Source organism: Anaeromonas frigoriresistens (genome assembly GCF_016820655.1).
GTDB lineage: Bacteria > Bacillota > Clostridia > Tissierellales > SIT17 > Anaeromonas > Anaeromonas frigoriresistens.
The window spans coordinates 1-50,697 of record NZ_WSFT01000051.1 but is presented as its reverse complement, the minus strand read 5'-3'; the positions used below and the strand labels follow the sequence as shown (position 1 = coordinate 50,697).

59 protein-coding genes and 1 riboswitch are annotated in these 50,697 nt (G+C 27.8%); of the genes, 10 read left to right on the top strand and 49 right to left on the bottom strand.

The features are described from left to right. Window positions 1-222: 222 nt before the first annotated feature. Window positions 223-699 carry a peroxiredoxin gene (locus tag GOQ27_RS13870; protein WP_203367475.1) on the bottom strand — a complete coding sequence of 159 codons (477 nt, stop codon included), beginning with the start codon at window positions 697-699 and terminating at the stop codon, window positions 223-225. 159 nt (window positions 700-858) lie between these two features. On the opposite strand from GOQ27_RS13870, the gene GOQ27_RS13865 reads away from it, so the two are divergent. Next, window positions 859-1,050: an asparagine synthase gene (locus GOQ27_RS13865; RefSeq protein WP_203367474.1), complete on the top strand. Its 192-nt coding sequence runs from the start codon at window positions 859-861 to the stop codon at window positions 1,048-1,050. Between the two features lie 30 nt (window positions 1,051-1,080). Here the strand turns inward: GOQ27_RS13865 and GOQ27_RS13860 are convergent, their stop codons facing one another. The 21 genes from GOQ27_RS13860 to GOQ27_RS13760 form a co-directional block, all read right to left on the bottom strand. Beyond that, window positions 1,081-1,824, bottom strand: a complete 744-nt coding sequence (locus GOQ27_RS13860) for a peptidylprolyl isomerase (protein WP_203367473.1) — start codon at window positions 1,822-1,824, stop codon at window positions 1,081-1,083. A 68-nt stretch (window positions 1,825-1,892) separates the two neighbouring features. Further along, window positions 1,893-2,831 carry a DMT family transporter gene (locus tag GOQ27_RS13855; protein ID WP_203367472.1) on the bottom strand — a complete coding sequence of 313 codons (939 nt, stop codon included), beginning with the start codon at window positions 2,829-2,831 and terminating at the stop codon, window positions 1,893-1,895. 93 nt (window positions 2,832-2,924) lie between these two features. Next, window positions 2,925-3,110: a DUF378 domain-containing protein gene (locus GOQ27_RS13850; RefSeq protein ID WP_203367471.1), complete on the bottom strand. Its 186-nt coding sequence runs from the start codon at window positions 3,108-3,110 to the stop codon at window positions 2,925-2,927. 64 nt (window positions 3,111-3,174) lie between these two features. Beyond that, window positions 3,175-4,011, bottom strand: a complete 837-nt coding sequence (locus tag GOQ27_RS13845) for a Cof-type HAD-IIB family hydrolase (protein ID WP_203367470.1) — start codon at window positions 4,009-4,011, stop codon at window positions 3,175-3,177. A gap of 10 nt (window positions 4,012-4,021) precedes the next feature. Continuing rightward, window positions 4,022-4,591, bottom strand: coding sequence for a class I SAM-dependent methyltransferase (locus GOQ27_RS13840; protein ID WP_203367469.1), 570 nt, complete (start codon window positions 4,589-4,591; stop codon window positions 4,022-4,024). 48 nt (window positions 4,592-4,639) lie between these two features. Then, window positions 4,640-5,941 (bottom strand): M18 family aminopeptidase, encoded by a 1,302-nt coding sequence (locus tag GOQ27_RS13835; protein ID WP_203367468.1) that lies wholly within the window; start codon window positions 5,939-5,941, stop codon window positions 4,640-4,642. A gap of 17 nt (window positions 5,942-5,958) precedes the next feature. Next, window positions 5,959-6,327 (bottom strand): DUF1292 domain-containing protein, encoded by a 369-nt coding sequence (locus tag GOQ27_RS13830; RefSeq protein WP_252187856.1) that lies wholly within the window; start codon window positions 6,325-6,327, stop codon window positions 5,959-5,961. A gap of 175 nt (window positions 6,328-6,502) precedes the next feature. After that, window positions 6,503-7,960, bottom strand: a complete 1,458-nt coding sequence (locus tag GOQ27_RS13825) for an aminoacyl-histidine dipeptidase (protein WP_203367467.1) — start codon at window positions 7,958-7,960, stop codon at window positions 6,503-6,505. 89 nt (window positions 7,961-8,049) lie between these two features. After that, on the bottom strand, window positions 8,050-9,147 hold the full coding sequence (gene mnmA / locus GOQ27_RS13820) for a tRNA 2-thiouridine(34) synthase MnmA (RefSeq protein WP_203367466.1): 1,098 nt from the start codon (window positions 9,145-9,147) through the stop codon (window positions 8,050-8,052). 61 nt (window positions 9,148-9,208) lie between these two features. Further along, window positions 9,209-9,667: a hypothetical protein gene (locus GOQ27_RS13815; protein WP_203367465.1), complete on the bottom strand. Its 459-nt coding sequence runs from the start codon at window positions 9,665-9,667 to the stop codon at window positions 9,209-9,211. 138 nt (window positions 9,668-9,805) lie between these two features. After that, window positions 9,806-10,327, bottom strand: coding sequence for a 4Fe-4S binding protein (locus GOQ27_RS13810; protein ID WP_203367464.1), 522 nt, complete (start codon window positions 10,325-10,327; stop codon window positions 9,806-9,808). Window positions 10,328-10,464: 137 nt separating this feature from the next. Further along, a complete protein-coding gene (locus GOQ27_RS13805) occupies window positions 10,465-11,508 on the bottom strand; it encodes a PTS sugar transporter subunit IIC (RefSeq protein ID WP_203367463.1) in 1,044 nt (347 codons plus the stop codon). Window positions 11,509-11,583: 75 nt separating this feature from the next. Continuing rightward, window positions 11,584-11,675: riboswitch (glycine riboswitch) on the bottom strand. A 208-nt stretch (window positions 11,676-11,883) separates the two neighbouring features. Next, the gene (locus GOQ27_RS13800) at window positions 11,884-12,591 is read right to left on the bottom strand and encodes an N-acetylmuramoyl-L-alanine amidase family protein (protein ID WP_203367462.1); all 708 of its coding nucleotides are present in this window, start codon (window positions 12,589-12,591) and stop codon (window positions 11,884-11,886) included. Window positions 12,592-12,695: 104 nt separating this feature from the next. Then, entirely contained in the window at window positions 12,696-13,157 is a 462-nt protein-coding gene (locus GOQ27_RS13795; protein WP_203367461.1) for a QueT transporter family protein, read from the bottom strand. 452 nt (window positions 13,158-13,609) lie between these two features. Beyond that, window positions 13,610-14,386, bottom strand: coding sequence for a GTP-sensing pleiotropic transcriptional regulator CodY (gene codY / locus GOQ27_RS13790; RefSeq protein WP_203367460.1), 777 nt, complete (start codon window positions 14,384-14,386; stop codon window positions 13,610-13,612). Between the two features lie 304 nt (window positions 14,387-14,690). Beyond that, a complete protein-coding gene (locus GOQ27_RS13785; protein ID WP_203367459.1) occupies window positions 14,691-15,578 on the bottom strand; it encodes a toast rack family protein in 888 nt (295 codons plus the stop codon). Between the two features lie 15 nt (window positions 15,579-15,593). Then, window positions 15,594-16,541 carry a hypothetical protein gene (locus GOQ27_RS13780; protein ID WP_203367458.1) on the bottom strand — a complete coding sequence of 316 codons (948 nt, stop codon included), beginning with the start codon at window positions 16,539-16,541 and terminating at the stop codon, window positions 15,594-15,596. A 1-nt stretch (window position 16,542) separates the two neighbouring features. Continuing rightward, the gene (locus GOQ27_RS13775; protein ID WP_203367457.1) at window positions 16,543-17,097 is read right to left on the bottom strand and encodes an anti-sigma factor family protein; all 555 of its coding nucleotides are present in this window, start codon (window positions 17,095-17,097) and stop codon (window positions 16,543-16,545) included. Continuing rightward, window positions 17,070-17,648, bottom strand: coding sequence for an RNA polymerase sigma factor (locus GOQ27_RS13770; protein WP_203367456.1), 579 nt, complete (start codon window positions 17,646-17,648; stop codon window positions 17,070-17,072). Before GOQ27_RS13770 ends, GOQ27_RS13775 begins: the two co-directional genes overlap by 28 nt. A gap of 96 nt (window positions 17,649-17,744) precedes the next feature. Next, on the bottom strand, window positions 17,745-17,927 hold the full coding sequence (locus GOQ27_RS13765; protein WP_203367455.1) for a hypothetical protein: 183 nt from the start codon (window positions 17,925-17,927) through the stop codon (window positions 17,745-17,747). A 40-nt stretch (window positions 17,928-17,967) separates the two neighbouring features. Beyond that, a complete protein-coding gene (locus GOQ27_RS13760) occupies window positions 17,968-18,474 on the bottom strand; it encodes a D-glycero-alpha-D-manno-heptose-1,7-bisphosphate 7-phosphatase (RefSeq protein ID WP_203367454.1) in 507 nt (168 codons plus the stop codon). A gap of 409 nt (window positions 18,475-18,883) precedes the next feature. On the opposite strand from GOQ27_RS13760, the gene GOQ27_RS13755 reads away from it, so the two are divergent. Both GOQ27_RS13755 and GOQ27_RS13750 read left to right on the top strand, forming a co-directional pair. Further along, complete coding sequence (locus tag GOQ27_RS13755) at window positions 18,884-19,804, top strand: CAP domain-containing protein (protein ID WP_252187855.1); 921 nt, start codon at window positions 18,884-18,886, stop codon at window positions 19,802-19,804. A gap of 126 nt (window positions 19,805-19,930) precedes the next feature. Next, a complete protein-coding gene (locus GOQ27_RS13750; RefSeq protein ID WP_203367453.1) occupies window positions 19,931-21,475 on the top strand; it encodes a methyl-accepting chemotaxis protein in 1,545 nt (514 codons plus the stop codon). Between the two features lie 18 nt (window positions 21,476-21,493). On the opposite strand, the gene GOQ27_RS13745 is transcribed toward GOQ27_RS13750, so the two are convergent. Together GOQ27_RS13745 and rsgA are read right to left on the bottom strand one after the other, a co-directional pair. Next, window positions 21,494-22,669: a class I SAM-dependent methyltransferase gene (locus GOQ27_RS13745; protein WP_203367452.1), complete on the bottom strand. Its 1,176-nt coding sequence runs from the start codon at window positions 22,667-22,669 to the stop codon at window positions 21,494-21,496. Window positions 22,670-22,775: 106 nt separating this feature from the next. Beyond that, on the bottom strand, window positions 22,776-23,834 hold the full coding sequence (gene rsgA, locus GOQ27_RS13740; protein ID WP_203367451.1) for a ribosome small subunit-dependent GTPase A: 1,059 nt from the start codon (window positions 23,832-23,834) through the stop codon (window positions 22,776-22,778). A gap of 421 nt (window positions 23,835-24,255) precedes the next feature. On the opposite strand from rsgA, the gene GOQ27_RS13735 reads away from it, so the two are divergent. Next, window positions 24,256-24,465 (top strand): hypothetical protein, encoded by a 210-nt coding sequence (locus GOQ27_RS13735; RefSeq protein WP_203367450.1) that lies wholly within the window; start codon window positions 24,256-24,258, stop codon window positions 24,463-24,465. A gap of 480 nt (window positions 24,466-24,945) precedes the next feature. Here the strand turns inward: GOQ27_RS13735 and GOQ27_RS13730 are convergent, their stop codons facing one another. From GOQ27_RS13730 to GOQ27_RS13705, 6 genes are all read right to left on the bottom strand, one after another. Continuing rightward, complete coding sequence (locus tag GOQ27_RS13730) at window positions 24,946-26,172, bottom strand: NAD(P)/FAD-dependent oxidoreductase (RefSeq protein WP_203367449.1); 1,227 nt, start codon at window positions 26,170-26,172, stop codon at window positions 24,946-24,948. A gap of 110 nt (window positions 26,173-26,282) precedes the next feature. Beyond that, a complete protein-coding gene (locus GOQ27_RS13725; protein WP_203367448.1) occupies window positions 26,283-27,866 on the bottom strand; it encodes a DEAD/DEAH box helicase in 1,584 nt (527 codons plus the stop codon). 225 nt (window positions 27,867-28,091) lie between these two features. Beyond that, window positions 28,092-28,481 (bottom strand): DUF2721 domain-containing protein, encoded by a 390-nt coding sequence (locus GOQ27_RS13720; protein ID WP_252187854.1) that lies wholly within the window; start codon window positions 28,479-28,481, stop codon window positions 28,092-28,094. Window positions 28,482-28,605: 124 nt separating this feature from the next. Continuing rightward, on the bottom strand, window positions 28,606-30,357 hold the full coding sequence (locus GOQ27_RS13715; RefSeq protein WP_252187853.1) for a methyl-accepting chemotaxis protein: 1,752 nt from the start codon (window positions 30,355-30,357) through the stop codon (window positions 28,606-28,608). Between the two features lie 157 nt (window positions 30,358-30,514). After that, on the bottom strand, window positions 30,515-31,351 hold the full coding sequence (locus tag GOQ27_RS13710; RefSeq protein ID WP_203367446.1) for a CvfB family protein: 837 nt from the start codon (window positions 31,349-31,351) through the stop codon (window positions 30,515-30,517). Window positions 31,352-31,645: 294 nt separating this feature from the next. Next, the gene (locus tag GOQ27_RS13705) at window positions 31,646-31,810 is read right to left on the bottom strand and encodes a rubredoxin (RefSeq protein ID WP_203367445.1); all 165 of its coding nucleotides are present in this window, start codon (window positions 31,808-31,810) and stop codon (window positions 31,646-31,648) included. A 221-nt stretch (window positions 31,811-32,031) separates the two neighbouring features. Here GOQ27_RS13705 and GOQ27_RS13700 point away from each other — a divergent pair, with 221 nt between their 5' ends. Together GOQ27_RS13700 and GOQ27_RS13695 are read left to right on the top strand one after the other, a co-directional pair. Continuing rightward, the gene (locus GOQ27_RS13700) at window positions 32,032-32,280 is read left to right on the top strand and encodes a BCCT family transporter (RefSeq protein ID WP_203367444.1); all 249 of its coding nucleotides are present in this window, start codon (window positions 32,032-32,034) and stop codon (window positions 32,278-32,280) included. Window positions 32,281-32,380: 100 nt separating this feature from the next. After that, entirely contained in the window at window positions 32,381-33,121 is a 741-nt protein-coding gene (locus GOQ27_RS13695) for an MBL fold metallo-hydrolase (RefSeq protein WP_203367443.1), read from the top strand. Here the strand turns inward: GOQ27_RS13695 and GOQ27_RS13690 are convergent. Together GOQ27_RS13690 and GOQ27_RS13685 are read right to left on the bottom strand one after the other, a co-directional pair. Then, the gene (locus GOQ27_RS13690; RefSeq protein ID WP_203367442.1) at window positions 33,118-34,029 is read right to left on the bottom strand and encodes a mechanosensitive ion channel domain-containing protein; all 912 of its coding nucleotides are present in this window, start codon (window positions 34,027-34,029) and stop codon (window positions 33,118-33,120) included. The genes GOQ27_RS13695 and GOQ27_RS13690 overlap by 4 nt on opposite strands. Before the next feature lie 55 nt (window positions 34,030-34,084). Next, window positions 34,085-34,729, bottom strand: coding sequence for a TVP38/TMEM64 family protein (locus GOQ27_RS13685; RefSeq protein WP_203367441.1), 645 nt, complete (start codon window positions 34,727-34,729; stop codon window positions 34,085-34,087). Window positions 34,730-34,994: 265 nt separating this feature from the next. Here GOQ27_RS13685 and GOQ27_RS13680 point away from each other — a divergent pair, with 265 nt between their 5' ends. Together GOQ27_RS13680 and GOQ27_RS13675 are read left to right on the top strand one after the other, a co-directional pair. Next, the gene (locus tag GOQ27_RS13680; protein WP_203367478.1) at window positions 34,995-35,546 is read left to right on the top strand and encodes a DsbA family oxidoreductase; all 552 of its coding nucleotides are present in this window, start codon (window positions 34,995-34,997) and stop codon (window positions 35,544-35,546) included. Window positions 35,547-35,651: 105 nt separating this feature from the next. Then, the gene (locus tag GOQ27_RS13675; RefSeq protein ID WP_203367440.1) at window positions 35,652-36,770 is read left to right on the top strand and encodes a threonine synthase; all 1,119 of its coding nucleotides are present in this window, start codon (window positions 35,652-35,654) and stop codon (window positions 36,768-36,770) included. A gap of 43 nt (window positions 36,771-36,813) precedes the next feature. On the opposite strand, the gene GOQ27_RS13670 is transcribed toward GOQ27_RS13675, so the two are convergent. The 4 genes from GOQ27_RS13670 to GOQ27_RS13655 all read right to left on the bottom strand — a co-directional run bounded on the left by GOQ27_RS13670 (window position 36,814) and on the right by GOQ27_RS13655 (window position 40,351). Continuing rightward, a complete protein-coding gene (locus GOQ27_RS13670; RefSeq protein WP_203367439.1) occupies window positions 36,814-36,975 on the bottom strand; it encodes a hypothetical protein in 162 nt (53 codons plus the stop codon). Window positions 36,976-37,064: 89 nt separating this feature from the next. Continuing rightward, on the bottom strand, window positions 37,065-37,367 hold the full coding sequence (locus GOQ27_RS13665) for a hypothetical protein (RefSeq protein ID WP_203367438.1): 303 nt from the start codon (window positions 37,365-37,367) through the stop codon (window positions 37,065-37,067). A 21-nt stretch (window positions 37,368-37,388) separates the two neighbouring features. Further along, complete coding sequence (locus tag GOQ27_RS13660) at window positions 37,389-38,234, bottom strand: DegV family protein (protein ID WP_203367437.1); 846 nt, start codon at window positions 38,232-38,234, stop codon at window positions 37,389-37,391. Between the two features lie 338 nt (window positions 38,235-38,572). Beyond that, complete coding sequence (locus tag GOQ27_RS13655) at window positions 38,573-40,351, bottom strand: glycerophosphoryl diester phosphodiesterase membrane domain-containing protein (protein ID WP_252187852.1); 1,779 nt, start codon at window positions 40,349-40,351, stop codon at window positions 38,573-38,575. Window positions 40,352-40,504: 153 nt separating this feature from the next. Between GOQ27_RS13655 and GOQ27_RS13650 the strand changes: the two genes are divergently transcribed. Continuing rightward, a complete protein-coding gene (locus tag GOQ27_RS13650; protein ID WP_203367436.1) occupies window positions 40,505-41,182 on the top strand; it encodes a YczE/YyaS/YitT family protein in 678 nt (225 codons plus the stop codon). Window positions 41,183-41,190: 8 nt separating this feature from the next. Here the strand turns inward: GOQ27_RS13650 and GOQ27_RS13645 are convergent, their stop codons facing one another. From GOQ27_RS13645 to GOQ27_RS13605, 9 genes are all read right to left on the bottom strand, one after another. Next, window positions 41,191-41,679, bottom strand: a complete 489-nt coding sequence (locus GOQ27_RS13645; RefSeq protein ID WP_203367435.1) for a flavodoxin domain-containing protein — start codon at window positions 41,677-41,679, stop codon at window positions 41,191-41,193. 126 nt (window positions 41,680-41,805) lie between these two features. Beyond that, complete coding sequence (locus tag GOQ27_RS13640; RefSeq protein ID WP_203367434.1) at window positions 41,806-42,420, bottom strand: TetR/AcrR family transcriptional regulator; 615 nt, start codon at window positions 42,418-42,420, stop codon at window positions 41,806-41,808. A gap of 151 nt (window positions 42,421-42,571) precedes the next feature. Then, the gene (locus GOQ27_RS13635) at window positions 42,572-43,159 is read right to left on the bottom strand and encodes a hypothetical protein (RefSeq protein WP_203367433.1); all 588 of its coding nucleotides are present in this window, start codon (window positions 43,157-43,159) and stop codon (window positions 42,572-42,574) included. Window positions 43,160-43,570: 411 nt separating this feature from the next. Beyond that, window positions 43,571-43,780: a DUF1657 domain-containing protein gene (locus tag GOQ27_RS13630; protein ID WP_203367432.1), complete on the bottom strand. Its 210-nt coding sequence runs from the start codon at window positions 43,778-43,780 to the stop codon at window positions 43,571-43,573. Window positions 43,781-43,838: 58 nt separating this feature from the next. After that, complete coding sequence (locus GOQ27_RS13625; RefSeq protein ID WP_203367431.1) at window positions 43,839-44,531, bottom strand: DUF421 domain-containing protein; 693 nt, start codon at window positions 44,529-44,531, stop codon at window positions 43,839-43,841. 11 nt (window positions 44,532-44,542) lie between these two features. After that, entirely contained in the window at window positions 44,543-44,911 is a 369-nt protein-coding gene (locus GOQ27_RS13620) for an extracellular solute-binding protein (protein ID WP_203367430.1), read from the bottom strand. A 365-nt stretch (window positions 44,912-45,276) separates the two neighbouring features. Further along, window positions 45,277-45,552, bottom strand: a complete 276-nt coding sequence (locus GOQ27_RS13615) for a ferredoxin reductase domain-containing protein (protein ID WP_203367429.1) — start codon at window positions 45,550-45,552, stop codon at window positions 45,277-45,279. Further along, window positions 45,524-46,375, bottom strand: coding sequence for an SDR family oxidoreductase (locus tag GOQ27_RS13610; RefSeq protein WP_203367428.1), 852 nt, complete (start codon window positions 46,373-46,375; stop codon window positions 45,524-45,526). The genes GOQ27_RS13615 and GOQ27_RS13610 overlap by 29 nt, the downstream gene beginning before the upstream one ends. A 2-nt stretch (window positions 46,376-46,377) precedes the next feature. After that, window positions 46,378-46,794, bottom strand: coding sequence for a MarR family winged helix-turn-helix transcriptional regulator (locus GOQ27_RS13605; RefSeq protein WP_203367427.1), 417 nt, complete (start codon window positions 46,792-46,794; stop codon window positions 46,378-46,380). A 150-nt stretch (window positions 46,795-46,944) separates the two neighbouring features. Here GOQ27_RS13605 and GOQ27_RS13600 point away from each other — a divergent pair, with 150 nt between their 5' ends. Further along, window positions 46,945-47,091, top strand: coding sequence for a hypothetical protein (locus GOQ27_RS13600; RefSeq protein ID WP_203367426.1), 147 nt, complete (start codon window positions 46,945-46,947; stop codon window positions 47,089-47,091). Window positions 47,092-47,192: 101 nt separating this feature from the next. Here GOQ27_RS13600 and GOQ27_RS13595 read toward each other — a convergent pair whose 3' ends face one another. The 4 genes from GOQ27_RS13595 to GOQ27_RS13580 form a co-directional block, all read right to left on the bottom strand. Continuing rightward, entirely contained in the window at window positions 47,193-47,606 is a 414-nt protein-coding gene (locus GOQ27_RS13595; RefSeq protein ID WP_203367425.1) for an FMN-binding protein, read from the bottom strand. A gap of 251 nt (window positions 47,607-47,857) precedes the next feature. Beyond that, window positions 47,858-48,220 carry a VOC family protein gene (locus GOQ27_RS13590; protein ID WP_203367424.1) on the bottom strand — a complete coding sequence of 121 codons (363 nt, stop codon included), beginning with the start codon at window positions 48,218-48,220 and terminating at the stop codon, window positions 47,858-47,860. A 123-nt stretch (window positions 48,221-48,343) separates the two neighbouring features. After that, window positions 48,344-49,021: a metal-dependent hydrolase gene (locus GOQ27_RS13585; RefSeq protein ID WP_203367423.1), complete on the bottom strand. Its 678-nt coding sequence runs from the start codon at window positions 49,019-49,021 to the stop codon at window positions 48,344-48,346. Between the two features lie 154 nt (window positions 49,022-49,175). Further along, on the bottom strand, window positions 49,176-50,697 hold a 1,522-nt coding region (locus GOQ27_RS13580; RefSeq protein ID WP_484477132.1), incomplete at its 5' end, for a L,D-transpeptidase family protein.

The following is a 50,697-nucleotide window of genomic DNA, read 5'->3' as shown; positions in this document are numbered from 1 at the left end:
TATTGGATTGAGTAAACATAACCTCTTCCGTAACTTACATTGTTATTCATATCATCACCTATTCCTATTATATCATATGTTGCTAGTATATTCTACTATATAACTATTGTTTATATGAATTATTTTTTATCATATGTTATATCTATTAAAAAAATAAAAACCCTTCATAAAAGCATAAATTAAGGACAAAACCTTTTAAAAGGTTTTGTCCTTAATTTATATTTACATACTTTTAATATATTCTAGTACTTCTTCACCATGTCCTTTAGCTTTAACATTTCTAAATTCTTTAATTAAAACTCCTTCTTTATCAATAATAAATGTTGATCTTACTGTCCCTATAACTTCTTTTCCAAACATTTTTTTGGGCTTTAAAACATTGTATAATTTATGTATTTCTCTATTTGGATCACTCAACAATTCAAAAGGTAAGTTAAATTTTTCTTTAAATCTATTATGACTTTTAATGCTATCTTTACTTATTCCCAGTACTTCAAAATTATACTTAATTATTTCGTTATAATGATCTCTGAACTCAGAGGCTTCAGTTATTCAGCCAGGAGTGTTATCCTTTGGATAAAAAAATAATATAACATTTTTATCTTCTTTAAAATCTTCTAGTGAAGTTTTTTCACCATTAGTAGATTCTAGGCTAAAACTTAGAGCTTTTTCTCCTATAACAGGTTTTTTTTCTTCCATAAAATCACCTCATAATATTTATTATATCTATTGATATTACCCACAAATAATTCAATTAACCATTTCTTATATATTTGTATTATTCCTAATTTAACCTATTATTATTTAATAACTTATTGGTTAAAATACTAATATACTCTTTTAAAAGGAGGTAATTAAATGACTGTCAAAGAAGGAACTATTCCTACTGCATTGGGTGCTGTAGTTACTACAGCTGGTTTAATGTCTAAAAGAAGTACTAGAAAAAATTTAGCTTGGGGCATAGTGGGTTTTGGTCTAGCTCATATTGTTTTAGGTGGAATAGATTTAGTACAACATAGAAATGATGGAAGCATTATAGACAATGAATAAAAAATAAGTGAAATGGCTTAGCCATTTCACTTATTTTGTTTCTATATTATATTTTCCTTTTAATTCACTAGTCTTATTTAAATAAAGATCATTTTGCTTCATTCCTATTAATTGTTGCTTAATTTGATCTCTTACCTCATCTAAAACTAATTGTTTTTCATCTTTTTTATCTTCTAGTTTTATTATATGGTATCCAAATTGAGTTTTTACTGGATCACTAATTTCTCCAACATTCATATTGAATGCTGCTTCTTCAAACTCAGGAACCATTCTTCCTTTAGTGAAATACCCTAAGTCTCCACCCTTTTCTTTTGATGGACAGCTTGAATATTTTTTAGCAGCTTCTTCAAAACTAAGTCCTTCATTTAACTCTTTTTTGATTTCTTCTGCTTTTTCTTTATCATCAACAAGAATATGTTTAGCGCTAGCTTGCTCGCCTTCTTTAAACATTTCTTTATTATTATTATAGTATTCTGTAACTTCTTTCTCTGTTACATCTGCATCACTTAATAAAGCTCTCATAGCATATTGCTTTAAAAGACTTGCTTTTGCTCTTTCTAATTCAATTTTAAACTCAGCTTCTTCATCCATATTTTTATCTTTTGCATCAAGATAGAATAATTCTTGGTTGATTAGCTCTTCTAATAACCTTTGTCTTCCTTCTTCAGAATTAAATTGCATAGCTTGTTGTGGACCTAAGCTCTGTAGTAATTGTTGTAAATCTTGTTCTGTTATCTCTCTTCCTTCAACTACTGCTAATACTTTATTATCCATTTAAAACTCTCCTTTATAATAGATTCATTGTCAATGATATCAGATATGATGTCATCTGTCTAATTTTATTACTGTCTCATAGTTCTGTTCTTATTTAGTTTACGACTCTTGCCATAATAATTAGTACCCCAAACTCCTATGATTATCATAATTCCACCAATATAATGGTACCAATAAAAAGATTCATTTAATATTATCACACCAGCTATAATGGAAACTATAGTAGTTAAATTCGTAAAAACAGCCGATTTTGATGCTTCTAGCTTTGATAGCATATAATTCAGCATAAAAAAAGCTATTACAGAGGATAAAATCCCTAAGTATAATATTGATATTATAAATTTCACATTTCTTAAAGGTAACAAATATTGATTAATATCTCCATTTATTGAAAATTTTATTATCGATATCATATTAAATATTATAGCTCCCACCCACATCATTACAAAGGTAATCTCTACAGGCTTAAAGCTCAATGAGGATTTTCTTGATAATATATTATAGAATCCTGCCGAAAGAACAGCACCTAATAGAAACAATACCCCAATTATGTTACCGTTAATCTCACCTTTCATTATATTGATAAAAATTACTCCACAGACTGAAAGAAGAACGAATACAACTTGTACTAACTTTGGTCTTTCATTTAAAAATATAAAAGCCAATATAGTAACTATAACTGGAATAAGAGCTATCATCATCCCTGCCTCAGAGGAAGATGTATATTTTATTCCAATAGTTTCAAATATAAAGTACGCAATAGGTTGAAAAAATGATAATAAAAATAATATATGTATTTTTTTGCCTTTGAAATCAACTTTTAATTTCCCAATAATATTTAATACTGTTAATGCTATTGCAGCAACAAGAAATCTCAAAGATAACATATAAAAAACATCATTATTTATCTCATTAAGTCCTATCTTAGTAAACAGAAAGGAAAATCCAAAGATTATAGAAACAGTTAATCCTGCAAAAACAGGTAAATATTCATTTTGTTTTTTCATCATATCCTCCATTATATATATTTAGACCCTCTAAATATATATAATATATTATTATATTATTTTTTTCAATATTTTAAGGAGCTATATAGCTCCTTAAAATATTAAATATAAAATTGTATATACTCCTGCTATACCAACTAAAGTATAGATTAATCGTGAAATAAGTGAGTTTTTCTTAAATAGAAATTCTACTAGGTTAAAATTCAGTAATCCAACCAGACCCCAATTAACAGCTCCTATCAGAATTAATACTACTGATAATGCATTTATTATTGACATAGGACCTCCCCCTTAATTACCTTCTTATTAAAATATATTTAATAGGTCCTATTATTATGACTTATTAAATGTCAAATATTCTTTTTAACTCAAAGGCAACTCCAGAGTTATTATTATCTCTACTTGAAATAATATCTGAGGACTGTTTAGCTTCATTACATCCATTTTTCATAGCTATTCCTAAGCCTGATTCTTTTAACATTTCTACATCATTATTATCATCACCAATTGTAATTATTTCTTTATCCATAATATCCTTTTCATTAGCATACTCCATTATGCTATTCCATTTTGAGCCTAAAGGGTTCATGACTTCTAGTATAGGTCCTGATTTATTAAGATTTCTCATTATATGATAAGAAAATTTATTTGGATATTTATTTTCTATCTCCTTTATAAAACTATCTAGTTTTTTATATTCATCTAAATAACAAGCTACTAGTATTTTATCATCTTCATAGTCTATAAAATTTCTAATCCTTTTATATCTTTTTTCTTCAGAACTAATATAATTCTTATATCTCTTATCATTAATATCGTATTCTACAACAAAATCCCATCCTTTTTCATAGCTATTAGTGTGAAGGATTGGATGTAAATTTAATTTTTTACCTTCCCTTAATAACATATTAAAGTCTTTTAAATCCAAATATTTTTCTATTAATATTTTATCATCCTTAACTCTTCGTACAATATTCCCATTATTTGAGATTATAATAATATTCATATTTAGATTCTCTATAAGTTTTTTTGCTGACCAATATCTCCTACCAGTAGCAATTATCACTTCAATACCTTTATCTATTAAACTTCTAAGGGTATCTAAATTATCTTTACTTATTTCTTTATCATCTGTAAGTAATGTACCATCTAAATCTATTGCAACAAGTTTATAATCCATAATTCTACCTCTAAATCTTTCTAACAACTAACCCATAATGGGTTTCATTAATATCTATCTTATCTACTACTACTAACCCTTTTTCTTCAACAATACTAATCAATTCTTCACTATCTAATCTATCTTTATAAGGAGGGCCTTCTTCTGTATCCTTCTTTTTCCATTCTATAAATGAAATTAACCCATTATTACGTAAGTATGCTAAATAATTTTTTAAAAATTTATCTTTATCTGCAACCTCATGGAAAATATTAGACAATATTATATAATCTACTTCTCCTACTGGCGAATCATATTCTGTTCCCTTTATTAATTCAATATTATTTATATTTTCTTTTTCGATTTTTTCCTTTACTACATCTAACATTTCCTCTGAAATATCTGATGCATATACTTTATTATTTTCTCCTATTATCTTTGCTGCAGGAATGGAGAAAAAACCAGTCCCACAACCAATATCAGCTACATCATATCCTTTTTGTAATAATAATTTATTTAAGATTTCATTAGGCTTAAAAATTTCTCTTCTTTTTTCGGAATCAAGTTTTTCCTTGTGTTTTGGATCAAATTTGTGAGGCATATTATCTCTCCTTCTGTTTAAAAAATTAGGGTAGCATAAATGCTACCCCTATAGTTTATAAAATTGATCAAATGATTTTTTTATATAATAATGATCTTTTACTCCACACAGTTCTCTAATTGAGTGCATTCCTAGCATAGGTCCACCAATATCAATAGATCTTATATCTAATTGGCTTGAAGATATAGGTCCTATTGTTGAACCTCCTCTTTCGTCAGATCTGTTAACGAATTTTTGATATGGTATACCTGCCTTTCTACATATCATCTCATATACAGCGCCAGAATCACTATCTGTGGTATATGATTGATTAGCATTTATTTTTATAACCGGTCCACCATTTAATACAGGTTTATTTGTAGGATCATGTTTATCTGAATAATTAGGATGTAAAGCATGAGCCATGTCTGCTGATATAATAAAAGAATTATCCAAAGCCATCATAAATGATTCTCTATTTTTATTTTGTGCTAATACAATTCTCTCTAAAATATTTTTTAGCATAGGAGAAGCTGCTCCTTGCTTTGTTCTACTTCCTATTTCTTCGTTATCAAAGCATGCCATTACACTAGTCCCTTCAGTAATAGGTGCCTCTATTAATGAATTTATCCCTGCATGCACCATAGCTAAATCGTCAAGCTTACCAGTAGAAATAAACTCATTATTAAATCCTATGATATTTCCTTTATTATACTCATATAAAAATAAATCAAAGTCTATAATGCTCTCTGGTTTTATATTTAACTCTTTAGCAATTATATTTACTAAATAATTGTTCTTTTCAAACTCTTCAGTTATTATAGAAGCTAATGGTAGAGTATGTTGCTGTTTATTTAGCTCTATACCTTGGTTTACTTTTTTATTCATATGAATTGCTATGTTAGGTATTATTAATACAGGTTTATTTATATTCAATAATTGAATTTTAGGGTTTAATATATCACTATTCTCTATTGAAACTCTACCTGCTATTGATAAGGGTCTATCTAACCATGTATTTAATATTGGTCCACCATAAACTTCAGTATTAAGCCTTAAATAAGTATCTCCTTCAACCATTTCAGGATTTGGTTTAATTCTAAATGTAGGAGTATCTGTATGGGCTCCTATTATTTTAAATCCTTTTTCTTCAATTTCTCCACTACCTAATTGAAAAGCTACTAATGCTGAATCATTTTTGGTAGTAAAGTATTTTCCACCCTTCTCTACATTCCATCTTTCCTTTGACTTCAACTCTTTAAATCCTTTTTCCAATAGTATCTTTTTTAAACTATCAACCGCATGAAATTGGGTAGGACTTTCATATATAAAATCTAATAAACTTGTAGCAAAATCTAGCTCCCTAGTCACCTAATCACTCCTTAGACTTATTCCTCTTCTTCCTCTTCATTATTAAATAATTCATAATATGCTTCTGATACTATCTCAAACTCTTCATCTTCTTCTATAGTTTTAAGCTCAATTACTCCTTCATTCTCATTATATTCATATAATAATACTCTTTCATCATTTTCAGGAAGTAATGCAATATATTCTTTGTCATCTACTTCAAATATACCTACTACATAGCAATTTATAACCGTTTCATCATCTAAAGTAAGTTCTATCATTTCTAATTGCTCATGGTCGTGATCATGTCCTCCACATCCACATCCATGCTCATGCTCATGGTCATGTCCTTCACACCCACAGTTTTGATCTTCATTTTTATCATTACAACAATTATCTTTATTCATTATATACTCTCCTTTATATTTAAATTACTCAATAATTATTTTACCCATTGAGTATAGGTATTAATTACATATTATTATATTTATTAAAAAGAATAAAGTCTTTAATATTAATATACATTAAATATTTACAAAAAAGCGAGGAATATTCGCATTCCTCGCTTTTTTTTATGATAAATTATTTTATTCTTTCTAATACAGATACTAAGTAATTCCACATTCTTTCAGTAGAACTTATGCTTAAAGCTTCTTCTGGAGTGTGCACATCATACATATTTGGTCCAAAGGATATCATATCTACATCCCCTAACTTCTCTTTAAACAAGCCACATTCCAATCCAGCATGAATTGCAGATATTTCCGGTTCATTTCCAAACATATCTTTATAAGATTCAACAAATACTCCTCTTATATAAGAGTTTGGATCATACTGCCACTCAGGATAATCTGCTTCAGGTGTCATCTCAGCTCCTATTATATCAGCTAATGCCTTTTGTCTATTTAATATTTCTTGCTTTAATGTTCTAACAGAACTTCTTATTGCACTTTCAAATACAATTTGTTTGTCAAACGTAGTTACGACTCCAATATTGGTAGAACTCTGTACTAACCCTTCTATATCCATACTCATACTCTGAATTCCATTTGGAATCAATCTGTAGAGGGTTATCAATTTATTCACTGTATCTTTTGAAAAAATCTTATTAGGCTTTTCATCCATTTCAGTCAATGCTATTTTAATATCTGGATCAACAGATTTTAATTCATTTGTAAGAATATCATTCCATTCTTCTATTTTACTATTTATATTTTCAAATTCATTACTATTAAAAATAATTTTAGCATCTGCTTCTCTAGGTATTGCATTCATTTTTGCTCCACCGTTAACTTCATAAACAGATATATCGAAACTCTCATTTAAATCAAATAATATTCTTCCAAGAATTTTATTTGAATTTCCTCTCTGTTTATTAATCTCCATACCAGAGTGTCCACCTCTAAGACCTCTAACTGTTAATATATAAGGATTAGTTCCTCTATCAATATTTTCCCATTCAATAGGTAGTTTAATTTTATTTCTTACTCCTCCAGCGCAACTAACTAACAATACTCCTTCTTCTTCTGAATCAATATTGATAAGAATTTTACCAAGAAGATTTTCTTTATGTACTTTATTAGCTCCGCCCATTCCTGTTTCTTCTTCAGAAGTGATTAAAACTTCTAATGGTGGATGAGGAATATCATCAGATCCTAAAATTGCCATAGCATATGCGACAGCTATACCATTATCTGCTCCTAAAGTAGTCCCTGTGGCCTTAACAAAGTCTCCATCTATTCTTAAATCTAAAGGTTCTGAACAAAAATCATGCTCTGTTCCTTTATTTTTTTCACATACCATATCCATATGCCCTTGAAGAATAACTGTAGGTGAACTTTCATACCCTTTAGTTCCAGGTTTCTTGATAATAACATTTAGTGCTTCATCTTGAATAACCTCTAAATTATTTTCTTTTGCAAAAGATACTAAGTAATTACTTACATTCTTTTCATCTCCAGAGCATCTAGGTATTTTTGATAATTCTTCAAAATAATAAAATACTTTTGATGGTTTTATATCTCTTAAAACTCCACTCATATTTAACATCCTTTCATAATTTATTACTTATTACATCTTATATTATACAATATAATTGTATGACACCCAAATAACAATACTGTAATTTATTATAGCTTATCAATTACTTTATTTATTGTGCCTCCTCCCAAGCATATTTCATCATGGTAGAAGACTACTCCTTGACCTTCTGTTATAGCCTTTTGTTTTTCATTAAATATTACCTTTGCTGTATTTTCTCCCGTAGGAATTACAGTTACCCCTTGATCCCTTTGTCTATATCTGAATTTAGCACTACATTTGAATTCTTCTTTAGGATTTTTCTCACTAATCCAATTTATATCTACTGCCTCTAATGCTTCCGAATATAATGCAGGATTTTTAGATCCTTGTGCTACATATAATATGTTTTTTTCCAAATCTTTATAAGCGACAAACCAAGGTTCACCAGTTCCCACGCCTCCTATCCCTAGTCCTTTTCTTTGTCCTTTTGTATAATACATTAAGCCATTATGTTCCCCTAAAACTTCTCCCTCAATACTTTTAATTTCTCCAGGTTTAGCTGGAAGATAATTATTCAAAAATTCATCAAAATCTCTTTCTCCTATAAAGCAAATTCCAGTACTATCTTTTTTGTTAGCTGTTTCTAAATTATATTTTCTTGCAATTTCTCTTACCTTTGGTTTGTCAATATCTCCAATAGGAAACATAGATTTTGATAGCTGGTATTGATTTAATTGGCATAGAAAATATGATTGATCTTTATTTCTATCTTTTCCTCTTATGAGATGGTATTCACCGTCAAAATATTTTATATTCGCATAATGACCTGTTGCAATATAATCTGCTCCTAGTTTTAATGCATGATCTAAAAATGCTTTGAATTTGATTTCTTTATTACATAATATATCAGGGTTTGGTGTCCTACCATTTCGATACTCCTCTAGAAAATAGGTGAATACCTTATCCCAATATTCCTTTTCAAAATTTACTGTATAATATGGTATGTCAATCTGCTGACAAACTCTCCTCACATCTTCATAGTCCTCAGTTGCTGTACAATACTCTTCATCTTCTTCATCCCAGTTTTTCATGAATATTCCTATTACATCATATCCTTGTTCTTTTAATACTAAAGCAGCAACGGATGAGTCTACTCCACCGGACATACCTATAACTACTCGTGTATCTTTATTTGATTTTTCCATACTATCTCTCCTTGTAACAAATATATAATAAAAACATTTTTCATTACCAAAAAAACTACTTTCAATTAATTTTCTTGTAAATAAAATTTCTATACCCTAAAAGAAGAACAAAGCTTAAAACATATACTATTGGAGACCATGGAATGATTTCCCATTTAGGATATAGAACTATATTATATGGTTTAGTCACATATATCTCTAACACTGTTAAGATCATTGACCACAATAATATATATAATATAGTATTAACTTTACTCTTAGGTTTATAAGAAATAAATATAATCCAAATACTAGGAAATACTAATAGTCCTACTATTAATGAATTTATACCACTATTATCATAACTTACATAATGATATGTAGCAAGTTGTTTACAGTATATCATATCAAAGGATAAAGCCATCAATGCAGTCATGATTACTACAAAAGTATCTATAAATTTTATACCCTTTGTTAAAATTATCATTGATGCTAAAATTATAATTATAAGTATTATTAATATGAATCCAAAATACCCCATTCCACTTCACCTCCCTATAGAATCATATATTAGCTTTTGAATAATAAACTTATATTATTCAAAAGCTAATATATTTTTAAATAAGCATAGTTATAACAATATAAAAGGATTCTTACTATTAGTAAGAACCCTTTTATATTAAGATACTTTTTTCTTTTGAGAAGATTCTGTTCTTTTCTTCATGATTTTTTGTGGCTTTTTCATATTTTTATTTATAAGTCCAGTAGCATGACCCATAGGACATACAGTACACCAGCTTCTAGGTTTAAATATTACTCCCATCATGATTCCAACAATAAATGAAACTCCCATGAATCTAAATAAACTAAATGCAATTTTATTAAAATTACCCTCAGCATGAATCAAAGATACAGTTAATAATGTTATCATAAGCATTAACAATGCATTTTTTGCTAATTTACTTCTCATCCATTTAGGCATATTATTATTAAAACTAATTTTTTGTAAGAATTTACCTAAGAATGATCCTCTTGGGCAATAATGAGAGCAGTGAACTTTCCCTCTCCCTCTTAATGCGTGATATATTGGAGCAGTCATACATACAAAACCAAATATTCCAAATCTAAAATCTATTATTGATAATAAGAAGAAGCTAACTATTATTATCCATGACCAACTCATATGAGATTTCCTCTTCATAATAAACACCTCCAACTATATATTGTTATATCTATATATTACAATATTATGATTTAATCATCAATAGAGTTACTAATATCCGTAATTTTCTTAATATTCAGTATAAATATCTTTAAAAAAATAGATCCTGAAAGGATCTATTCTAATACTAAGTCATTATTCTTAGAGCTATTAGCTTTTATATTTTTTAACTTTCTATATGTTATATATATATATGTGCCTACATACCCTCCTATTATTCCACCTACTGCAGCTAGAGTTAGAGCTAAAATGACAGTTGAAGGTGCATTGAAACCAAAAGGAGCAAGCATCCCTGGAATTGGTGAAGCTGTTCCTGGAGCATTATTTACTATTCCCAAATAAGCAGCTACTACTCCTCCCAATCCACCTCCAATAAAATCAGAAATATAGATTGGTAAAGGATTTTTAGTAATTATATCTGCTTGAGTTAAAGGTTCTAACATAACAGCTAAAGTGCTTCCCTTTTCTCCTAGTTTTAACCTTTTAAATACAATACCATTAGTAAATGCGCCTGCAAAACTTGCTATAGAAGCGATGCCCATAGCTAATCCTTGCAGTCCTAACATTGCAGTTAATGCCATAGAGCTTAATGGTGATGTACACATTATCTTCATAATTCCACCTAAAAAGAATCCCATTAATATAGGTGATTGAGTTGCAGCCACCTGTATCATTTCACCTATTGAAAGTAAGGTACTATCAACTAATGGTGTAGATACTACTCCTATAACCCTTGCCAAAGGTGCTATTAATAATGCACCTAATATTATATCTAATCCCTTTGGCAATACTCTTTCTAGATGAGGGCCTAGTAGTCCTATTGTATATCCGGCTATAAATCCTGGTAGTATGCCTAACCCTGACATTGCAGCTCCAGCAACTGCTGCATATATTGGGTTAACACCCATATTAAGTCCAACTAATATAACTGCTATTACCCCTCCCATACTTCCTGAAGATAATCCTACTTCTCCAAGAAAGTCGAATCCTAAAAAGTCACCACTTATATATTTATGGACTGCTTCTACTAGGAAAGTAGCAACTGCAGCTCCTGCTAAACCTGACATAGCTTTGTCACCTTTTTTTACCTTTAAACTAAATACTGAAAACAATATCAATGTAAGTACTAATAATCCTAATCCTTTTATAACACTAAACATACTATCCCTCCTAGTAAAATTGATTAATTTTTGCAATAAAATAAGGTGCAAGAAAGCATAAAAAAAATCATGCTATCTTGCACCCTGTCCGTGTACCTGAAAGTTTCCTCAGTTTTATATGAGTTTCTTCTTCGGCGCCCAAAATGGATCTCTCCAGGGGTGTGTCAAAACATTGTATCTGACCTGAAAGTTTCAGAATTAATCAATTAGCTAGATTAATTCTTTTCTCCTACGGTTATCCTTTTCGGATATCTCCAATGTTTGTCTTCCACATATTCATTTAACTCAATTATAAATTCTTATATTATAAAAATCAACCTTTATTTTATTAAGTTCTATTAAATATTATCATTGTTTGCTATATAAAATAGATAATTAGTCTATCCTAGCAATATTTCTAATTTGATTTATCTTTTTGCTGAGCTTATTATTACTTTCTCTTAATAGGATATTTTGATTTAATAAGTTCTCATATGACTTTTTATAATCTAGCATCTCATCTAAAATAGAGTTAGATCTTAAATTAGATTTATAAGTAATATCAAGATATTCTAATAGACCTCTTACAACTGCGGCAGCATATTTTCCCCAGTTATTTAATATTTTTTTCTTATCTTCAGGATTTGAGGCAAATCCGTATTCTATTATTACAGTTTCAACATTACCAGTTTCCCTATTCATATAATAATAATCTTTGGTAGGATCTTTAGGGTGTCTTTTTGTAAATACCTTCCTCTGATTAACTCCTTCTCCAACCAATTCTTCCATAATCAATTGAGCCAATTTACCATCACTATATATAGAATGGATAATTTCATCACCTTTTGGACTACTATTAGTAAAGTTATTGATATGATTCGATATACATATTTCTGCTCCTGATTCTTTTACTATAGATGTTCTTTTATCAGGGCTTAAATATGTGTCATCATTTCTTGTTATTTCAACTTCTACTCCTAATTCTTTAAAAATATTATATTGATATAAAGATATCTTAAGATTCATATCTTTTTCTAACCAGTGAGAATTACTCCCTCCTTCTGTGTCTTTGCCTCCATGACCTGGATCTATTATAATTTTCAAAACCCCACTCCTTTCTAATGATCTTTCCTATATTTATTTATATATATCTAAGAGTGTGATAATTTACTACAAAATAAGACGCCTGTTTATAAACAGGCGTCTTATTAAAAATTAATTATTTTTTTCAAAGCTTTCATAACAGGAACCCCTATTAATGTCACTACAACTAGCTCTCCAAAAGCCACATAAGCCATACTTGGAATTAATGGAAGACCAAATAAAATATTTAATTGAAGCCCTATTATTATTCCATTTGCTATAGCAGGAAATAATGAAGCGATCCAAATATTTTTAACCTTTGTCATAGGGTAAACAGCTAGAAATGTTGCAATTGTACCTACTATTATATCTATAGGCCCTAAAGTACTTGCCATATTTGCAAAAAATGTACCTATAGTTACCGCCCAAATATATATGGGATTAAAGAAAGCTAATAGAGTTAACATCTCTGATACTCTAAATTGTACTTGCCCATAACTAAGTAATGGAAAAGCAACCGTCAATACCACATAAATTGCTGCAACTATTCCTATCTTTGCTATTATTTTTGCGTTGAATTTTTTCATTGTTATTTCCTCCTATACACAACTAATTTTTTATAAGAGTTAAAAAATTTCTTAAAACTGAAGTTGTCTATAAGAGTCTCTTTTATTAATTGAAAATATTGTTTATTCATAATTTCTTTTATGACTTTTTTATTCTTTAATATTATAAAGTAAAAATAATTTCTTAAAGAATACTTCTTTAGGTTATATGGGACTGTTTCTTTCGTACCATATATATTCATTTACATCACTCCTTGTTTTTTTTCTAGTGGGACCAAGGAAACACTTATAGACCTATATATATTATCATAAATTTAAAAAAAGTCAAAAAAATAGCAGTCTAAAAAGACTGCTTCAATAGGGAAATATTATAATACAAAACAACATTGCATTATTCATATTTTATTATATAATACAATGTTGCTTAGAGTATTAACTAAATGCTAATATTAAGTTAACTATCGGTAATATTTTTATCTTCTCATTTTATCTAGTTCTTCTAACAGTTTATCATTAAGTATTTTTATAAATGTTCCTTTCATACCTAGAGATCTAGATTCTATGATCCCCGCACTTTCTAGCTTTCTTAAAGCATTTACAATCACTGATCTAGTTATTCCTACTCTATCTGCAACCTTACTTGCTACCAATAATCCTTCGTCTCCATCTAATTCATCAAAGATATGTGTTAAAGCTTCTAATTCAGAATAAGATAATGTCTTAATACCCATTTGAACTACTGCTTTTTTACGAGTTTTTTCTTTCATTGCTTCGCTCTTAGATCTAAGAATTTCCATAGATACAATAGTTGCACTATATTCAACTAAAACTAAATCATCCTCAGTAAATTTCTCATTTGGTCTTGCTAAAATCAAAGTTCCTACCCTTTCCCCGTTACCTTTAAGAGGTACTATAGTTGCATACTTATCATAACTTTGAATATCTTTACTGAAAATATCTAATAATTCATCTCCAGTAACATTATGTATTACTGAGTTTACTCTTAAAAGTTTTTCATTATATTCTAATGGGAAATTCTTACTGCCTGTTTCTGGATCAGTTATAATTGGATTTTCTGAATCATCCTTTAAACTTACACCTATAACCTTTCCTCTTGCACTTATGACATAAGTATTTGAATCTAATACATCCTTAAGACTATGACTTAAAGTTGTAAAATTTACCGGTGCATTTCCTGCATCTTGTAATATTTTATTCAATTTTCTAGCTTTTTCTAATAATGTTGACATTGAAATCCTCCTCATATATATATATAATTATTATTTTACTTTTAAATATACTCATAAATTATAACAAAACAATATAGCTCAATATTCATTAGATTGTTAGATGTTAATTAAATCTACTTATTTAAAAATAAAAATCATCATGTTAATAACATAACATTAGAGATTTTATATTATTATGTAGAATTTTGCAAGTGTTCTGTATTATTTAAATTATACCCCAAAACATTAATTATTAAAATATTATACAACTAAATTGTTTAAATATTTAGAAAAAAATAATAAAATGAGGCAATAATTTATTGCCTCATTTTATTTCCATATTCAATAATGTTCCTTTAAGATTGATTATTACTCTATTTGGAGAAGATTCATAATTACTAGTTTTAAAATCACCATCCTTTGACTTTAATTTATTATCTTTGACCTTTATATTCGATAATGAGTCTATATTACTAATTTTAATTCCAACATTATCTGGTATTTTTATATCTACTTCAGATACATTCCCATCAAATTCGATTGATGTATCTCTGTATATTTTTTCTCCAAAATCTAAATCTAACTTTCCAGCATTCATTTCAATTCCAATATTTTCTACATTCATATTCCCTAATTCTCTAATTTCTAAGTTTCCTGCATTCATTTCAATATCTAAGTTTTCTAGAATTTCTTTGTTTTTATTGTTTGTTCTTATAATCGTATTAGATGCATTAGTATTAATTGAAAAATCTTTTACCATTAAATCCGTTAAATCAAATTCATTTTTTACTGCATTAATATTTATATCAAAGTTTAAAGGGAGTTTATCTGAAAATCTAAGATCCCATTTATTATAGATTTTATTAATTCCTTTATAATTAAATGTATCTTTAATTATTATCTTATCCTCATCTAATTTAAAAATTGGTTCTATCCCTTTTACATTAGTTTTAACTTCTCCTCTAAATAAATCCTCTTCATTTTTGGAGATCCTTATATTCGCAGAGTTAATATCTATCATAACTTTAGCGGATTCTAATCCATTACCATCAAAAGACTCTCCAAAAGTTTTAATATCTCCCGTGTCTATATCTTCACCAATTATAAGTCCTCCATCATCTGTTAGATTGATTTCTCTATCATTTAAATGAAATGTACAACCTGTTGCAAATATTAATACTATTAATATGATTAATAAGCTTATTCTCTTCATTTCTATACTCCTCTATTATAATTTATTATTTTCATTGTCCCTAGGAGGATAATTCTTAATATATTGATTATCATTAAAATATTCTACAGTACCAAACTTAGTATCAACAATAGCACCTATTCCGAGTAATTTACCTAAATACAATATAGGCTTTATTATTAAAGTTAATTCTAATAATAAATATATTAATGAACCCACTATAAGCTGAGTCATAATCGTCCAACTGCTATTACTACCTACTTTTCTTCCTATAGCAATTTTAATTGCTGTATTACCTCCAACCCCTGCAATGGTCATAAGAGGTAATAATAGTAAAATTACCGGAATACCTATTATTATGGCTGAGCCAATTGTTAAAAATAGCCAGTAAATTATCATAACTAATAGTCCTATTCCAAAGCGTCTTGGTATATTTACGACAGTAGCATCTGTAATTTTATTCATTTTTTCTGGAGCTACTAATACAAATATCACTGAACCAATAAACCCAAATAAAGCTTTAATAAAAACTATAATGAATATAAGAAATAGTAAGCCACTAAATCCCGTTATCATATTTCCAAATACGAAATTATCATTAGCTAAAATACTAACTTCTCCCCCTCCAATTTGACTTCTAGGAGATATAACGTTACTTCTTCCAAAAATTTGCACTTTATCTCCAGTTATTAAAGCATCACTTGACATATCTACGTTTCCAAATATGGTTACTGTACTACCATCTACCTCACCATCTAAATCAAGTGACCCAAATATAGTTACTACATCCCCATCTATATCACCTTCTATATTAACATCCCCAAAAATTGATACTACTGTTCCTCCTAAGGTGGTTCCTTCACTTATATTTATATCTTCAAAAATTGATATTTTATCCCCATATATTTCATTGTCAACAGCAAAAGCCACACTTGTAAATATTAATAATGTTAAAATTACTAATATACTTATTTTTTTATACACATTAATTCCTCCTTAATCTAAATAATTTGTTCCACCCATACACAATAGTTGTAGAGGCTATAACTATCCATATACTAAATAATATATAAAAATATATGGGTATATTATTTAATAAATCTATGATTCTACCTAAGCCTCTTATAATATTGGGCATGTAATTTATTATCATATTTGTACTCCATACGATAACTGATACAAAAATTTCTCTAATAAAATCTTGTTCAATAATAATATCTGCTAAAAACGATAGATAAATATAGTGTCCTATAAGCAATAAGGAAATAAAGATTGGTACATAGACAAGTTTCTTGACTTTTTTATTTCTTAATTTATATCTTTTCTTGTCTATCTCCATCATAACCATATCTTCGATATCCTCTGGAGGTTCTATAATATCTAAATCTCCCATCTCATCTAAAGCCATTTTCAACATATTAAATTCTTCGCTACATTTAGTACACTTTTGAATATGGGAATCTAATATGGCTCTCTCCGAAGGTTTAATATCATTATCAATTGACCTCATAATTAGCATTGAAGCTTCTTTGCAATCCATTTCGACTCCTCCTTTTTTACACTTTCTAAGTTCTCTTTTAAAATGTTCCGGGCTCTATATAGTCGATTTTTTACTTTTGTCATTGAAATATTAAGCACCTCAGACATCTCCTTATAAGATAGGTTCTGGTTATGATACATAATAATAAGTATTCTATATTTATCTGGTAGCCTATTTATAGCTTCAGTTATTTCTCTCTTGTTTTCTTTATGCAAGAATACATTTTCTGCACTAGCTGCAGTATCACTATTTTCTATATCTAAATTTATATCCATAGTATCCAACCTCTTTTTTTTCTTATTATCTAAACAATAATTTGTGGTTATTTTCAAAATCCAGGATACAAATTTAAATTTAGGATCATATTTATCCAGGGAGTTATAGGCTTTTATAAAGACTTCCTGTGTAATATCTAATGCATCTTCATTATTATTGGTAAATCTATAGGCAATATTATAAATTCTTTTTTTATACCTTTTTACCAAAATTTCATAATACTCTCCATTGCCCTTTAAACATCTATCAATAATTTCAGAATCAGTATACTCCAAATAACTCACCTCTTTTTTCCTTCTATAATAATACTACGATATATTTTTAAATTTGTCTGATAATTATAGAAATTTTTCAAAAAAAGAAGAAGATCGTTACCGATCTTCTTTTAACTCTTCTTCTTGGGTATTGATATCAATTCCTTCTAAACTGGCATCTAAAATATTTCGTAGTGATCTTCTTTGAGGTAATCTATGAGTTTCTTCAGCAAATTCAGCAAAATATTTCTCATTCGTTACTTCATCGAATTTTTCTTTGAGTCTTCTTTTTTTATCCATTTTTATCACCCTTAATTAGTTTCTCACCTTTAAGAATTTATTATTCTTTTTTAAGAATGGTATTTATTACTTCTAATAAATCTTTACCATTTACATATGCATATTTATTTTTCTTTCCGATTTTTCCAGTCTTACATCCTGCCTTTAATCCTGCTTCAATATCTGTATCCATATCTCCTATCATCCAGCTTTCTCTCAGATTTATATTATATTTTTCAGCTAATTTTAATATCATTCCTGGATTTGGTTTTCTTAAGTTTGACTTAGTCTTAAAGTAGGGACAATACTCTATATCCTTAATCTTACATATTCCTTCTAAGTCTTTTATCATTTTTTCATGTATTTTTTTCATATCTTCATGACTAACATGACCTAATTCTATTCCACCTTGATTAGTAACTACAAAGATAGAGTATCCTGCATCATAAGCTTTTTTAAGTGCTTCTTTTGCATTTTCATATACGATTAAATCTTCAGGTTTATTTACATGTTTTCTAGAATTATCATTAATTACTCCATCTCTATCTAAGAATAATACTTTTTGCATTCTAATCACCTCTGATATTATTTTACCCTTTACTTATAAAAAAAATATCCATAAACAAATTCTATTATTTATAATTATCACTTTAGGTACTTTATTTTCTTTATAATTTTTTTAATAAAAATAAATTTTAATACAATAATCATTGCTATACTTCTAGGTGCAATGATTACCAATTTAACTCAATATAAGATTTCTGGGACTATATTACTATTTCTCTTTATTATCTACTCCACAATTAGCTACTTTGTTGTCAATAAAATAATTGATGAAACTTCGAAATAGTCAGCTTTGCTGGCTATTTTTTATTGTTTTAATGACATAATATTACAAGAATATAAATGATTCTTTATAATTTCTGCTTTCTTTACAATATTCCTTTAGCTATAATTATTATCAAAGGGGTGATAACTTGAATAAAAAAATCATTAGCATTGCATTAGGGCTACTCATCATGCTTTCGTTATTAACTGTAGTATCTGCTCAAAGTTTTATGGATAATGATTCCTTTAGTTATGACAATATAGCTAAAAAATTTGAAGAGTTCACAAATCGAATACTTAATAAAGATAGTAAAGAAGAACTTATCTCTCAGAAAGAGACTCTTGACATAAATGATAAAGAAACAAAATCAGAAGAAAAAAACATCTTAGAAACTAATGAAAACTCTGACTCTAAAGAAATATCTACTAATCCTGAAGAAAACATAGACAAGCCTGAAACTAAAAATAATACAAAAGAAACTCCACAAGAATCAAAGCCTGAACCTAAATCAGAAGTAAAACCAAAACCAGAACCTAAGCCAGAACCTAAGCCAGAACCTAAACCAGAACCTAAATCAGAGCCTAAGCCAGAACCTAAACCAGAACCTAAACCAGAACCTAAACCAGAACCTAAACCAGAACCTAAACCAGAACCTAAGCCAACTACTCCGGTAAGTAGTTCCAGGGCCTATGAAAAGGAAGTTATAAGACTTGTAAATATAGAGAGACAAAAGGCTGAACTTCATCCTCTAACTGAGAATACTACTTTATCTACTATAGCAAAATATAAATCTCAAGATATGATAAATAACAGCTATTTTTCTCATACATCTCCTACTTATGGTTCTCCTTTTGATATGATAAAAAGTTTTGGTATTAGTTATGCAGCTGCAGGAGAAAATTTAGCAGCTGGTCAACAAACTCCTGAGTCTGTTGTAAAAGCGTGGATGAACTCTCCAGGACATAGAAAAAACATTCTTCATGAAAAATTTACACAAATAGGCATGGGTTATATTAAAAATGATAAGGGTTACCCTTACTGGACTCAAATGTTTATATTACCTAGATAATTTAAGGGGGGCTAAATGCCCTCTTTTTTTACATCTTCTATTATCTAAATATTTAGAAAATAGAAGGTATTTAGTTGTTTTTGTAGAAGTATAAAATTATTGAGTAAAAAAAGGGGGAAACAATGAATGTTGTATATTGTAGTGATACTTTCAATTTTACTATTAATTACACTTATACTTTATGTTAGATCTAAGCAAAAGCTTAAAAATTTAGAATCCAAAATCAGCCTTATTTCTACTGGTAATTTTACAGAAACCTTTGACTCTAAAAAAATGGGTCCTTTAAAAGGTATTGGTACTACTTTAAATGTTCTATTAAAAAACTTTCGTAGATTTATAGCAAATGTAAATTCATCAACCGACCATGTAGAAGAGTTTATAGAACACATGACAATAAATGCTCAAAAATTAAATGAAGGATCAACTCATAGTTCTAGAGTGATTACAGAAATAGCTAGTAGTACTGAAAAACAAACAAGCTCAATTATACAGGCCTATGATTACACTGAACAAATAATTAAAGATTTTAATACTATTACAACCAAGACCGAGGAAGCAAAAAACAAAGCTTCATCTACTAAAGATATTGTCAATAAAAATAAGGAAATATTCAATACTTTATTAAATACAATTAAGATTAATACAGATAATAGTATAGATTTAGTAAATAAAATCAATCGTCTAGAAGAAAAAGCTAATGAAATAAGCGGTATAACAGTATCTGTTAATGAGATTAGTGAAAATACTAATTTATTAGCATTAAATGCTAGTATAGAAGCTGCAAGGGCTGGAGAAATGGGTAAAGGTTTCGCTGTTGTAGCAAATGAAGTAAAATCATTAGCAAATGAAGCTTCACAAGCATCAAATCATATAAGAGAATTAACAAATTCTATCAAAGAAGAAATTTCTAGTATAGCTACTGAAATTCGATCGGATTCTGAAAACATGCAACATGACATCCAAATAGCAGATGATGCAAAACATCATTTTAATAATATAGTAATATCTACAGACGAAACAATCAATCTTATTGATTTAATTAATAATCTAGCTAATGAAGAACAACAAGTTATTAATAATATAAAAGAGTTTATGGAGGGTGTAGCTGCCACCTCTCAACAAAACACTAGTGCTACTCAAGAGGCTTCAGTGACCATTGAACAACAAACAAATATGATAAATGATATGTTTAATTCTCTAAAAGAGTTAAGCAATAAAACATCAGATATAAAAACTGTCATAAATTCATTTGTTACATCCTTTAATATTGATTCGACTAAAAAAGATTTAATAAATCAAGGTATAGATAAACTAAATTCCATTTCTAAAGATTCTTCTATAATGAATTTTAACAGATCTTCATCAGAAACTTATATGCAACAAATTATTGATAAAAATAAGAATTTTGAAATATTAACTCTTCTAGATTCTGAAGGAAATACGGTTTCCATAAGTTATAATAAAGAATTAGATTTGGGAAATCAAGAAGATCTATATGATAACTTTAAACATAGAGAATATTTTAAAAAAGCTATACAAGGAGATGTATACATATCTAAGCCATATATATCTACTGACTCATATAATTATTGTATAGCAATGTCAGTGCCAGTAAAAGCTTCTAATGGCAGCATTACAGGTGTATTAATGGCAGATTTTGCTTTATTATAAGTAACTATAAAAGGCGGCTTAATAGCCGCCTTTTAATCTTTTTTCTAAAACACTTCCCATTTTCTTTTCTATATAAGGATCCACTTTCCAAAACTTTTTAAACTCTAAATATTCGTCAATCTTATTACTATCAATTACACCTTTTTTTATTCCCCTAATCAATATATTCTTAGGAGTATGCTCCATATCAATAAATTCTAATAACTGAATATCATAGCCTAATATTTCTAAAATATTTCCTCTTATGCTGTCTGTTATTAGAGAGGATAATTTTTCTTTTATTATCCCATGTTTTAACATAGGTACCATAACTTCATTGTCAATTTTATTGAATAGTTCATGTTGGCAACAAGGAACTGACATTATTACATTCGCACCCCAGTGAACAGCTTTAACTAGTGCATCATCTGTAGCTGTATCGCAAGCATGAAGTGTTATTACCATATCTACATTATCAAACTGATTAAATCCTTCTATATCGCCTTTTTCAAATCTAAGGTCTTCATAATTAAGAGTTCGGGATAATTCATTACAAAAATCTATAACATCTTCTTTTAAATCTAAACCTATCATCTCCACATTATAATCTAACTTATCTACTAAATAATAATATAATGCAAAAGTAAGATAAGACTTTCCACATCCAAAATCTATTATCTTAAGCTTTTTATTTTTGTTTAAATTAGGTATAACATCTGAGACCATTTCTAAAAATCTATTAATCTGCCTAAATTTATTATATTTTTTTTTATAAACCTTTCCCTCTTCATTCATAACTCCAAGTTGTATAAGAAAATCACAAGTATCTCCTTCTTGAATAATATAATTCTTCTTTTTATTATGATTGATATTTACTTGGGCTTTTGTGGGTGATTTTTTAAGAATTCTAATTTTAGATTTCTTATTAGAAAATACTTGATAATCATTATTTACAGTAAAGATCATCATTTGTTTAAATTTATCTTTTATTAAATCTAATATCTCACCTATTGCATCCTTAATGCTAAGGTTATTATGTATAACTTTTTTATCATAATTAAAAGTAAATTGTATTAATATATTATCTTTTATCTTTACAGGCTTTATAGTTACTTTTTTATATTCTAATCCTTTAGTTTTTTTATCACTAAGTACAGCATATATAAACTTATCATTTTCTAAGTTCTCTTTTAATACTTCTTCTAATCTTTCCATAATAACAGCTCCATTCACTTTAATGTTCTTTATTATAATAACATATTTTTAAAAAATTACTCAAAATAAAGGAGCTTTTTTTAAGCCCCTTTATTTTGATATTTGTTTATTTTCTTTTATGAGCCTTTATATATTTATTTAATGACTTATTCTTCTTTTTTTCTTCTAATTGTAATTTCCTATTTTGTTTTCTTTCAATATATCTTAATTCTCTTTGTAACTTTTTATAACTATCTAATCTTTCTTTAGCTAAGCTTCCATTATTAATAGCTTGTGTTATAGCACATCCAGGTTCAGATTCATGTTTACAGTCTGTAAATTTACATTTATTAGATAGAATTTCTAAATCCTTAAAGGCTTCTTCTATACCATTATCTCCATCCCATAAAGCTATTTCTCTTATTCCTGGAGTATCAATAATCAATCCTCCTTCAGGAATATTCATCATTTGTCTATGAGTAGTAGTATGTTTTCCTCTCCCATCATCAAGTCTAATATCTCCAGTATCCATAGTATCTTCTCCAATTAACCTATTCACCAAAGTTGACTTTCCAACTCCTGATGAGCCGAGCAAACATATAGTATTACCTTCCTTCACATATTTACTTAGATTTTCAACTCCTTTTCCCGTCATAGCACTTATTGCATGAATATCTACTCCAGGAGCTATATTTTCTACTTCTATAATTTTATTTTCTTTATCATCACATAGATCAGATTTGCTTAAAATTACTACAGGTATAGCTCCACTTTCCCAGGAAATAGTTACATACCTTTCAATCCTTCTTAAATTGTAGTTCTGATTTAGAGAAGTTACTATAAATATATAATCGATATTTGATGCTAATATTTGCTCTTCAATTTTATTTCCTGGAGCTTTTCTTTTAAACATACTTTTTCTAGGCAAAACATCATTAATTATAGCAAAATTATTATCTAATCGATTTATTACAACCCAATCTCCCACTACGGGAAAGTCAGATTTAGTTTCAATAGTATACCTTAATTTTCCAGAAATTTCCCCTTTTATTTCACCTATCTCTGTGATTACTTCATAATGATTCCTGTATTCAGCAGAAATTCTTCCAACAGTTAGATTATCATCTCCATAAGAATTATAATAATCTTGAAAAAAATCATTCCATCCTAAATTAATTAAACTCATTTTTTTCCTCCATTTTCCTTATTTAAGCACATAGAAATCCCACAGAAAACAAACCTTTCTGTGGGATTTAGAAGAATAAAAAAAGCATGGTAATTAACCATGCTAAATTTATAATTTATTTTTTAGTAGCTAAGGCTTATTTGTACGTCTTTTAGCTTATGAAAATTTACCAAAAGACCCATGTTATATTATTTTATTAGCACCTCTTTTATTCTATAACCTCTCATAATACAACACTCCTTTCACCTTCATATATTATCATTATATTTAATTATCAGAATTTTGTCAATTTTTATTATTTATTTAGCAAGAAATAATTTGCACTTTATTTAAAATAAGATTTACATAAAACTTCATGGGGTTAGATTGTAACTCTAAATTAAATATGGAATATAATATACTGAAGAAAAGGAGTGGTGTCATGAATAGAGAAGATTCTATATACTCTAATAACATTGAAGAATGTCCTTACTGTCCTTACTGCCCTTATAGAAGAAATTGTCCTTATAGACAATATGGAGCTCCTAGGTATGGAAACCCCAACGGGAGACGAGGATATGGCAACCCTTATAGTAGGCCAGGATATGGAATTAGAAGACCAGGATATGGACCATATTGTCCTTATAGATAATTAAATATATAAATAACCAAGTAGCTTTAGCTACTTGGTTATTTTAGAGCACATAATAATCTACCTTGCACCAATATAGATCACTTAGTATCCTACTATAGTCTTTCGATTATAATAGAACACTTCATAACCCATACTGATGGTTTGTTAAACTACATATAATCCCTTTACAGCTATACCTAACCTTTCGGCTAAATATAACCATATTATTCTAGAACTATATATAATCATAGCTCGACCCTATATAATGAATTAAAGCCCCATTACAATGGATTTAATCCACCATAATAAAACTGTTCTTCACTACATAGAATCTTCCCTCCAACCAAATACCAGCCAAAAATTGACCAATACCTAATTTTCGGTCGACCTATAAATACCTCCTACCAACAGAAGCATATATAGATCTTCGCCCAACTATTATATACCCTTTCGTTTATAATTCTCATTTTTTCTTCTAATTATGTATTTTGCTTTTCACTATCTATCATATCTAAATATTTCTAACTCTTTTCTTTTATTTCCACTAAATAAATCCGTTAGTAACTTTGCACCAATAGTAGAGTATAAAATACCATTGGATCCATAGGACATAATAAAATAACAATTAGGCATATCTTTTTTTTCTCCTATGTGGGGTAATCCATCCTTAGTTACTGCAAATATACCACTAAATTTATAGTCTATTTCCATATTACTAAATTGGGGATAGAATTTTTTGAGTTTTTCATATAAGATATTATATTTTACTTCTGATGCTTTATCATCATTAGATAAATTAGCCATATTGCTTGTTTCCTTACCTATTTTTTCATCGTCTCCTCCTATTATAATTCTATTATCCCCCGTAGTTCTTATATACGTATATGCATCTTTATCATCTCTCATCGTTATTGATTGCATTTCCTGCAACTTGTTTATAGGTTTAGTTACAATAGTGAACGTCCTAAACATATTTGCTAATTTTTTATTAAAATATTCTATAGATTCATATCCTGATGCAATTATTACTTTTTTTGCTTTAATTTTAAAGTTATTAATAGTCTCTACTACTACATTGTCAAAATTAGGTTTTATTTTTTTTACTTCAGTATTTTCGTATACTTTTACCCCTCTTTCAATAGCTTTTGATATTAGACTATGAGTAAATCTATAGGGATCTATTTCTGCAGATCCTTTATAGGAATATATCCCAGCATGTATGGGAACTGTTATTCCTTGAACTTCATTTTTATTCTCTAAAAACTCCACAGAAAAACCATGTTTTTTCCTTAATTCATATTCCTTTTTCATATAGGAAACCTTTGAAGAATTTTGGGTATAGTACAAACATTCATTTAATCTAAAATCACAATTATCACCTAAGTTACTAATAATATTTTCTATGTCATATACTCCTTGTTCACATAGCTTAAATGCAGCCACTGCTTTTTTTTCACCAATCATATGAGATAATCCATATAAATCAGTATCTACTTCATATTGTAAAATAGAGGTGGATGCTCTTGTACTTCCATATCCTACTATATTTTTTTCAACTACTACAACATCAAATGTATTTTCAGATAAGTAGTATGAAGCTAATGCTCCTGTCACTCCTCCACCTATTATAAGGACATCACATTCTATGTCCCTTACTAATGATGGATACTGTTTTGGTACTTCATTTATACTAGACCATAATATATCTCCTGATATTAGTTTCATTTTATTTCCTCCAATATTGAATAATACAATAATAATATTGTTAGTAAATTTATATGTATTATTCAGTATAAATAAAAAACTTTCATTCCTTAAGGAATGAAAGTTTTATATTACTTACTATTTGCTGGTTCTATATTTATTTTCTTGCCTTTTATTTTATTATTTTTCATAACATCTAATACTTTTTGACCATTCTCTTTTGGTACTTCTACAAAGGTAAATTTATCATATATATCAATTTTACCTACAACTTCTCCAGGAAGCCCCGTTTCTCCTGCTATAGCTCCTAATATATCTCTTACTCTTACCTTTTGACTTTTACCTATGTTAATAAATAACCTAACCATTCCTGGCTCTGCTCCAGTATTTCCAAAGTCCATATCTGATGTATCTTCTTTTTCCTCAACTCTACCCATTGATAAATTAAGTAAAGCTGCAGCTATATCAATTGAAGTATATTCATCATCTAATAATTTCTCAATATAATTTACTTCTTTTGATAATTTTTCATTATTTATTACTTCTTTAATTTCATTTAATATCTTATCAGCTTTTGCTTCTTCTACTTCATTAACTGATGGAGCCTGTTCTCTTGAAATTTTTGTTTTAGTATATTTTTGAATATTTTTTAGTTTATAAATTTCTTTTCCTACTACAAAAGTAAAAGCTCTTCCAGTTCTTCCTGCTCTTCCAGTTCTTCCAATTCTGTGAACGTAGTACTCTTCGTCTTGAGGAACATCATAATTAAATACCATTTCAACATCATCTACATCGATTCCTCTGGCAGCCACGTCTGTAGCTACAAGTATATCTACATTACCATTTCTAAAACTATTCATAACTCTATCTCTTTGAGTTTGTTTTAAATCTCCATGTAATGCATCAGCAAAATATCCTCTACCTTGTAAATCAACAACTAATTCATCAACCATTCTCTTTGTATTACAAAATATAAGACTTAATTTAGGATTGTGTATATCAATTAATCTAGTAAGTATCTCTAATTTATTCTTTTTCTTTAATTCTATATAGTATTGTTCTATGTTAGGTACTGTAAGCTCTCTATGAACCACTTTTACAGTTTTAGCATTCTTCTGATATTTTTTAGTTATATCTAAAATAGCTCTAGGTATTGTAGCTGAGAATAACAGAGTCTGTCTTTGTTTTGGTGTAACATCTAAAATTTCTTCTATGTCTTCTCTGAATCCCATATTTAACATTTCATCTGCTTCATCTAAAACAACCATTTTTAGGTTTTGAAGTTTTAATGTTTTTCTTCTCATATGATCCATTACTCTACCAGGAGTTCCTATTACTACTTGCACTCCTTTATTTAAAGCTTGGATTTGCCTTTGAATAGGTTGACCTCCATATACAGGTAAAGTTTTAAGTCCTGGTATATATTTACCTAGTCTTTTAATTTCTTCAGATACCTGTATTGCTAGTTCTCTAGTAGGACATAAAATTAAAGTTTGTACTGATTTGTCATTAGTATCAATTCTTTCTAATACTGGTATTCCAAATGCAACAGTTTTTCCCGTTCCTGTTTGCGCTTGACCAAGTACATCTACTCCTGATAAAATTTCAGGAATAGCCTTTGTTTGTATTGGAGTTGCCTCCTCAAAGCCCATGTCGCTAATTGCCCGTTCTATTTCTTTACTAATTTCTAATTCATTAAATTTTATTGTTTTCATTTAATTTTCCTTTCTTACTTTTAATACTTTATGATTTACATAATCTATACATTTAATATTATTTACAATTTCCACATATTTAATAATATTTTTTTCAAAATAAAAGACCACAAACGAAGACCTTTCATCTGAAGTCTTTATTATTATAATGATTTTTATGCATTATGATAATTATATACTATTACTTCAGATATAACAAGGTAAAATATAGAAATATATTTTATTTTAGTGTTTACAATCCTCTAGCTGAATATTCAATGCATGAATTGAGATAAATAATTCTCTTAGTAATAATGCTAGTGAAGCCATTAAAAAAATTAATGCACCTCCAAAAACTAGATTTGCTATAAACTGCCTTTCTCTAAACAACATGAACATAGATAATACACATAAAAAGAAGGATGATACTCCTAGTATCTGCATGTTTTTAATTATATCTATTCTCTTTTTTAAATTTCTTATCTGATCTGATAGATTTTTATTTGGATTTTTTTTATGCTCATCATTTAGTTTTCTTACTAACTCAGCTAATACTAAAAACCGATTAGTATATGCTAATAATAATAAAGATATAGCTGGAAATAGCAGTGCGGGAGTAGTTAATGTAAGTTCCAATGAAACCCCTCTTTTCATTAATTACTATTACTTATTATTAATTATATCCTTTATACATTAATATAATCATGATTTATTTAAATAAATAGGTATCCTCAAGGATACCTATTTATAAGTTTTAACTTTATATTTTAAATTTACTTACTTCTTCTAATAATGTATTAGATAATTGATTCAATTCTTCTGCATAATTTGAAACTTCTTCTACAGAAGCTGCTTGTTCTTCAGTAGAAGCTGATACTTCTTGAGTAGAAGCTGCATTTTCTTCTGAAATAGCTGATAAGTTATCAATCATTCCAATTATATTTTCTTTTCTGCTATTCATACTTATACTTCCATTGGTAACATTAGATATATTTCCTATTAAGTCATTGATAGATTGGGATATATCATTAAATATTTTCTTTGTACTTTCCACTGATTTATTTTGTTCTTCCACAATATCTTTAGAGTCATTAATAGATGATACTGCTGATTGAGAGTTACTTTGAATTTCTTGTAAAATCTCATTAATACCTTGTATTGCATCAGAGGATTGTTCAGCTAATTTTCTAATTTCATCAGCTACAACAGCAAAACCTCTACCAGCTTCTCCAGCTCTAGCTGCTTCAATAGAAGCATTTAATGCTAATAGATTTGTTTGTTCAGATATTTGACTTATAGTATCAGTTATTACTCCTATTTGATTAGTGCTATCATTCAGCTTAACAACAATATTACCAACATTTTGTTGTGCTTTTTCACTATCTTGAGATTTATTTGTCAATTCCTCTATTATACTAAGCCCCTTATTAGTTAATTCCTTTGTCTTGTTAGATAATCCATCCATCTCATCAGTTAATTTTGCTATTCCTTCTATTTCATTTCCTAAATTATTTATCTCTAATGATCCTTCTTCAATATCCTTTGCTTGTTCATTAGTACTACTTGCTATTTGAGAGATAGTATTTGCTACTTCATCTGTAGCTCTTGCAGTTTGAAAGGTTATCTCTCTTAGTGATTCTGACGACTCTAAAACTGTATTACTAGAACCTTTAACTGATAGTAAAATACCCTTAACACTACCTACCATTTGATTAAAAGATTTTGCTAATAAGCCTGTTTCATCTTTATTCTTAACATTGACATCTTCAATAGTTAAATCTCCTTTAGCTACTCTATCTAATCCTTCACTTATTTTCTTTATAGGTCTAGTTATATGACGGGCAAATAAAATTATTATTATAAGTCCAATAATAAATGTTAGAAGTATAGTAATTCCAATCGCAAATAAAATTTTGTTTGCTCCTTTATTAAAATCCATTTCATATGTACCGGATACGACAACCCATCCCCACTCTTCATCTAATATTGAATAAGAGATTTTCTTTCCAGTTCTTTCAGAGTTAGGCAAGGTCCATTCATATTCTGTATATCCCCCACCATTCTTTCCTTTTTCTATTTGATCCTGTACTAATAAAAAACCATTACCACTTTTGTCCTCAGCATTCCATACATTTTCTCCTTCAAGGGATGGATGGGCTACTTCATTTCCTTCTAAATCATAAATAAGAATATATCCATTTTCCCCCAAGTCTATGTTTTTATTTATAGGTCTCTTACCATCAGCAGTCTTCTTACCTAGTATAAATTCTTTAACATCTTCTTGAGCCTCTGTTAATGCTAAATCTCCACTTTTTACTGCTTCTTGTTTTGATTCTATTAGTTGCATAGTCTGATTAGCGCTATTTTTTAAAATAACTCTACCTTTTTCATTTAATTCCTTTTTAGCTGTGTTATATCCTTCAAAACCTATGATAATGCTGGGTATTATCAATAGACTTAAGCACATAATTAGTAGCTTATTGTAAATATTTTTCTTGAAATACTTCTTCATATCGACATTCCTCCTACTTAATATATTCCTTAGCATTATATATATCGACATGATATGATATATCTTTACAATAATTTTAAGTAAATCTATAGAAAAATCTTGTTAAGATTATAATTAAAAAATCCCAATAAAATAAGGTGAGATATCTCACCTTATTTTATAATCGTTTTATTCCGCCTTCTATAAATTTTATTTTATTTTCTTTTAATAATTTCCCTACTGCTCTCTTAAAGGATGCCTTGCTCATTTTTAATTCTCTTTGAATTTTCCCTGGAGCACTCTTATCATTTATCATTAATACTCCATCATTAGATTTCAATTTAGATAGTATTCTATCTGCATCACCATCTATTTGCTTATATGCTTTTTTTCTTATAGTTAGTTCTAATTTACCATCTTTTCTAACTTTAATCACCTTCGCTTCTATTTTTTCTCCTAGTTCAAAGCTTCTAAATAACCTCTGCTTCGGAATCAAACCATGGTACTTATTATCTACTGCAACAAAAATACCTATCTCAGGGTTAATATTATATACCATACCCTCTACTTTATCGTCTTCTTTATAGGGTGAATTTGTATCTAACATATCATATACATTCATAGTGGCACATAGTCTATCACTCTTATCAATATATGTCCCTACTAAATATTCTCTACCCTTCTTAATTTTTCCTCTTTGTTCCTTAAAGGGGATAAACAAATCCTTCTCTAATCCCCAATCCATAAATGCACCTATATTCGTAGTGTCTACTACTTCTAATAGTCCTATATCTCCCAATGTTAATTTTGGCTTTTTAGTTGTAGCTATAATTCTATCCTTGGAGTCTCTATACACAAAAACTTTGATTTTATCTCCTATTTCAACTCCTTCTTCTACTTCTTTCATAGGTAATAAAACAGACTCATCATCATTATCTTTTGTAGACTTTAAGTAAGCACCTTGAGAAGCTAATCTGTCTACTATTAACTCTTGAGTTTTTCCTAAATTAATCATAATATTCTCCTTTGAAACTTATTTTGTTTTTTCTATGATGTTCATTTCATTATTATATCAGAAAAATTAGCTCAACCATCTTTTATATTATTTTTTATATTTCTTCACCATTTATACCAACTGTTTGAAAAAAATAACTAAGACTTATCTTCAGTACATTTTAAAAATCTCCGCATACTCCTAGTTTCTCTGCATTATACTGACCAACTATATGCTGGTAGTCATAAAGTTTATAATATCCCTATAAATATGAGATATGAGAATATAAAATATAGGTAGTTTACATTTTTTATATTAATCTTCAATTTCTACAAAAGCCATTTTAGGTTGGTTACATCTAGGACATTTCCAATGCTCAGGTAGATCTTCAAAACTAGTATTAGGAGGTATGTCATTTGTCCTATCTCCTCTTTCAGGTCTATATATATAACTACATACAGTACATTTATACTTTTTCATATCTAACTCCTCCTAATATTTACTTAATAACTCTAATATTACCCCTTTTTTTACTACATAGTCAACCCATAGGAAAATTATTGTATTTTAATAATTTATATAAAGAGTATATTTTTATTTAAATGTTTATAATAATATTTGAAAAAGGAAAATTATATGTAAGTAGTAGATAACATTACATCGGATGGCAAGTTAGATTCATCCGTACCTTAAAGAATATTTTGAGCTTTTATGGAAGGTTTGTAACTGCAATATTATTAATAGGTGGAGAACAAGTATTATCAACTCTACAAACTGCTGTTATTAGTAATAGATTACCTTTTGCTGTAATACTTATAATTATGAGTATTTTATTAGTCAAAAATCTACATGATTCTTATAAAAAACAAACTCGTATTAAAGAAGTACATAGATATAAAAAAATATATGATCACCATATAAGACCTACAAAAGATATTAACCGGAAATAGAAAAAAGCTAACTTTTCTCTTATTTTTATTATAAAATTTATCAATACAAATTATGGGTATAAGATGTATTAATTATAATTTAAGGAGGTTTCATCTATTTATGAGAACAGGTAAAGCTAAAATAACCCATATGTACCATAGTGGTTTTGTAGTTGAAACAAGAAATCATATTTTAATTTTTGATTATATTACTAATAAAAACATAGGTAATATGTCTTTAATGGATGATTTTATAGGAAAGGAAAAGGAAGTTTTTGTGTTTGTTACCCACGGTCACAAAGATCATTTTGATCCTGTTATATTAACATGGGTCGAGTATAATCCTAATATCAAATATATTATAAGTGATGATATATTTATAGATACACATAATCAAAATCTATATTTTGTAGAAAAATATAACTCTTTAAAGTTTGATAATATAACTATTGAAACTTATGGTACTACGGATAGGGGATTATCTTATCTTGTTAAAGTAGATGACTTGAATATATATCATTCGGGAGATCTAAATTGGTGGCATTGGAAGAGTGATAACGAAAATACTCAAAAGAAAGAAGAAGTTGACTATAAAAGAGAAGTAGACTTACTTAAAGGAAAAGACATTGATATAGCATTTGTACCGGCAGATCCTAGATTAGATGAATATTACTATTTAGCTGGAGAATACTTTGCCAAAACTATTTCACCTGGTTTACTAATCCCAATGCATTTTGGAGATAAAATAGAAATATCCCATAAATTTTCTGAGAAAATAAATTATTTAGATACAAAAGTATGGAGGATTAATGGTTCTTTAGATCAATATAACTATGTAGATAAAAAAACAGGAAATTCTTAAGAATTTCCTGTTTTTTTATTATAATTAACATCTAATTTAGGTAACCCTACTAAATCAAATGTAGCTGATGCCAATTCAATCCTATCTCCACTTTTATGTACTTCTTCTAATATTCTTGTAAACAATAAATCCTTTGTATATCTTCTTTTTCTATAATCAACCACATACCTTAATGTGTATTCTACCCAATTATCAGTTGCTATCATTGTTACCATAGGTTTCGTACTAGCATTTTCGATTCGAAATTTTCTAACCATAACTTTCCATTGTTTCTCAGCTTCTCTTGCATAATCTCCTATTATCTCTTCAGCTACATTGTTAATGGTATCTTTTGCATATAGATAATCTCCACCAAATTTTATTGGAATTTTTATTTCATCCCAAAGAAAAGGAAAGTTAGCAGAATAATTAAATACAGGTTGCTTAAACACAAAGCTATTAGCGACTCTTACAATTCTGCCATTATATAGATCTCCATTCACCCACTGACCTACCTCCATAATAGTAGTTCTAAGAACTCCAAGATCTATCACATCTCCTTTTATACCTCCAACTTCAACTCTATCCCCTGCTTTATATATATTCCCAGTTAATATTGCTACCCATCCTGCTATACTGACTATAACCTCTTGTAGTGCAAAAGCTATCCCAGCACTGGCTACTCCTAAAGTTATAGTTACACCTCTTATATCATCAATAAAAATAAGCACTATCAATATAATTGCAATAATATAACCAAGTATATTGATTACCTTTTTGGTTTTATATCTATTATCATTTTCCTTGATATATTTATTCAAATTTTTCTTTGTAAATCTTGTAATTAAAACTAAAGTTACAATAATTACAGATACTAATATAACTTTACCTAAAATAGGATCTAGTAATATTTCTTTTAAATCATTCATTATAAATAATCTCCTTTTTAAACATCAAAAGCTAGTAAAGAAAACACCTGTTTATCTAATTAAACTCTTTTGGATTTAGAATGTTTTGTTTTTTATTCACTAACTTACTTCCTATAGCCAATAATAAAAATAATATAATTGGGATAACTATTCCTAAAGGATTATCCTTGATATTAGTTGCTGTAGTAGATAAATAAACGAATATAAATGTCCCAGGAATCATCCCTAATATAGACCCCAAAGTATAGTCTCTATATTTAATAGGTGTCATTCCCATCAAATAATTAATAACATTATACGGAAAAATCGGAAGTATTCTAATATATAACATAACCATTAATCCATTTTCTTTTACCTTATTACTAATTTTATATACAAAGCCATCAGTTCTTATAAGTTTTTCTACCACGTCTTTTCCCAAATATCTACTAATTAGAAATGTTATTTGAGCTCCTAAATTAGCACCTATTAATACTAATAAAGTTCCCCACCATAAGCCAAATAAGGGACCACTTATTAATGTTAAAGGAATACCAGGTAATGCAAAAGCAACTGCCACCATATATATAATGACATATATTATAGGTGCATAGGGATTACCTTTAATTTCTATAAGAAATGATACAAGTGTACTTATTTGTATATGGTCTTTTAATGGTGTGGAAAAATATAATATTAGTATTAAAGTTATTACAGACATAAATATATAGTATTTTAAATTATTTATCTTTTTAATAATTTTTCCTCCTAAAGAAATTCTTCTTTTTTATTAATGAATATTATCATTAATATATTATCTCTTATTTACCCTACAAATAGCTACATAAATTTTATATAAGATATATTTTTAAATATGTTTCTAATGTTAGCACCTGGGTAATAATTATAGACAGAACTTATAGGAGGTAAAAAAAATGCCAATAAATATTAAAATATTTTCAGACTATATTTGACCATTTTGCTATATAGGCTTAGGTATAGTCGACGAATTAAAAAAGGAATACGATATTGAAGACACTTGGTTGGGATTAGAAATCCACCCAGAAACTCCTTTAGAAGGAATAAATCTTAATGATAAATTTGGAGAGATTAATCTAAAAAAAATGAAAGACAATCTAGAACACTCTGGTTCAAAATATAATATTACATTTGGCCATTTAAATCATATGCCAAACTCACATAATTCATTGGAAGCTGCAGAATATGCAAGAAGTATTGGAAAGTTTGATGAGTATCATAGAGGCTTAATGAGTGCATATTTCAGAGATTCTAAAAATATTGGAGATATTAATGTCTTAAAAGGTATAGGTTCTAAAATAGGTTTAGAGAGTAAAAAACTTCATAAAGCTATAGAAGAAAGAAAATTCGTAAATAATTTAAATGAGTACTCACAGCTAGCTCATAGTATGAACATAAATAGTACTCCTACCTTCATAATAAATAATGAACATATTATCGTAGGAGCACAACCGATAGATGTTTTCAAAAAATTATTTGATAAAATAATGGTTGGGTAATTCCAACCATTATTTTATTGTTTTATTAAACTTTAAATAATCAAATTATTGCTTCATAAAATAATGATATAATAAATCTATAATTTAATTTTGGGAGGTTAATTTATGAATTTAAAGTATATTTGCTCCGATTGTCACAAAGAGTATAATTTATCTAATGAAATTTATAAATGCCAATGTGGTGGTTTATTTGATTTAAAAAAGACACAGTATATTTTTTCAAGAGATTTAATTCTCTCTAATGAGTGGAGTATGTTCAGGTATCTCGATGTATTACCTTTTTCACATAATACTAATCTATGGAAGATGGTTAGCATGGGAGAAGGGTTAACGGCTATCGTTCCTTTATATCCACATAATAACGATATTTTAGTTAAATTAGATTATATGATGCCTACCTCTTCATTTAAAGATAGAGGTGCTGCAGTACTAATATCAAAGGCTAAAGAATTAGGTGTGACAAAGGTCATACAAGATAGTAGTGGTAATGCTGGTAATTCAATAGCTGCCTATGCTAGTAGAGCTGGTATTAAATGTGATATATATGTACCAGAAAATACTTCCTCAAAAAAAATAAAACAAATTTCTTCCCATGGAGCAAATGTACATATAATAAAGGGCTCTCGAGAAGATACTGCAAAAGCTGCTCTTAATGCTATTGCTAATGGAGAAGGGTTTTATGCCAGTCATGTGTATAATCCTCTCTTTTATCAGGGGACAAAAACATATGCTTATGAAATTTGGGAACAATTAAATGGAGATATACCAGAAAACATAATAGTTCCTGTAGGAAATGGTACATTATTATTGGGATGTTATTATGGATTTAGAGAACTACTATATAGTAAATTAATTAAAAAGTTACCTAAAATAATCGCTGTTCAAACAGAAGGATGTGCTCCTATATATAATGCTTTTAACACAAATAATAACACAGTATCTTCAGTAGTAAATACTGGAACAATAGCAGAAGGAATAGCTATAGCTAATCCTATGCGAGGTAGTCAGATCATTAAAGCAATTAAAGAGACAAAAGGCACTATTATCTTAGCTCCTGAAGATAAAATAATCGAAGCTAAAAACAAGCTGTCAAAAATTGGATTTTATGTAGAACCTACTACAGCAGCTACATATGCTGCATTTCTAGAGTATAATAAGAATAATAAAATAAAAGGTAAGGTTATAATTCCTCTATGCGGGTCAGGGTTAAAGTCTGATAAATAAAAATCTTTAAAACATATGTTTTAAAGATTTTTATTTATCTTTATTAATTCTTTTTATTAAATTTGTTAGTTTTATTTTTTCTTTTCTCTTTTTCTTCTTTAATCATATTTCTATCCATGAGTTTTACATCTTCTTCTTGATGTTGATAAAAATATGGATTATCTATATCTCTATCATTAAAACTATCTTTCGAATTTTTATCCATAAATAATCTCCTTTCTATGTTATTATTATAATTTTCCCTAGAACAACAAAAAAATCCACTCTAAATTACAATTTAAAGTGGATTTTTTATTATCCTTGAATATGCTCCCAAAGTCCATTTTCTTCTGAATTTCCTATCTCTATCCGTTTTATAATATTTTCATTTTCAAGCTCTTGCAATAAACTTATTACATAGCTTGCTTTTTTGTTTTTAAAAATATTATTATGAATATTATAAGTTGAAAAGGTTTTTTCATTATCGTTTATAAATTTAATTATCTTAATTTTATCTAATTGTCTTTTTCTATATAAATAAAATCCAATCAAAGACAATATAAATAATAGAATTATACCTATCCCTATAAAGAAGACTACTCTAATAAAATAAGACATAAAATCCCCTATTTATGATAGTTATATACGATCAGAAACAATAACCCCCACAAGGCCTGGACCTGTATGGACTACTAAGACTGGACTAATCTGAGTTAAAGTTACTTCCTTAACGTTTTTTATTTTCTTTATCTTATCTAACAGATCTATTCCTTCATCGTAGGCATCTCCATGGGCAACTGCCACATTTATCATGCATTTTTCCGCTCTTTCTTTAACTAAATTATATAAAGCTTTTAAAGATCTTTTTCTTCCTCTAATCTTTTTATAGGTATAATATACGCCTTCTTCATTTATTGATATAATGGGTTTTATTCTTAATAGATCTCCTATCGTACCTTCAACTCTGCCTATTCTTCCACCCTTTTTAAGATACTCTAATGTTTTAACAACATAATATGTATCTGTTCTAGAAATCACTTCTTTTATTTTCTTTATGGTCTTATGATAATCTTTAGTCTTCTCTAGTTCTTTTGCTCCTTCTAGTACAGGATAACCTAGTCCCATACTTAAAGATTTAGAGTCTATAATCTCAATCACGAGATTTTCTATTGCGCTTTTTGCATTTCTTATCATATTAATAGTACCACTTAACCCGCTAGAAATAGTTGTAACTATTAGATGAGTATACCCTTCACTTTCTAACTTATTAAATAAATCAATACACTCACCTAGGGATGGTAAAGAAGTTTTTGGTATCTCTTCATCAAATCTAGAATATATCTCTTCAGGTGTGATATCTACTCTATCTTTATATTCTGCATTTGAATATATCACCTTCAATGGTAATATTTTTATATCGTACCTTTTTATAATCTCTTGAGGTAGATCACATGTTGAGTCAGTAACTAATGCAATTTTAGACATTTTTATTCCTCCTTACTTTTTTCCTATTCATTTATTAATATTTATGTATAGTAACTAAATTTGCTAGATTCATTTAGTATATCATATTATGACCAATTACCATATTAATCTACAATAAAATCCAAATAATATATCATATATTTATATATACCCAATTTTTTTAAAACCCATACAAAATACAGCCTCTAATTAGAGACTGTGTTTTGTATATTTAATTTTCCTTGTAATTAGAAAGGGTTCTATTTGCATTTTTATTCCTCCAAATAATTTATAATATTATTTGTATATTAATATATAAATTATTCTTACTAGATTATTATAATAGAGTTTTAAAAAGATTAGAAACTAAATTCAATAATCTCTTTTACCTTTAATGGATAATCGGTTATTATTCCATCTATATCATATTTTAATGTTTCTTTTATATTATCCTCATTATTAACAGTCCATACCCATATTTCCCTATTATTACTTCTACCATGTTGTATAATCTTATTCGATAACATACTCTTCTCTATGGAATAGAAGTCCACATCTAAATATGATAAATCTCCAGCTGCAATATACATTATTTGTCCTATTTTAATATTGTTATTAATACTTCTTACTTTTTTTAAAAGATTGTAATCAAAAGATTGTATATAAACTTCACTCTCCATATTGTTTTCCTCTATTATATTGATAACCTTTTCTACTAATTCATCATTACTATTATATGCTTTTAATTCTATTATAAGTTGAGCTTTTCCTTTGACTTCTTCTAAAGTATCATCTAAAGTAGGAATACGTTCACCTTCAAATTTATTAGAAAATCCAGCTCCTATATCTATCTCCGATAGTTCTATATAGGTTAATTCTGAAATGTTTTTTGAAAGTCCTGCTAATCTTCTCAAATTAATATCATGGTATAAAATTACAATACCATCTTTTGTAGTTTGGACATCTACTTCTATATATTTTATATTTTTATTTAATGCAGACCTGATACTACTTAGAGAGTTTTCTGGAGCACTAACCATATCTCCTCTATGTCCAGCTACAGAAATATTTCTTCCTAAATACATAATATCTTTATTTAAAAAATAGTTAATAGAAAAAGTAATAATTAAAGCAACTATAGATATTAATATTACAATATGTCTTCTGTTATATAGTAAATTATAAAATTTATTTTCTAATTTACTTATAGAATAGTTTGTATAAGGTACTAATTTATCAGTCACTTTTCCTTCTATTTTAAGATTTCGACTATAATATAATCTAGTAATAAATATTACATTAACTGGCAGTAATAATAATATTAGTGCGTAGGTAACATAACCTGATAAAGTAATGAAAAGTTCTTTTAAATAATTACTATTTATAGTATATTGAATTTCATTTGTAATAAAAGTTAATGAAGATATAATGAAAAATCCAAACATAACAATTATAGAATTAAATAATATTAATTTAATTAATATACTTATTTCATTATCATCTGTTAATTCCCAGCTACATTTTATAGATTCTAATGTAGATTTACCTTCTATTACTATACAATGGAAAGTAAATATCAATCTTAAAAATATATAACCTAAAGAAAAAATTAGTGTTATATATATAGCTAAATATTTATACGAATCAATTATTTTTCTTCTGATATAATACTGCAAATCAACATCTTGTACTAATTCAGATGACATTGGTAAATCAATAAATGGTATTAGTAATAATAATAGAATTGTTAAGGGTAAGATTTCAATACTAAGTATTTTAGGTACTTTTTTCAAAATAGTAATAAAAGAATTCAATATAGATATTTCCTTTTCAAAATATTCCTTCTGAGAAATTATTATTAGTACACCAAACTCAATAAATATAAATGTAACCGATAATATTGCAACTATTAGCAATCCTATAATACCTTCATAGGATAATACTATTTTTAAAATATCATTGTTTATTAATGATCTAGAACCCATAGATATTAATATCCTGCTATAGATATATGAAATTAAAGGCACAAATAAAAAGGATGAAACTATCATAAATATCAATTCAAATAGAATATATTTTTTATAAAGTTTTGAAAAATCCTCCAAACTATTCTTTAACATAGCATACATTTCAATCATGTCCTTTCTTGTGAATGCTATAATAGATATACCCTTTAGGGTTGCTATCTACACTATGATATCAATATCTTTTACAGTTATAAATTTAATTATTATGATATTATGAGACTAATATGATAAAATATATTGAAATCTATATTAAGAGGTGAATAAATGATAATAAATAAGGAATTATTAATTAAAGACATGAAAAAGTTTCCGGGCTTACTTCTTGCATTTTTATTTTGTGCCTATGGGTTAGCTCAGATGAAAAACTTAGAAATAGGTATGCACTCATGGTCTACATTAAATTTAGGTTTATCTACAATAACGAATTTAAGTTTTGGTTTTGTTTCACAATTAATTGGTCTAACAATCATATTATTTTCTTTATTTCTAAGAATATATCCTGGTATTGGCACAATATTCAATATGTATTTTATAGGATTGTTTATAGATTTAATAGACCATTTTAATCTTACATTAACCCCAGAAAATTATATATTAAAAATATTTGTTTTATTATTTAGTCTTATAGTTCTAAGTTATGGGATTTTTTACTATTTAAGTTTTGAGTTAGGTGCTGGTCCTAGAGATGGACTTATGGTAGGATTAGTAAAAATCACAGGCATAAATGTAAAATATATTAAACCTGCAATTGAAGTTACTGTACTTATTATTGGTTTTTTATTAGGAGGAACTGTTGGATTAGGAACTATTATAGTAACATTTTTTGGAGGATATATATTAGATATTATATTCAAGTGGAAAAATTTTGATCCTCATACAACCACACAACGCAAATTATCTGACTATTTAGTCATAAAAGAAAAAATAAATTTAAAAAATTGAGCATATAATTATATGCTCAATTTTTTAAATTTATTTACGAATTTTTCTATATCCTTTTTGTCAATATTAGAAGTATCTTCTGTATATCCTGATACTTTTTTCATTATGGCTTTATCTAAAAACTTCATTTTACTAAAATTAACTTCTGAACCTAATATCTCTTTAACAGTAGCATGGTTATTTAATTCTTCTGGAAATGCAGTGTCTAATTCTTGTTTGAGAGCTCCTTGATCTACATGACCAGCGCATATAAAAAGCCCTAAATTTTTAGTAAGAAGTAAATCTATATTTTCTTCTGCATACTTCCTAATATCCTTTCTAATCTTCCCTACGTAGATTGAACCACCTAAAATAATATTGTCATAATAATCAATATTATTAGGCTTTTCTTTTGAGATATTAAATAGGTGAACTTCTCCATCAATCTTATCTTTTATCATCCCAGCTACTTTCTCAGTACATCCATATTTTGTAGAATAAATTATAATACTTTTCATTCTTTTTACCCCCTTATTTTTATAAGTATCCCCATAGGTTCCTCTTAATTAGTGAGATTCCTGACAAAAATCCCATAACACATAAAACAAATGCAAAAAATCCAAGAGACATATGTGATAAATATATTAAGAATATATACCATTCATTATAAACTCTACATGACTATCTATTAGTCTCTTCCTTTGATCCTCTCCAATATCTTTTTCAATAATTAAGCGTATAATTAATCCAAACATTGATACCCAGATGGATTGGGCTACTAACTCTAATTCTTTTGATTGAATATTTTTTCCAATATAAATTTTTTTTAATACATCAACTAACATTTCCATTGCTTTTCTATCCTGAGATACACCTTTATACAATATGGAAGTATGCTCAAGAATATTAGTAGAATCACTAAGTAATAAATTTTTATATTCTTCAGAGTTTTCTAATGAACTATAAATGTATTTCTTTATTGTTTTTCTAAGTCTATCTTCTGGATTCATCATTGATTTATCTTCAATAGAAATAGATTTAAGTATCTTTCCATATCCTTTAATCATAAGCTGATTTATAATATCTTCTTTATTCTTAAAATAATGATATACAATAGGTGGTGAATATTCTATTTTTTTTGCAATTTTTCTGATAGAAACTTTCTCTATTCCTTCCTCTTTAATTATTTCATTGGCTGCTTTTAATATAAGTTCTCTTTTTTCATTTTTTTCCCGTTCTTTTCGTTCTTTAATTCCCATATATAATTTCTCCTTTTAATTATGTTAATATGTTTAACGGTGTTAAATACATTATACTCTTTATTATATCATATTGTCAAATATTAAATATAAATTACAACAAAAAAAATACTAGTAGATATATATCTACTAGTATTTAAATATCATTTTATTATTCTTGTACTGCTACTTCTCCAGTAACTTCACTTTTTTCATCTTGCTCAAAAGACTCTTTGTATTCTTCGCTTGCAAAATATACATTTCCTTCTACTTTAGTATCTACTAATTTAAATCCTTCAGCTTCAACGTAGATATCTCCTACAAATGTTCCACTTTGAATCTTAGCATTTGGACTTTTAATAGTTAACTTTGGAGCTGTTAAACTATATCTAGCAGTTACATTTCTCTCTTCATCTTGCTCATATAATCCAATTTTACGATATAAATCACTAGATTCATCATCTTTGTCATAGAATTCACCTTCTAGAACAAGTTCTTCATCAAATGATAAATCATCTAATGTAGCAATAATCCAAGTACCATCAGCACTAATTGCTTCTTTAAATGCATCTTCATCATCTACGATAGAAGCTGTAGTAGTTGCATCTGTTTCTTCTTCATTATTTTCTTCTTCGTTTGTTGCCTCCTCATTTGTTTCCTCTGTTTGAGGCTCACTTGTTTCTTTAGTATCATCAGCTCCGCATCCTGCAAGTAATGCAACAGCTAAAACTATTGATAATAATAGTGCTTTAAATTTCACTATCAATCCCCTCCTTTGTTTTTTATGTAACAATCTTTAGTTACCTTGAAATTATATCATTTATTAAAAATAAATTCAAGATATTATTGAAAATATTATTGAAAATATTAATTAAATGATAATAATTAACACTTACCAAATGGAATGAATTTTAGAAAAGTCTTTTTATAATGTCCCTATATGACTATCAATATATGTATACCCATAGATTATATTATTTAAATCTTCTTTCTTTACTATAGTTATCTAACAAACATCGTCTCTTATGTTTTATATAATAACCACAATAAAACTTATATTGTTTATATTCTGAAATTATCCTTTCGTTAAAATAATATAATAATACATATAAAAATATCTGAGCATATACCTACTCAGATATTTTTATCATCAAATTCTCATGATTTTAGTTTATTGTTGTTGATTATATTGAGGCTCTTCATTCTTTACATAGTTAACTCTATTCTGAAGCATTTGAGCCATATTTTCTGCATTAGTTGAAAGCATATTAAACATTTGTTTTGCATTTTGATCATTTGTATCCATTGAGAAAGTTTTTAAATCCGCTGATAAACCCTTAGCACTTGATAAGGCTTTTTCTAATTTATTAATTGTAGTCATAGACTCATCTCCTTTTTATATTTTCAACAATTAGTATGTTCACTATATATAGAAATAATTAAAAAATATTAGGAATTTTTAATTGTTTATTTTTTACATTTACAAATAACTGGCCCGATGAATCATATTGAGCTAAAATTACTTCATTAAAGTTTCCTACTTCAAAAGCCTGCAACTGATCTATTAGCCATTTTCTATCCTTATTAAGAAAACTTAGATTATTATCATCTACTATTCCATCTATAATAAGAGGAAAACTCAAATTAACTGGTGCTGTAGGAATACCCATTTCCTTTGGGGTTACTGGACTTACTTGAGATTTAGCAATTACAGATAATTTACCACTAGGCTCTATAATGGCATATTTAATATCTGATACATTTTGATAACCTTTATTTCTTAATTCTGATAAGAGCAATGGTACATTCATGCGAGTTCTCTTTAATTCTTTATCTATAATCTTTCCTTCCACTATAATAATGGTTGGTTTAGAGTCCAGGTTATAAAAAAATTTTCTTAAAGATAAATTACCTATAATTAAAGTTCCTACTATTGTACTGAATACTCCAACTGTAGCCTTAGAGGCTATTTTAAAAACTAAAGGTTCAGCAGCTATTGTAGTTAATAACATTATGGCTGCAAAATCATAGGAGGTCATTTCAACAATAGATTTTTTTCCTATTAATCTTACTCCAGCCCATGTAACTAATAACATTAACATACATCTTAATATATAAATCATTATGGACATAATATCACTCCTTAAGGTTCAGGTACCACTTGTTTAGAGTTCTCCCATAAATCTTGGGCTGCTAATATATGTACTAATGTGGTATCTAGCTGTTTTGCTTCTGCTCCTCCTATAATATAGTCAATATGGTTTTCAAATAAAGAATACTCTGCTTCCGCAAAATTAAACATTATTAATGCTTTAGAGCTATTCCAAATCTCTTTTAATTCTTTAGACTCTTTAGTTACTTGGTCCCAATTTTCTTGTCTGGCATAGTTTTCTGCTAGTTCTAACTTAGCCATAATATCCTTATCATAAGTTAACTTCATAAATGTGAAATAAGTGATAAATATAATTAATATTACAAGAATTAATGCAATATTTATTCTATTATTTTTCATATTCTCACTCCTTAAATAGCATATATTTATTATTACTTAAATAATTAATTATATGTATTTAAGATATTTAGACTTATTTATGATCTATAATCACTTTAGAAACTATAAAAACACATTACATCTATCGTTTCCTCTATTAACATTACCTATACTTCTGCATCTTTGCCTTTTATTTGAAATTCTTTTGGATTAACCTTTATTACTGGAATGTATCTTAATGCATGGGTACAAAAGGTAGATTCACTCTACCCCTTTGTATCTTTAACTATATGAGATCTTTTAATGTTTTCTTTCTTTAGTAAATCTTTAATAGAACTAATCATTTTCTTAGAACCTATAATAAAATAATTACCTTCATTTTTATATTAATTAGAGAATTCTTTAATCTCTTTTGTAAAGTATTCTCTATTTTTTATATATTCTATAGTAATATGAGAATCTCTTTTCAATTTATCAAATTCCTCTTTATATAGATATTCTTCATTACTATCACTATAAAATAATCTTACTATTCTAGGGATTTCTGTATTACCTTCTACCAATTCCTTTAATACCACCCTATAAGGAGTAATACCTATTCCCCCTGCTATCATTATTGTTTGTTTTAGTAATCTACATCCATACTTCCTTATAATCTTCAATAAAATTTATAATGGTTCTAGGTTTTCTTCCCAGTATCTTTTCTGATGTATTCGTAACATGATTAGCCATACCAAGCTTTGTGGTAAGATATAATACTGACATTACTGTTGCAAATTCTTTTTTTGTTCCCCTACTAATCATTTCTTTTCTAAATTTCAGTAATCCGGGATTAGAATATATTATTTCTCTACCTAATATTTTACTCATTTTATCAGCTACATAGTAATAATCAATAGCTTCGGGACCAGTTAAAGTATACGCTTCATTTAAGTGTCCATCTTCTATTAAAGTTTTTCCGATGATTTCCCCTATATCACGAGTATCTATAAAGCTAACTCTAGCTTTCCCCGAAGGAATGAATAGGTCATTGTTCTCTCTAATATCTTCAGTATGAGTAGTAGATAAATTTTGCATAAAAAAGCTTGGACGAATAAAGGTATAAGGAATCCCGGAGTTCACAATAGCTTTTTCAATTTTATAATGGGGAGGAAAAGGATTTTTTTCTACTCCTAATAAAGATAAAAATACAATTTGCTTTATTTTTACTTCTTTACAAGAAGTTATAAAAGGTTTAAATATTCCTTCAACATCAGTTAATTGTGGAGGACGAATTAAAAATACTTTTTCTATTCCTGATAAAGCCGATTTATAAGTTGATAGATCTTCCAAATCTAATTTTACAAAAGTGAGATTTGGATATTTTTTTTCATATTTATTAGGACTTCTAACTCCTGAGACAAATTGAACCCCTTCTTCCTTTAAATATTCAAAAACTGCACTTCCTACATTCCCAGAAATTCCTGTTAATAAAATTTTACCCATTATTATTCCTCCACTTTTTCCACTATTCTTAATAGATATTTTTTAATATCCTTAATTTCATTTTCTTTAAAATCACCAAATATTTCATTGTTCAACTTATCCGATGTAGCTCTTAAATCTTTTACTAAATCAATAGTTTCATTTGTTAGTTTTAAATAAGCTGAACGCTTATCTTTTGGATTATCTAGCTTTTCTAAAAATCCATTTTCTTCGAGTCTGTTTATTATTCCTGATATAGTAGGTCTATCAGAGCTTAAACGACTAGAAATCTCTGCTGATGTTATTTTGCCATTTTTAAATGCTATTTGATTTAATACTGAAAATTGTGAAGCTGTAACTTTATATTCTTTTAATTCTTTATCTAAGCTATTTTTTAAATGCCTTGATACCTTAATTAAAATATAAGATAAATTTTCCATTATATGTCCTCCTTTTGTTAGTGTGCTTATTATAAGTGTACTAACTATATATATATTTGTCAATTATTTAGTTAAATTACTAATAAAATATTGTGAATTTTAATCTTAATTCTGGGAAAAATATTAAGGCTAAGATAGGAGGTGAATATAATGAAAAATAATAATAACAAAAATAATAAAAATAGAATGAAAAATGATAATAAAAATGATAACTTCAATTTAGAAATGGCTAATGAATTTGATTTTAATAATAATAATAATAATAAGAAGAAAAACAATAATAAAAACAATAAATAACTTAAAATTAATAAAAGGCCTATCATATAGTTAGATAAGCCTTTTTTCTGTATTCGAATAGTTCACCCGATATTGATATGAACTTGTTAAAGATAAAAATATTAATAAGACGAAATCAATGCATCCTCTATCGCCTTCAATATAACTATACTACTTCCAGTAGCACCTGAAATAGTATCTACCTCTAAGCTCTGTTCTTCAATAACTGAACCTGTTATAACTTCTGCTTTTTTTCCTTTGCCATATTTATGTTCAATAAATATAATATCAGTAATATTATTTTCTTTTATAGTAACTTCCACAATAGCACCTACCGTTTCATTGACATAGTATTTACCTGTATACGTACCATCATTTATTTTAGATAAATCTATTTCTTGAACCTCTATACTACTTACTTCTTCACTAAAATCTTCAAGTTTAGAACGAATACTTAAAACAAATCCCCCTGATATTACTAATACTACCACTAATATTAATAATAATATTTTCTTTACTTTATTATATCTCTTCATTATTAACCTCCTTCCTAATATTTAACACTGTTAATATTATTATCAACTATAAATTATTTTTTGTAAATACTTTTCAGGAAATTAATTCTTATATATAAAATATCTTTATAACACTAATTGTCTTCCTATGTTTTCTCTAGCCTCTAGCATTTATACTTATCATCAATTTAGAATTTATATTAACTAACTTTTTTTAGGCAATAAAAATAGTACCTTCTAAAGAAGGTACTATTTAACTACATATACTCATTTTATTTATTTTCTATAAATTGAATTTTTAATCCATTAGGATCCTTTACATAGAAAAACCTAGTATAAGGGTTGGGTTGAAATGGTCCACTATGAATTTCTATACCTTTTTCTTTAACATATCTAATCATATCATCAACTGAATCCACTTCAAATCCTAATGAAATATCTTCACCTACATTTATTTCTTTATCATTTTCATCATAGATTAATTCAACTTTAGTTTCTCCATTTCCTAAAAATGCTATTTCCATACCTGGACCTGCCTTAAAGTTTCTATCAATAGTTAACCCTATTATTTCTTGATAAAATTCCAAAGATTCATTCATATTATTTACCTTTAATGTACTCCAACAAAACTTCATTATTCCACTCCTTTATTTACTAGTCTTATATGTATTTTATTAGATGTAGTATACCATATTCTTATTTATTCATATCTCTTTTTCAATATTGTTTATAAGCAAATATTAAAAATATCTTAAAATCTAGATTTCAATCATTTCCCCTACAGCTAGTATTTTCACTTTTGTATCTTTAACACCATTACTAAATTCTTTAGGATTAGCTTTTATCACTGGAAATGTACTATAATGCATGGGAATAACTAAGTTAGGTTTTATGAAATCTACTGCTCTTACTGCATCCTCTATATCCATGGTAAAATTCCCTCCTATAGGAATTAATGCTACATCAATTTTTTCGTACTCTAACAACTTCATATCCATAGTAAGTCCAGTATCCCCTGCATGGTAAACCTTCTTTCCATCTATCTCAATTACAAATCCACAGGGATTACCACCATCCATAAAAAATTCTCCATTATATACTCCAGATCCATGTAAAGCAGGGGTCATCTTAACCCTTCCAAATTCAAATGATCTCCTTCCTCCTATATGCATAGTATGTACATTTAAACCATCATCAGTTAAATACTGACCAATCTCGAAATTGCATATTACCATTGAATTATTATCCTTTGCAATTTTCACTGTATCTCCTAAGTGATCTCCATGTCCATGAGTAACAAAAATATGAGTTATATTTTTTAGCTTATCCACGCTTATACCACTATTTGGATTCCCACTGATAAATGGGTCAATTAAAGCTTTTATTTCTCTACCTTCAACCAAAAAAGCAGAATGCCCCAGATACTTAATTTTCATTTTATAATCATCTCCTAATATATTAAATATACACCTTATTATATCAAAATATTGTTATAATTTAATGCTTAAATTTTTTCAAATAACACAAATGATGACATTTATAAGAGTCCTGGCTCTTATAAATGTCATCATTATAATATACATAAATTTGCTAATAACAAATAACAGGAGTACCAACTTTAATATTATTGTAAATAGCCTTCGCTACATTATGAGGTGAGTTTATGCAACCATGAGAACCATTTGTCTTATATATATCTCCCCCAAAGGTGCTTCTCCAGCTGGCATCATGAATTCCTATCCCTCCATTAAAAGGCATCCAATAAGTAACAGGGGCAGCATAATCCGCACCTCTCAATACAACGTTCTTTGCTTTATGTTTCAATTTATAAATACCTTTAGGTGTTGTATGACCTGCTTTTACATTACCTGTAACAATATCTCCATGTACTATTAAGGTACCATTTTTATAAAACCATATGTGCTGATTGGCCAGATCTATTTCTACATAGGTATTTCCAATATCATTGCTACCCTTGGAATATGTATTTTGGCTATATATCGGTTCTTTCGTTATAGTCTTTCCTTCTTTTATAGCTGAAATTAAACTTTCTATTTCTTTAGTCTTATTAATAGCCTTTCCATAATCACCTCGACTAACTTTTATAGTTTTACCGGAAGATGTGGTGAAGGTTCTTGATGTTCCAACTGTATTAAATTTTTTAGCAAGCTCATCTATATATTCTTTTACCTTTTCATCATCAAGGGTAACTTCATAATCTTCTCCCATTATAATCCATTTATTTATTATTGATCCATCTACAACTTCTTTCCGATTACCAGAAGTATATGTGATTTTTGAGGATATATATTTATTAAGAGTATTTTTAGTTTCAATAATCTTTTTAGACTTTGAATTATATTCAGGTTTGACATAGCAATCTACTAATTCTAAATCTATTTCAGTTACTTCATTAAGTATCGAATCTGTTACATGAGAATATAATATATCCTTATCTACCTGGTTGCCAAGAATTTCTTCTACAATGATATAGCTATTATTATCATATTTAAGACCTGGACTTTTAGGTTCAATAATATTATTACTATTAAAACAAGAAAGATTATCTATCCTTTCTTTCAATAATTTTTCATCATATGTAAATCCTACATCTATTTTATGTTCTTCTTTAGTAAGTAGAGCTGTAATCCATTTAAAAGGATTTTGACTATCTTTAAAATTCTTTAAGTCATTTTCTGACCTATATCTTAATCCTATTTCATCAGCTTTTACTTCTTCAACTTTTCCCCCACGTTCTTTTATATTTAATGTATAACTCTGAATCTCCGATGACATTACTTCTTTTGCTTCTTCTAAGGTTTTCCCTGAAACATTTATTCCATTAATTTCGCTATTGAAATAAAAATGTTCAGTATAGTATCTTACCATACAAAAATAAATTACAAGTAAAGTACAAACAAAAGTCACAATACCTATAATAACTTTCTTTCGTTTTTTTATAAATCTTGTTATAGGTTTTTCTTTTGACATTTCCTCATCTTCTTCTGTGGGTTCTTCTAATTCTTCTTCATCTATTTCTTCTGTGTGCTCCTCTAATTCTTCTTCATCTATTTCTCCTGTGGGTTCCTCTAATTCTTCTTCATCTATTTCT

Coding starts and splice junctions, on each gene's coding strand:
- GOQ27_RS13750 (WP_203367453.1), top strand. CDS start 19,931: ATGTTGTATATTGTAGTGATACTTTCAATTTTACTATTAATTACACTT.
- GOQ27_RS13675 (WP_203367440.1), top strand. CDS start 35,652: ATGAATTTAAAGTATATTTGCTCCGATTGTCACAAAGAGTATAATTTA.
- GOQ27_RS13605 (WP_203367427.1), bottom strand. CDS start 46,794: ATGGAAAATTTATCTTATATTTTAATTAAGGTATCAAGGCATTTAAAA.
- GOQ27_RS13825 (WP_203367467.1), bottom strand. CDS start 7,960: ATGAGTGGAGTTTTAAGAGATATAAAACCATCAAAAGTATTTTATTAT.
- GOQ27_RS13725 (WP_203367448.1), bottom strand. CDS start 27,866: ATGAAAACAATAAAATTTAATGAATTAGAAATTAGTAAAGAAATAGAA.
- GOQ27_RS13715 (WP_252187853.1), bottom strand. CDS start 30,357: ATGAAGAAGTATTTCAAGAAAAATATTTACAATAAGCTACTAATTATG.
- GOQ27_RS13705 (WP_203367445.1), bottom strand. CDS start 31,810: ATGAAAAAGTATAAATGTACTGTATGTAGTTATATATATAGACCTGAA.
- GOQ27_RS13610 (WP_203367428.1), bottom strand. CDS start 46,375: ATGGGTAAAATTTTATTAACAGGAATTTCTGGGAATGTAGGAAGTGCA.
- GOQ27_RS13760 (WP_203367454.1), bottom strand. CDS start 18,474: ATGCAAAAAGTATTATTCTTAGATAGAGATGGAGTAATTAATGATAAT.
- GOQ27_RS13735 (WP_203367450.1), top strand. CDS start 24,256: ATGAATAGAGAAGATTCTATATACTCTAATAACATTGAAGAATGTCCT.
- GOQ27_RS13865 (WP_203367474.1), top strand. CDS start 859: ATGACTGTCAAAGAAGGAACTATTCCTACTGCATTGGGTGCTGTAGTT.
- GOQ27_RS13640 (WP_203367434.1), bottom strand. CDS start 42,420: ATGGGAATTAAAGAACGAAAAGAACGGGAAAAAAATGAAAAAAGAGAA.
- codY (WP_203367460.1), bottom strand. CDS start 14,386: ATGTCAACATTATTAGAAAAAGCTAGAAAATTGAATAAAATATTACAA.
- GOQ27_RS13670 (WP_203367439.1), bottom strand. CDS start 36,975: ATGGATAAAAATTCGAAAGATAGTTTTAATGATAGAGATATAGATAAT.
- GOQ27_RS13845 (WP_203367470.1), bottom strand. CDS start 4,011: ATGGATTATAAACTTGTTGCAATAGATTTAGATGGTACATTACTTACA.
- GOQ27_RS13650 (WP_203367436.1), top strand. CDS start 40,505: ATGATAATAAATAAGGAATTATTAATTAAAGACATGAAAAAGTTTCCG.
- GOQ27_RS13695 (WP_203367443.1), top strand. CDS start 32,381: ATGAGAACAGGTAAAGCTAAAATAACCCATATGTACCATAGTGGTTTT.
- GOQ27_RS13660 (WP_203367437.1), bottom strand. CDS start 38,234: ATGTCTAAAATTGCATTAGTTACTGACTCAACATGTGATCTACCTCAA.
- GOQ27_RS13730 (WP_203367449.1), bottom strand. CDS start 26,172: ATGAAACTAATATCAGGAGATATATTATGGTCTAGTATAAATGAAGTA.
- GOQ27_RS13775 (WP_203367457.1), bottom strand. CDS start 17,097: ATGGATTGCAAAGAAGCTTCAATGCTAATTATGAGGTCAATTGATAAT.
- GOQ27_RS13785 (WP_203367459.1), bottom strand. CDS start 15,578: ATGAAGAGAATAAGCTTATTAATCATATTAATAGTATTAATATTTGCA.
- GOQ27_RS13645 (WP_203367435.1), bottom strand. CDS start 41,679: ATGAAAAGTATTATAATTTATTCTACAAAATATGGATGTACTGAGAAA.
- GOQ27_RS13665 (WP_203367438.1), bottom strand. CDS start 37,367: ATGTCTTATTTTATTAGAGTAGTCTTCTTTATAGGGATAGGTATAATT.
- rsgA (WP_203367451.1), bottom strand. CDS start 23,834: ATGAGTTTAATTAATTTAGGATGGAATGATTTTTTTCAAGATTATTAT.
- GOQ27_RS13855 (WP_203367472.1), bottom strand. CDS start 2,831: ATGAAAAAACAAAATGAATATTTACCTGTTTTTGCAGGATTAACTGTT.
- GOQ27_RS13630 (WP_203367432.1), bottom strand. CDS start 43,780: ATGACTACAATTAATAAATTAGAAAAAGCCTTATCAAGTGCTAAGGGT.
- GOQ27_RS13850 (WP_203367471.1), bottom strand. CDS start 3,110: ATGTCAATAATAAATGCATTATCAGTAGTATTAATTCTGATAGGAGCT.
- GOQ27_RS13685 (WP_203367441.1), bottom strand. CDS start 34,729: ATGTCTGTAATAACTTTAATACTAATATTATATTTTTCCACACCATTA.
- mnmA (WP_203367466.1), bottom strand. CDS start 9,147: ATGGAAAAATCAAATAAAGATACACGAGTAGTTATAGGTATGTCCGGT.
- GOQ27_RS13620 (WP_203367430.1), bottom strand. CDS start 44,911: ATGAAAAATAATAGAATAAATATTGCATTAATTCTTGTAATATTAATT.
- GOQ27_RS13585 (WP_203367423.1), bottom strand. CDS start 49,021: ATGAAAATTAAGTATCTGGGGCATTCTGCTTTTTTGGTTGAAGGTAGA.
- GOQ27_RS13765 (WP_203367455.1), bottom strand. CDS start 17,927: ATGGATAAAAAAAGAAGACTCAAAGAAAAATTCGATGAAGTAACGAAT.
- GOQ27_RS13810 (WP_203367464.1), bottom strand. CDS start 10,327: ATGAAGAGGAAATCTCATATGAGTTGGTCATGGATAATAATAGTTAGC.
- GOQ27_RS13710 (WP_203367446.1), bottom strand. CDS start 31,351: ATGATTAATTTAGGAAAAACTCAAGAGTTAATAGTAGACAGATTAGCT.
- GOQ27_RS13590 (WP_203367424.1), bottom strand. CDS start 48,220: ATGAAGTTTTGTTGGAGTACATTAAAGGTAAATAATATGAATGAATCT.
- GOQ27_RS13860 (WP_203367473.1), bottom strand. CDS start 1,824: ATGGATAATAAAGTATTAGCAGTAGTTGAAGGAAGAGAGATAACAGAA.
- GOQ27_RS13690 (WP_203367442.1), bottom strand. CDS start 34,029: ATGAATGATTTAAAAGAAATATTACTAGATCCTATTTTAGGTAAAGTT.
- GOQ27_RS13625 (WP_203367431.1), bottom strand. CDS start 44,531: ATGTCCATAATGATTTATATATTAAGATGTATGTTAATGTTATTAGTT.
- GOQ27_RS13830 (WP_252187856.1), bottom strand. CDS start 6,327: ATGAATAAAGATAATTGTTGTAATGATAAAAATGAAGATCAAAACTGT.
- GOQ27_RS13655 (WP_252187852.1), bottom strand. CDS start 40,351: ATGATTGAAATGTATGCTATGTTAAAGAATAGTTTGGAGGATTTTTCA.
- GOQ27_RS13805 (WP_203367463.1), bottom strand. CDS start 11,508: ATGTTTAGTGTTATAAAAGGATTAGGATTATTAGTACTTACATTGATA.
- GOQ27_RS13795 (WP_203367461.1), bottom strand. CDS start 13,157: ATGAAAAAATTCAACGCAAAAATAATAGCAAAGATAGGAATAGTTGCA.
- GOQ27_RS13600 (WP_203367426.1), top strand. CDS start 46,945: ATGAAAAATAATAATAACAAAAATAATAAAAATAGAATGAAAAATGAT.
- GOQ27_RS13595 (WP_203367425.1), bottom strand. CDS start 47,606: ATGAAGAGATATAATAAAGTAAAGAAAATATTATTATTAATATTAGTG.
- GOQ27_RS13840 (WP_203367469.1), bottom strand. CDS start 4,591: ATGCCTCACAAATTTGATCCAAAACACAAGGAAAAACTTGATTCCGAA.
- GOQ27_RS13815 (WP_203367465.1), bottom strand. CDS start 9,667: ATGGGGTATTTTGGATTCATATTAATAATACTTATAATTATAATTTTA.
- GOQ27_RS13745 (WP_203367452.1), bottom strand. CDS start 22,669: ATGGAAAGATTAGAAGAAGTATTAAAAGAGAACTTAGAAAATGATAAG.